General features: G+C 71.5%; 49 protein-coding genes (1 of these 49 running past the window's edge). 32 read left to right on the top strand and 17 right to left on the bottom strand.

The window, feature by feature from the left end:
• From MKK69_RS14465 to MKK69_RS31200, 3 genes are all read left to right on the top strand, one after another.
• On the top strand, positions 1-729 hold the 3' portion of the coding sequence (locus MKK69_RS14465; protein WP_243968773.1) for a glycosyltransferase family 2 protein. It extends 165 nt beyond the left edge of the window; the window shows 729 of its 894 coding nt (coding positions 166-894); its start codon lies beyond the left edge, outside the window; its stop codon occupies positions 727-729.
• Positions 726-1,682, top strand: a complete 957-nt coding sequence (locus tag MKK69_RS14460; protein ID WP_243968771.1) for a glycosyltransferase family 2 protein — start codon at positions 726-728, stop codon at positions 1,680-1,682. Before MKK69_RS14465 ends, MKK69_RS14460 begins: the two co-directional genes overlap by 4 nt.
• A gap of 932 nt (positions 1,683-2,614) precedes the next feature.
• Positions 2,615-5,629 carry an autotransporter outer membrane beta-barrel domain-containing protein gene (locus MKK69_RS31200; protein WP_313900854.1) on the top strand — a complete coding sequence of 1,005 codons (3,015 nt, stop codon included), beginning with the start codon at positions 2,615-2,617 and terminating at the stop codon, positions 5,627-5,629.
• 141 nt (positions 5,630-5,770) lie between these two features.
• On the opposite strand, the gene rutC is transcribed toward MKK69_RS31200, so the two are convergent.
• From rutC to rutA, 3 genes are read right to left on the bottom strand one after another with little or no spacing between them, the layout of a single operon-like run.
• On the bottom strand, positions 5,771-6,157 hold the full coding sequence (gene rutC, locus MKK69_RS14445) for a pyrimidine utilization protein C (RefSeq protein WP_243968769.1): 387 nt from the start codon (positions 6,155-6,157) through the stop codon (positions 5,771-5,773).
• Positions 6,158-6,200: 43 nt separating this feature from the next.
• The gene (gene rutB / locus MKK69_RS14440) at positions 6,201-6,941 is read right to left on the bottom strand and encodes a pyrimidine utilization protein B (protein ID WP_243968767.1); all 741 of its coding nucleotides are present in this window, start codon (positions 6,939-6,941) and stop codon (positions 6,201-6,203) included.
• Positions 6,941-8,035 carry a pyrimidine utilization protein A gene (rutA, locus tag MKK69_RS14435; RefSeq protein WP_243968861.1) on the bottom strand — a complete coding sequence of 365 codons (1,095 nt, stop codon included), beginning with the start codon at positions 8,033-8,035 and terminating at the stop codon, positions 6,941-6,943. Before rutA ends, rutB begins: the two co-directional genes overlap by 1 nt.
• Before the next feature lie 397 nt (positions 8,036-8,432).
• Here rutA and MKK69_RS14430 point away from each other — a divergent pair, with 397 nt between their 5' ends.
• On the top strand, positions 8,433-8,846 hold the full coding sequence (locus tag MKK69_RS14430) for a DUF4864 domain-containing protein (protein WP_243968765.1): 414 nt from the start codon (positions 8,433-8,435) through the stop codon (positions 8,844-8,846).
• A gap of 25 nt (positions 8,847-8,871) precedes the next feature.
• Here the strand turns inward: MKK69_RS14430 and MKK69_RS14425 are convergent, their stop codons facing one another.
• Positions 8,872-9,198, bottom strand: coding sequence for a hypothetical protein (locus MKK69_RS14425; RefSeq protein WP_243968764.1), 327 nt, complete (start codon positions 9,196-9,198; stop codon positions 8,872-8,874).
• Positions 9,199-9,433: 235 nt separating this feature from the next.
• On the opposite strand from MKK69_RS14425, the gene thrC reads away from it, so the two are divergent.
• The 8 genes from thrC (at position 9,434) to MKK69_RS14385 (ending at position 21,883) form a co-directional block, all read left to right on the top strand.
• Positions 9,434-10,846, top strand: a complete 1,413-nt coding sequence (gene thrC, locus MKK69_RS14420; RefSeq protein WP_243968763.1) for a threonine synthase — start codon at positions 9,434-9,436, stop codon at positions 10,844-10,846.
• Between the two features lie 259 nt (positions 10,847-11,105).
• Positions 11,106-12,401: a M16 family metallopeptidase gene (locus MKK69_RS14415; RefSeq protein WP_243968760.1), complete on the top strand. Its 1,296-nt coding sequence runs from the start codon at positions 11,106-11,108 to the stop codon at positions 12,399-12,401.
• Positions 12,402-12,868: 467 nt separating this feature from the next.
• The gene (locus MKK69_RS14410; RefSeq protein WP_243968758.1) at positions 12,869-15,787 is read left to right on the top strand and encodes an EAL domain-containing protein; all 2,919 of its coding nucleotides are present in this window, start codon (positions 12,869-12,871) and stop codon (positions 15,785-15,787) included.
• A 243-nt stretch (positions 15,788-16,030) separates the two neighbouring features.
• On the top strand, positions 16,031-16,408 hold the full coding sequence (locus MKK69_RS14405; protein ID WP_243968756.1) for a hypothetical protein: 378 nt from the start codon (positions 16,031-16,033) through the stop codon (positions 16,406-16,408).
• A 28-nt stretch (positions 16,409-16,436) separates the two neighbouring features.
• A complete protein-coding gene (locus MKK69_RS14400) occupies positions 16,437-17,360 on the top strand; it encodes a ferredoxin--NAD(+) reductase (protein WP_243968859.1) in 924 nt (307 codons plus the stop codon).
• Between the two features lie 86 nt (positions 17,361-17,446).
• Positions 17,447-18,511 (top strand): SGNH/GDSL hydrolase family protein, encoded by a 1,065-nt coding sequence (locus MKK69_RS14395; protein WP_243968754.1) that lies wholly within the window; start codon positions 17,447-17,449, stop codon positions 18,509-18,511.
• 541 nt (positions 18,512-19,052) lie between these two features.
• Positions 19,053-20,747 (top strand): methyl-accepting chemotaxis protein, encoded by a 1,695-nt coding sequence (locus MKK69_RS14390; protein WP_409564814.1) that lies wholly within the window; start codon positions 19,053-19,055, stop codon positions 20,745-20,747.
• Between the two features lie 116 nt (positions 20,748-20,863).
• Positions 20,864-21,883: a zinc-dependent alcohol dehydrogenase family protein gene (locus MKK69_RS14385; protein ID WP_243968750.1), complete on the top strand. Its 1,020-nt coding sequence runs from the start codon at positions 20,864-20,866 to the stop codon at positions 21,881-21,883.
• Between the two features lie 29 nt (positions 21,884-21,912).
• On the opposite strand, the gene MKK69_RS14380 is transcribed toward MKK69_RS14385, so the two are convergent.
• Both MKK69_RS14380 and MKK69_RS14375 read right to left on the bottom strand, forming a co-directional pair.
• On the bottom strand, positions 21,913-22,140 hold the full coding sequence (locus MKK69_RS14380) for a DUF1127 domain-containing protein (RefSeq protein ID WP_243968748.1): 228 nt from the start codon (positions 22,138-22,140) through the stop codon (positions 21,913-21,915).
• Positions 22,141-22,463: 323 nt separating this feature from the next.
• On the bottom strand, positions 22,464-22,733 hold the full coding sequence (locus tag MKK69_RS14375) for a GCG_CRPN prefix-to-repeats domain-containing protein (RefSeq protein ID WP_243968746.1): 270 nt from the start codon (positions 22,731-22,733) through the stop codon (positions 22,464-22,466).
• A 316-nt stretch (positions 22,734-23,049) separates the two neighbouring features.
• Between MKK69_RS14375 and MKK69_RS14370 the strand changes: the two genes are divergently transcribed.
• Positions 23,050-23,583, top strand: a complete 534-nt coding sequence (locus MKK69_RS14370; protein WP_243968744.1) for a hypothetical protein — start codon at positions 23,050-23,052, stop codon at positions 23,581-23,583.
• 324 nt (positions 23,584-23,907) lie between these two features.
• Here MKK69_RS14370 and MKK69_RS14365 read toward each other — a convergent pair whose 3' ends face one another.
• The gene (locus MKK69_RS14365; protein ID WP_243968742.1) at positions 23,908-24,717 is read right to left on the bottom strand and encodes an outer membrane protein; all 810 of its coding nucleotides are present in this window, start codon (positions 24,715-24,717) and stop codon (positions 23,908-23,910) included.
• 547 nt (positions 24,718-25,264) lie between these two features.
• On the opposite strand from MKK69_RS14365, the gene MKK69_RS14360 reads away from it, so the two are divergent.
• A complete protein-coding gene (locus MKK69_RS14360; RefSeq protein ID WP_243968740.1) occupies positions 25,265-25,963 on the top strand; it encodes a haloacid dehalogenase type II in 699 nt (232 codons plus the stop codon).
• A gap of 250 nt (positions 25,964-26,213) precedes the next feature.
• Here the strand turns inward: MKK69_RS14360 and MKK69_RS14355 are convergent, their stop codons facing one another.
• Positions 26,214-26,909, bottom strand: coding sequence for an urease accessory protein UreE (locus MKK69_RS14355; protein WP_243968738.1), 696 nt, complete (start codon positions 26,907-26,909; stop codon positions 26,214-26,216).
• Positions 26,910-27,117: 208 nt separating this feature from the next.
• On the opposite strand from MKK69_RS14355, the gene MKK69_RS14350 reads away from it, so the two are divergent.
• The 4 genes from MKK69_RS14350 (at position 27,118) to MKK69_RS14335 (ending at position 29,615) form a co-directional block, all read left to right on the top strand.
• A complete protein-coding gene (locus MKK69_RS14350; RefSeq protein WP_243968736.1) occupies positions 27,118-27,387 on the top strand; it encodes a hypothetical protein in 270 nt (89 codons plus the stop codon).
• A gap of 149 nt (positions 27,388-27,536) precedes the next feature.
• Entirely contained in the window at positions 27,537-28,277 is a 741-nt protein-coding gene (locus MKK69_RS14345; protein WP_243968734.1) for a TerB family tellurite resistance protein, read from the top strand.
• The gene (locus MKK69_RS14340; protein ID WP_243968732.1) at positions 28,274-29,023 is read left to right on the top strand and encodes an N-acetylmuramoyl-L-alanine amidase; all 750 of its coding nucleotides are present in this window, start codon (positions 28,274-28,276) and stop codon (positions 29,021-29,023) included. Before MKK69_RS14345 ends, MKK69_RS14340 begins: the two co-directional genes overlap by 4 nt.
• 184 nt (positions 29,024-29,207) lie before the next feature.
• Positions 29,208-29,615, top strand: a complete 408-nt coding sequence (locus MKK69_RS14335; RefSeq protein ID WP_243968730.1) for a hypothetical protein — start codon at positions 29,208-29,210, stop codon at positions 29,613-29,615.
• 145 nt (positions 29,616-29,760) lie between these two features.
• Here the strand turns inward: MKK69_RS14335 and MKK69_RS14330 are convergent, their stop codons facing one another.
• From MKK69_RS14330 to MKK69_RS14315, 4 genes are all read right to left on the bottom strand, one after another.
• Positions 29,761-30,792: a TerC family protein gene (locus MKK69_RS14330; RefSeq protein ID WP_243968728.1), complete on the bottom strand. Its 1,032-nt coding sequence runs from the start codon at positions 30,790-30,792 to the stop codon at positions 29,761-29,763.
• Positions 30,793-31,035: 243 nt separating this feature from the next.
• On the bottom strand, positions 31,036-31,776 hold the full coding sequence (locus tag MKK69_RS14325; RefSeq protein WP_243968726.1) for a class I SAM-dependent methyltransferase: 741 nt from the start codon (positions 31,774-31,776) through the stop codon (positions 31,036-31,038).
• Between the two features lie 84 nt (positions 31,777-31,860).
• Positions 31,861-32,835 (bottom strand): hypothetical protein, encoded by a 975-nt coding sequence (locus tag MKK69_RS14320; protein ID WP_243968724.1) that lies wholly within the window; start codon positions 32,833-32,835, stop codon positions 31,861-31,863.
• A gap of 323 nt (positions 32,836-33,158) precedes the next feature.
• Positions 33,159-34,664, bottom strand: coding sequence for an MDR family MFS transporter (locus MKK69_RS14315; RefSeq protein ID WP_243968857.1), 1,506 nt, complete (start codon positions 34,662-34,664; stop codon positions 33,159-33,161).
• A gap of 431 nt (positions 34,665-35,095) precedes the next feature.
• On the opposite strand from MKK69_RS14315, the gene MKK69_RS14310 reads away from it, so the two are divergent.
• Entirely contained in the window at positions 35,096-35,626 is a 531-nt protein-coding gene (locus MKK69_RS14310) for a GNAT family N-acetyltransferase (protein ID WP_243968723.1), read from the top strand.
• 211 nt (positions 35,627-35,837) lie between these two features.
• Entirely contained in the window at positions 35,838-37,124 is a 1,287-nt protein-coding gene (locus MKK69_RS14305) for a TIGR03862 family flavoprotein (RefSeq protein WP_243968721.1), read from the top strand.
• 10 nt (positions 37,125-37,134) lie between these two features.
• On the opposite strand, the gene MKK69_RS14300 is transcribed toward MKK69_RS14305, so the two are convergent.
• Complete coding sequence (locus tag MKK69_RS14300) at positions 37,135-37,947, bottom strand: collagen-like protein (protein WP_243968719.1); 813 nt, start codon at positions 37,945-37,947, stop codon at positions 37,135-37,137.
• Positions 37,948-38,176: 229 nt separating this feature from the next.
• Between MKK69_RS14300 and MKK69_RS14295 the strand changes: the two genes are divergently transcribed.
• The 7 genes from MKK69_RS14295 (at position 38,177) to MKK69_RS14265 (ending at position 46,651) form a co-directional block, all read left to right on the top strand.
• A complete protein-coding gene (locus MKK69_RS14295) occupies positions 38,177-38,965 on the top strand; it encodes an ImuA family protein (RefSeq protein ID WP_243968717.1) in 789 nt (262 codons plus the stop codon).
• Entirely contained in the window at positions 38,892-40,409 is a 1,518-nt protein-coding gene (locus MKK69_RS14290) for a DNA polymerase Y family protein (protein WP_243968715.1), read from the top strand. Before MKK69_RS14295 ends, MKK69_RS14290 begins: the two co-directional genes overlap by 74 nt.
• A complete protein-coding gene (locus MKK69_RS14285) occupies positions 40,406-43,696 on the top strand; it encodes an error-prone DNA polymerase (protein WP_243968713.1) in 3,291 nt (1,096 codons plus the stop codon). The genes MKK69_RS14290 and MKK69_RS14285 overlap by 4 nt, the downstream gene beginning before the upstream one ends.
• 197 nt (positions 43,697-43,893) lie before the next feature.
• On the top strand, positions 43,894-45,015 hold the full coding sequence (locus MKK69_RS14280) for a histidine kinase dimerization/phosphoacceptor domain -containing protein (protein ID WP_243968711.1): 1,122 nt from the start codon (positions 43,894-43,896) through the stop codon (positions 45,013-45,015).
• Positions 45,012-45,461, top strand: coding sequence for a response regulator (locus tag MKK69_RS14275; RefSeq protein ID WP_243968709.1), 450 nt, complete (start codon positions 45,012-45,014; stop codon positions 45,459-45,461). Before MKK69_RS14280 ends, MKK69_RS14275 begins: the two co-directional genes overlap by 4 nt.
• A gap of 36 nt (positions 45,462-45,497) precedes the next feature.
• On the top strand, positions 45,498-45,959 hold the full coding sequence (locus MKK69_RS14270) for a hypothetical protein (RefSeq protein WP_243968708.1): 462 nt from the start codon (positions 45,498-45,500) through the stop codon (positions 45,957-45,959).
• 77 nt (positions 45,960-46,036) lie between these two features.
• Positions 46,037-46,651 carry a Uma2 family endonuclease gene (locus tag MKK69_RS14265; protein WP_243968706.1) on the top strand — a complete coding sequence of 205 codons (615 nt, stop codon included), beginning with the start codon at positions 46,037-46,039 and terminating at the stop codon, positions 46,649-46,651.
• Here the strand turns inward: MKK69_RS14265 and fae are convergent, their stop codons facing one another.
• Together fae and MKK69_RS14255 are read right to left on the bottom strand one after the other, a co-directional pair.
• Entirely contained in the window at positions 46,652-47,191 is a 540-nt protein-coding gene (gene fae / locus MKK69_RS14260) for a formaldehyde-activating enzyme (protein ID WP_020092273.1), read from the bottom strand.
• A 62-nt stretch (positions 47,192-47,253) separates the two neighbouring features.
• Positions 47,254-48,495: an NRAMP family divalent metal transporter gene (locus tag MKK69_RS14255; RefSeq protein WP_243968704.1), complete on the bottom strand. Its 1,242-nt coding sequence runs from the start codon at positions 48,493-48,495 to the stop codon at positions 47,254-47,256.
• A gap of 81 nt (positions 48,496-48,576) precedes the next feature.
• Here MKK69_RS14255 and MKK69_RS14250 point away from each other — a divergent pair, with 81 nt between their 5' ends.
• On the top strand, positions 48,577-48,792 hold the full coding sequence (locus MKK69_RS14250) for a hypothetical protein (protein ID WP_243968702.1): 216 nt from the start codon (positions 48,577-48,579) through the stop codon (positions 48,790-48,792).
• 67 nt (positions 48,793-48,859) lie between these two features.
• Here the strand turns inward: MKK69_RS14250 and MKK69_RS14245 are convergent, their stop codons facing one another.
• On the bottom strand, positions 48,860-49,336 hold the full coding sequence (locus tag MKK69_RS14245; protein ID WP_409564813.1) for a hypothetical protein: 477 nt from the start codon (positions 49,334-49,336) through the stop codon (positions 48,860-48,862).
• 233 nt (positions 49,337-49,569) lie between these two features.
• Between MKK69_RS14245 and lexA the strand changes: the two genes are divergently transcribed.
• Positions 49,570-50,304, top strand: coding sequence for a transcriptional repressor LexA (gene lexA, locus MKK69_RS14240; RefSeq protein WP_243968698.1), 735 nt, complete (start codon positions 49,570-49,572; stop codon positions 50,302-50,304).
• On the opposite strand, the gene MKK69_RS14235 is transcribed toward lexA, so the two are convergent.
• The gene (locus MKK69_RS14235; RefSeq protein ID WP_243968697.1) at positions 50,282-52,558 is read right to left on the bottom strand and encodes a ComEC/Rec2 family competence protein; all 2,277 of its coding nucleotides are present in this window, start codon (positions 52,556-52,558) and stop codon (positions 50,282-50,284) included. The two genes, lexA and MKK69_RS14235, sit on opposite strands and share 23 nt — an antisense overlap.
• Before the next feature lie 173 nt (positions 52,559-52,731).
• On the opposite strand from MKK69_RS14235, the gene gltX reads away from it, so the two are divergent.
• The 3 genes from gltX (at position 52,732) to MKK69_RS14220 (ending at position 56,631) form a co-directional block, all read left to right on the top strand.
• The gene (gltX, locus tag MKK69_RS14230; protein ID WP_243968695.1) at positions 52,732-54,159 is read left to right on the top strand and encodes a glutamate--tRNA ligase; all 1,428 of its coding nucleotides are present in this window, start codon (positions 52,732-52,734) and stop codon (positions 54,157-54,159) included.
• Positions 54,160-54,394: 235 nt separating this feature from the next.
• Complete coding sequence (gene gltA, locus MKK69_RS14225) at positions 54,395-55,684, top strand: citrate synthase (protein WP_243968694.1); 1,290 nt, start codon at positions 54,395-54,397, stop codon at positions 55,682-55,684.
• 68 nt (positions 55,685-55,752) lie between these two features.
• Positions 55,753-56,631, top strand: coding sequence for a DNA-3-methyladenine glycosylase family protein (locus tag MKK69_RS14220; protein WP_243968855.1), 879 nt, complete (start codon positions 55,753-55,755; stop codon positions 56,629-56,631).
• Positions 56,632-57,083: the final 452 nt, after the last annotated feature.

The raw sequence follows: 57,083 nt of genomic DNA, 5'->3' as shown, positions 1-57,083 counted from the left end.
GCCGGGGTGACCCTGCTGTCGGAGGGGCGCAACCTCGGCATCGCCGCGGCGCTCGACCGGATCGCCGGGGCCGCCCGCGCCGCGGGGGCCGACGCGCTCCTGCTCCTCGACCAGGATGCCGAGCCGCCGGCCGGCCTCGCCGCCGCGCTGCTGGCGGCCCGCGGCCGGCTGCGGGCGGCCGGGATCCCGGCGGCGGTGGTGGGCCCCGCCCCGGCGCCGGCCCCCGGCCACAAGGCGCCGGCCTACCCGCGCCGCCCCGGCGCGCGGGCGTGCGGCGACCTCGCCCCGGTGCAGTTCCTGGCGACTTCGGGCTCGCTGATCGACCTCGCCGCCCTGGCCCGGATCGGCCCGTTCCGCGCCGACTTCTTCATCGACGGGGTCGAGCTCGAATGGTGTTTCCGCGCCTGGAGCCTCGGCTTCGGCTGCTATCTCGCGCGCGCCGTCGCGATCCCCCACCGGGTCGGCGGCGGGGTGATCCGCGCCTTCGGGATCACGATGCCGCGCCAACCCCTGTTCCGCATGGCGACCTACCTGCGCAACGCGGTCTATGCCTGGCGGCTGCCGCACGTGCCGCTGCGCTGGAAGCTCGCCCAGGCCGCCTACCTGCCCGTCCAGGCCGGGCTGTACTGGGCGGCTTCGGGCTTTCGGCCCGCCGTGCTGCTGCGGCTCCTCGCGGCCGCCCGCGACGGCGCCCTCGGGCGCCTCGGCCCGCCGAAGGACCTGTTTTGACCGACCGCCCTGCCCCTCGGGCCGATCTGGACGTGGTGATCGTCAACTGGAACGGCGGCACCCTGCTCCACGCCTGCCTGGCGAGCCTCGCATCCGTCCAGGATGCCGGCTCCGTGCAGGTCATATTGGTCGACAACGCCTCCCGGGACGACTCGACGAGCGACCTGCCCCCCCTGCCCCGCCCCCTCCGGCTGATCCGGAACGCGGAGAATCGCGGCTTCGGCCGGGCCTGCGACCAGGGGGCCGCCGCCGGGGACGCCCCGGCGATCCTGTTCCTCAACCCCGACACGCAGGTGGCGCCCGACGCGCTCCGCCTGGCCCGGGCCGCCCTGACGGCCGATCCGCGGACCGGGATCGTCGGCGCCCAGCTCGTCGACCCCGAGGGGCGGACTGCGCGCTCCTGCGCCCGGGCCCCCTCGGCGCTCGGCCTCCTCGGCCGCGCCCTGGCGCTGGACCGGATCGGGCTCGTACCCCCGCATTTCCTCCTCGACTGGGACCACGCGGAGGACCGCGCCGTCGATCAGGTGATGGGCGCCTTCCTGATGATCCGCCGCGACCTGTTCCGGACCCTCGGCGGGTTCGACCCACGCTTCTTCGTCTACTGGGAGGATGTCGACCTCTGCACCCGCGCCCGGGCGGCGGGCTTTTGCGTGCGGCACGTGGCCGGGGCGGTCGCCCGCCATCTCGGCCAGGGCACGACCCGGCAAGTGCGGGCGCGGCGGCTGTTCTACTTCCTGCGCAGCCAGATCCTCTACGCCGGCAAGCACCACGGCGCCGCGACCGCCCTGGCCGTCACGGCGGCGAGCTTCGGCGCGCAGGTGCCGCTGCGGCTCGCCCTGGCGCTCGCCCGCCGCGCGCCGGACGAGGCCGCGGCGGTGCTGCGCGCGGCCGGCCTCCTGGCGGCGGCGCTGCCGGGCCTCGTGCGAAGCCTTCTGGCGCGGCCGACCGGCTGATCCCACGGGTTCGGGCCCAAGCCGGCAGGAGCCGGCAGGAGCCGACCGGGCCCGATCTCCGAGTCGCGTCCCGGACATGCGCGCGTCGCGAATAATAGAGGCCGGGTTGGTCCGCGTGCGCACACCGTCGCGGCGACCTCCCGGACCTGTGCGCGACCGCATCCGCGCGCCACGTGGTCGATCCGGACCGATTCAAATTTTCATCCGTTAAAATTCGACCAGTTTGGTCAATAAATCATAAAATTCGATGTTTAATATAACAATTCAAATATACAGTATCAAATATTAGAATATATATTTGCAATACTTCGAGATCGAATGTTGCATAAATCCGTCAGTTACAATTTTTCGATGGCCGGGTGATGCCCTGTCACTTGCGCTTCAAAATCTGAATTGCAAACACGCGTCACGGTGAAAAAATTCCATGGGCTCTGGAGCTTTTTTATCAGGCTGCGAGATCAATCATGAAAACACCCACTTATAGTGTGCTTGACTTGCGCCAGGCCCTTACATTTTCGGCCGCGGTCGCGAGCGTTGGAATCTTCGCGATGGCGGTGGCGCCCGGACATGTCCTGGCGCAGGGTGTGAATGTCGGGACGCTCAACAACGGGTCAGGTGGCACCATAACCGGTGGAGCTGGCAACGTCGGTCCCGCAGGTGCGGCCGGTACACAGGGGGCCACCGGGACGGCAGGTGCGACAGGCGGAGCGGGCACGGCGGGGACTTCAGGGGCGGACGTTTCCGGCAGCAATGCGAGCAACAGCAACGCGGGAACCGTGACCGGCGGGGCCGGCGGGGCCGGCGGCACCGGCGGCACCGGTGGCGCTGGCAGAGACAGCAGCGCTCCCTTCTCCCCGGCGACCGCGGGGCACGGCGGGGATGGCGGCCCGAGCGGCGCTGGCGGTGCCGGCGTGTCGGTCACGGGTTCGAGCGTGACGTTTTCCAACACCGGCACCCTCGGAGGCGGTGCAGGCGGCGTTGGGGGCGACGGCGGCCCCGGGGGACGAGTGTACTTCAGCGGCACGGACGGTGCCGGGGGCTCCGGCAGCACCGGCGGTGCCGGCGGCATCGGGGCTGTCTTTTCCGGGGCCGGCGCCGCGTTCACCAACGGGGGCCGGGTCCAGGGTGGCCTCGGCGGTGCCGGCGGCCGGGGCGCCACCGGCGGGGGTGACAGCCTGCTCAATTACACCACCGACGGCGGCGCCGGCGGTCATGGCGGCGACGGCGGTGCCGGCGGCTTCGGCGTCTCGTTCTCGGGACCGAACGCCGTCTTCACCAGCAGCGGCACCATCATCGGCGGCTCCGGTGGCGCGGGGGCCGCCGGCGGGACCGGCGGCGTGAGCGGCGGACCGAACAGGACCGGCAGCGGCGGTGACGGCGGCGATGCCGGAAACGGCGGCGCCGGCGCCGCGGGCGTCTCGTTCACCGGGACGAACGCAACGTTCACGAATACCGGCACGGTGACCGGCGGCAGCGGCGGGACCGGCGGCGACGGCGGTGCCGGTCAGCCCAGGGGCGTCAACAACACGTCAGGTTCACGCGACGGAATCGGAGGTCGGGGCGGAAACGGCGGTCCGGGCGGTCCCGGCATCGTCGGCGCGGGCGCGGCCATCACCAATTCCGGCACGATCAGCGGTGGCAATGGCGGCGCGGCCGGAAACGGCGCGGGGGGGAGCCCCAACGGCACCCCTGGCCTTGGAGGCGCCGGGATCACCGGTTCCGACCTGAGCGTCGTCAACGCCGGCACCGTCTCGGGGGGCCTCGGCGGCGACGGTACGACGCGCGCCAATGCCATCACCTTCACCGGCGGGACCAACCGCCTGGAACTGCAGGCGGGCTACACCGTCACCGGCCTCGCGGTGGTGCAGGGTGGCACCGCCACGTTCGCACTCGGCGGCGCGACCAATGCCAGCTTCGACGCATCCCTGCTCGGCCCCGTCGGCTCGCCCACGGCCCAGTATCAGGGCTTTTCCACCTACGAGAAGACCGGAGCCTCCACCTGGGCGCTGACAGGGACCAACAACACCCTGTCCGACCCCTGGACCGTCAGAGGCGGGATTCTCAACGTCACCGGTTCGCTCTCGGCGGCACCGTTCACGGTCGGCTCCGGTGGGACGCTGGCGGGGTCCGGCACCATCGGGAGTCTCGCCGTCGCCAACGGCGGCCTCGTCAGTCCCGGTGCGGTCTCGGGTGCGCCCACGACGCTGACGGTCAATGGATCCGTCACCTTCGCCGCGGGCGCGACCTACGCTGTCCGCGCCACGCCCACGGCCTCCGATCGCATCGCCGCGACCGGTGTCGCGACGCTGGGCGGCGCCCAGGTCTCCGTGCTGGCCGGCTCGGGCACCTACGCGGCCTCCAACACCTACAATATCCTCGCCGCTCAGACCGTGTCCGGTACGTTCGGGTCCGTAACTTCGAACATGGCGTTCCTGACGCCGAGCCTCAGCTATCCCAACAACACGGTGGTGCTGACGCTCACGCAGACCGCGCCGGTCCAGAGCGTGTCGACCACGCCCAACCAGACCAGCACCGCCACAGCCGTCCAGGCCGCAGTCTCGACGACACCCCCGGCCGCGACGCCGGCCGCGACGCGATCAACGCCGCCGGCCGCAGCGCAGTCGACGACACCGGCCGCGACGCAATCCACGACACCGGCCGCAGCGCAGTCCACGACACCGGCCGCGGCGCAGTCCACGACATCGGCCGCGGCGCAGTCCACGACACCGGCCGCGACGCAGTCCACGACATCGACCGCGGCGCAATCCACGACGCCGGCCGCGGTGGTTGCTTCGGCGGTCCTGACACAGTCAGCACCGGGTGCGATCCAGGCGCTCAACGCCCTCTCGGGCGAGGTCCAGGCCAGTGCCGCGAGCGCCCAAGCCCAGATCGCCTTCCTGGTCCAGGAAACGATCTTCGACCACCTGCGCTTCGGCGAGAGCAACGGTTTCGCGCAGGGCCTCGGCCTCGGCGGCCCCGGCCTGACGGGCTCGATCGGCCAGCGCTTCGCCCCCGGCACCACCCTGCCGGCAACCTACACCACCGGCGGGTCCGGCGCCCCGACCGTCAGCCTCATACCGGTGCGGCCCTTGCCGCCGACCTACGCGGTCTGGGGCCAGGTCTTCGGCGCGTTCGGCGAGACCGCCAGAACCGCCAACACCGACCGCCTCACCGCGCAGGCTGGCGGGTTCATGCTCGGCATCGAGACCGCGCCGGGCGTGCTCGGGGGACCCCTGGACGGGTGGCAGGCGGGTATCGCGGCCGGCTACAGCCTCACGGCCTTCGACGTCAGCGCCCGGCAGTCGACCGGACAGATCGAGAGCGGTCTGGCTGCGATCTATGCCCGCGGGCCGGTGGGGCCGCTGCAGGTGCGGCTCGGGGCGGTCTACTCGGGCGATGCGCTGGACACGCGCCGTACCGTGATCTTCCCCGGCTTCAGCCAAGCGCTGACCGGCAAGGCGGGGGGTGACAGCGCCTACGGCTTCGGCGAGGTCGGCTACCGGTTCGCCTGCGCGCAGGGCTATGTCGAGCCGTTCGTGGGCGGGTCTGCGCTGCACGTCCACCGCGAGGGTTTCACGGAGGTGGGCGGTGCCTCGGCGCTGACGGTGTTCGGGCGCTCCTACGACATCCAGACGGCCACGACCGGCCTTCAGGGGCAGGTGCTGCTGGATCTGTTCGGGACGGAGCGCCCGGTGGTCGCGCGCGGTCTGATCGGCTACCGGCGGGCGTTCGGAGATGTCGTCCCGTCCGCGCTGCTGGCCTTCGGGGGTGGGACGCAGACGTTCCAGACGGCGGGCGCACCGGTCGCGCGGGATGCGCTGGTGACCATGGTCGGTCTGGACTGGCAGGTGGCGACCAGCACGACAGTGGGCGTAGCCTATGTCGGACAGGTGGGTGAGCGGGCAGAGAGCCACGCCATCAAGGGAAGCTTCAACGTCCGTTGGTGACGGGGCTCCGTCCCGCCCGGGGTGTCCCGCAGGTTCCCGATCGCGCGACGCCGGGTCCATGACCGGGCGCGGCGCCCGGCGCCTGCGGGACACTCGAGACCGGCCAGACCTGCGACCGAGGGGTCGAAGCCGGACCGTCCGTCACCGGCCGATATGCGCGACGGAGGCGATCTCCACGCGGGCGTCGGGCTTCACCAGCCCGCACTGGATGCAGTACCGCGCCGGCTTCTCCCCCGGGAAGTATTCCGCGTAGACGGCGTTGATCGCCGCGTAATCGGCCCAGTCCGTCAGGAAGACGTGGTTGAAGGTGACGTCGTCCATCGTGCCGCCCGCGGCCTCGACCACGCCCTTGATCGTTTCCAGCACGTGGCGGGTCTGGGCGCCGGCGTCGCCGACATGGACGACGTTGGCTTGCCGATCGAGCGGCAGCGTGCCCGAGACGTACAGCACCCCGTCGGCCAGCGTGCCCGGCACATAGGGCGCCAGGGGCTTGGCCGACCCCGGCGGAACGACGACCTGCTTCGGCATCTTTTGGGACTTTCGCGTTGCGGGTGCCGGGACCGCGGGCGGTCTATCCGGCTGCGGTGCGCGCCTGCGCGGCCAGGGCCTGTTCGAACGACGCCACGTCCGAGACCCAGCCGAAGAAGGTCTCGATATTGGCGAGCGCCCCCTCGTGCAGGCTCCGCGGCCCGGCCTGATGGGTGGCATCCGCCAGGACGATCCCGAAATACTCCCGGTGGTAGCCGTCCCGCAGGGTCGATTCCACGCAGACATTGGTGGCGATGCCGGTGAAGACCAGCGTGTTCACGCTCCTTGCCCGCAGCATGCTGTCGAGCGGCGTGTTGTAGAAGCCGCTGTAGCGCGGCTTGCCGAGCACGATATCCTCGGGCTCCGGCTTCAGGGCGTCGACCAGGGCGTAGTCCCACGAGCCCTTGGCGAGCAGGCGCTCGTTCATGTCGGGTCGCCGCCGCATCGTCTTGAGGGCGTTCGACTTGTGCCAGTTCGGCGAGCCCGGGCCGCCGGCCTCGACGTAGTCCGGGTCCCAGCCGTTCTGGAACCACAGGACCCGGATCCCGGAAGCCCGCGCCGCCGCCACCGCGCGGACGATCTGGGCGATGACCGGGCCGGTGCCCGACACGTCGAACCCCGCGAGGTCGAGGTAACCCCCCGGGCTCGCATAGGCGTTCTGCACGTCCACCACGATCAGCACCGTGGCGGCGGGATCGAAGGCGATCGGTTCCGGCCGGGCCGGCAGCGTCACGCCGCCGTGCCGGCCCCTTGCATCGCGGAACCCCGCGGGGGCGGCGTCCATCACGCGACCTCCGCCAGCGGCGCCGCGGCGATGTGCCGGCGCGTGTGCATCAGCGGCTGGATCCGCGTCCCGAAGGCGTCGAGCCCTTTGAGGAAATCGTCGAACACCAGCAGCACGCCCTCCACCCCGGCGATCGCCCCGATCGCGTCGAGCATGGCGGCCACGGTGGCGTAGCTGCCCACCAGGGTGCCCATGTTGAGGTTCACCGCCCCGGCGGCATCGGCGAGCTGGCGCACGTTGGTGTCGGCCCCGGAGGTCGTGTCGGCCGCGCCCTGGCGGCCGAGCCACGCGATCGCCTCGGCATCCGCCCCCGCCCGGTAGTGCTCCCAGGTGGCCATGGCCGCGGCGTCGGTCTCGTCGGCGACGATCATGAACAGGGCGTAGCAGGTCACCCGCCGCCCGGTCTTCGCGCTGGCCTCCGCCAGCCTGTCGACCACGGGCGCGAAGGCGGTGGGCGTGTTGAGACCCTTGCCCAGGCAGAAATTGTAGTCGGCATACTGCGCCGTGAAGGCCAGCCCCGCCCCGCTCTGGCCGGCGCAGATGATCTTCATCGGCGCCTGCGGCCGGGGGCTCAGCCGGCAATCGTTCATCTGGAAATACGTGCCCTTGAGGTCGCTGACGCCGGTCTCCCACAGCGCGCGCAGCACCTGAGCATACTCGGCCAGGTATGCGTAACGATCGGCGAAATACGCGTCGCCCGGCCACAGGCCCATCTGGTCGTATTCCGGCTTCTGCCAGCCGGTGACGAGGTTCAGGCCGAAGCGCCCGTCCGAGATCGAGTCGATGGTCGCGGCCATGCGGGCGACGATCGCCGGCGGCAGGCACAGGGTCGCCGCGGTGGCGAACAGCCGGATCCGGGTGGTGACGGCCGCGAGCCCGGCCATCAGGGTGAAGGATTCGAGGTTGTGGTCCCAGAACTCGGTCTTGCCGCCGAAGCCGCGCAGCTTGATCATCGACAGGGCGAAGTCGAACCCGTAGCCCTCCGCCTTCAGGGTGATCGCCTTGTTGAGCGCGAAGCTCGGGCGGTACTGCGGGGCGTTCTCCGACAGGAGCCAACCGTTGTTGCCGATCGGGATGAACACCCCGAGGCTCATGGCCGCCTGTCCGCCCGGCGTCCCGCCGACGGGATCCCCGGGCGACGGCGCCCCCGTCGCGGCCTCGCTCTGCGTCATCCACCTGCGCTCCACCGGGCCGGCTCCCGACCCCCGGGACCCGAGTCGGCCGATCGGAGGCTCGCAAAACCGGGCTGGAGGGTCAAACCCGCGGCGGCGATTCGGCGCGAAAATGCCTCTCTTTCCAGCGGCTTGCACAACCGCAGCGCGATGCCTGCCCAACCCATGCGCGCTCGATGCGTGCGGGCCGCAGGGCCAGAACAGGTTTCCATGCGGGAAGTCTGAATGCGATGTCGCGCGCCGATTGTCGTCGCCGAACCGGGGACCATTTCCTGACGTCGATGATAAGTCTCGGTTCGGTCTTGCCGGAGTGACAGCGATGCGCGCGTGGCCCGCCCTCCTCCTCGTCCTCGGCCTCGCGGGACCGGCGGCCGCCGACGAGGGGGGCCGGGCGGCGGCCCGGGCGGTGATCGCCGCGCAGGAACAGGCCTTCGGACGCGACGACGCGCAGGCCGCCTACGATCAGGCCGCGCCGGCGATCCGGGAGCTGTTCCCGAATGCCGACCTGTTCCTCGGCATGGTGCGCAACCAGTACCGCCCGGTCTACCGCCACCGCAGCTTCGTGTTCGGCGAAGCGCAGGACACGGACGCGGCGGGGGTGACGCAGTCGGTGGCGATCCAGGACGAGTACGGCGTCGACTGGACCGCCGAATACAGCCTCGCCCGGGACGCGGACGGGCGCTGGCGCATCACCGGCTGCCGCCTGATCAAGGCGCCGGGCACCAACGCCTGAGCGGCGGCGCCCGGCGCCGGCGGGGTCAGCGCGCGTCGGACCGGAGGGTCGCGAGCTTGTCGAGGAGCTGCAGGGTGATGTCGGCGCAGGCCTTCGTCGTCTCGTCGTCGGCGCATTTCACGTCGAGGCGGGCGTCGCCGCGCGCGATCACGAAATGGGCGCCCCTCGGCGGCGGGGGCGGCGGGCCGTCGGGGCCGGGGCCGCGCCGGGGCCCGCCCGGCGGCGGCGGCGGCGGCGCACCGGCCTCGGGGCCGGGTCTCGGGCCGCCGGGCGGCGGCGGCGGGGTCTGGGCGAAGGCCACGGTGCCGGACAGCAGGGCCGCGACGCCGGCCAGGGCGATGATTCGGGTCATGTCGGCTCTCTTCGAGGATCGGTCCGCCCGCATCTTTGCGCAGAGATCCGCGCGCCGCCGGGCCATCCGGCTGATAGGCGTCGGTGTCCGAACCGGCCCTGAACCGTGCCGTTCAGCCCCGGTTAAGCCACCGGCCCTGCCCCGCGGGCAGACCGGCCGCGCGGCGGAGGCCGCCCTCTTCTTTCGACACGCCCGCCGGCATCGTGTAGACGGGGCGCCTTCCTCGGAGGCCCCTGTGCTCCACGTCTCGACCCGCGGCGAGGCCGCGCCGCTCTCGTTCTCGGACGCGCTCCTGGCGGGCCTCGCCCGCGACGGCGGGCTCTACGTGCCCCAGACCTGGCCGCAGCTCGGCCGCGCGGAGATCGCCGCGCTGGCGGGCCGGCCCTACGCGGAGGCCGCCAAGCGCGTCCTGCGCCCGCTGATCGACGGCGAGATCGCCGGCCCGGACCTCGACCGGATGATCGACGAGTCCTACGCCACGTTCCGCCATCCGGCGGTCTGCCCGCTGACCCAGCTCGACGACAACCTGTTCCTGCTGGAGCTCTTCCACGGGCCGACGCTCGCCTTCAAGGACGTGGCGATGCAGCTGCTCGGGCGGCTGATGGACCACGTCCTCGTCCAGCGCGACACCCGCGCCACCATCGTGGGCGCGACCTCGGGGGATACCGGCTCGGCCGCCGTCGAGGCCTTCGGCGGCCTCGACCGGGTCGACATCTTCATCCTCTACCCGCACGGGCGCGTGTCCGAGGTCCAGCGGCGGCAGATGACCTCGGTGCCGGCCCAGAACGTCCACGCGCTGGCCGTCGACGGCACCTTCGACGATTGCCAGAACCTGGTCAAAGCCCTGTTCCAGCACGCCGATTTCGCCGATTCGGTGCGCCTGTCCGGGGTCAACTCGATCAACTGGGCCCGGGTCGCCGCGCAGGCCGTCTACTACTTCACCAGCGCGGTCGCTCTGGGCGCCCCCCACCGCCCGGTCTCCTTCGCGGTGCCCACGGGTAATTTCGGCGACGTGCTCGCCGGCTGGGTCGCCAAGCGGATGGGCCTGCCGATCGAGCGGCTGATGATCGGCACCAACGCCAACGACATCCTGGTGCGCACCCTGGAGCACGGCGCCTACGCGCTGCGCGGGGTCGTGCCCACGACCTCGCCCTCCATGGACATCCAGATCTCGTCGAACTTCGAGCGGCTGCTGTTCGAGGCGCTCGGCCGCGACGCCTCGTCCCTCGCGCGGCTGATGGCCGGGCTGAAGCAGTCCGGCGGCTTCTCCCTGAGCCCGGAGGTGCTGGCCACAATCCGCTCCGAGTTCGATGCCGTCGCGGTGCCGGAGAACGACGTGATGGAAGAGATCGCCCTGACCCAGGCCGCCACCGGGGTGGTCCTCGATCCCCACAGCGCCATCGGCGTGCGCGCCGCCCGCCGGCTCCTGGAGCAGGACCCCGCAACCCCTGTCGTCGCCCTCGCCACGGCGCACCCCGCAAAGTTCCCGGACGCGGTCGCCAAGGCCACCGGCGGCCTGCGCCCGCCGCTGCCGCCGCACCTCGCCGACCTCATGGACCGGCCCGAGCGCATGACCCCAGTGGCCAACGACCAGGCCGCCGTGGAGCGGCTGATCCGCGCGCGCGCCCGCATCACGAGGGGCGCGTGAGCTTGGCGCGACGGTCCCCCTTCCCCCTCTGCGGGGGAGGGTGGCCCAATGGGCGCCCTCTGCGTCAGCAGGGGTCGGGCCGGGACGAAGTCCCGCAAGAGGGGAGCGACGGTGCAGGACATCGCTCGGCCTTCATGAAGGCTTTTGCCCCTTCCGGAAGCCGGGTTCCCCATTCCCGACTCCCTTCGGGGGCCACCCTCCCCCGCAGACGGGGGAGGGATCCCGCGCCGGATTCGGCCCCCCACGCGACGAGCCGTCGATGAACCAGCACTTCTCCACGCACGCCGCCTCCCCGTCCCTGCGCACGACGCAGCTGCCCAACGGCGTCACGGTGGTCACCGAGCCGATGCCGGGCGTGGCCACCGCCAGCCTCGGCGTCTGGGTCGGGGCCGGCTCGCGCAACGAGCGGGCGGACGAGGCCGGGCTGTCCCACCTGATCGAGCACATGGCGTTCAAGGGCACGCGGACGCGCTCGGCCCAGAGAATCGCCGAGGAGATCGAGAATGTCGGCGGCGAGATCAACGCCGCCACCTCCACGGAGGGGACGAGCTATACCGCCCGGGTGCTCGGCGAGGATGCCGGCCTCGCCCTCGACGTGATCGGCGACATCCTTACGGATTCGGTGTTCGACGCCGGCGAACTCGCCCGGGAGAAGGGCGTGATCCTGCAGGAATACGCCGCCGTCGAGGACACCCCCGACGACGTGGTCTACGACGCCTTCACCGAAGCCGCCTTCCCGGACCAGCCGGTCGGCCGGCCGATCCTGGGGCGGCCCGAGACGATCCGGAGTTTCGACGAGGCCGGGATCCGCGCCTATCTCGCCCGGGAATACACGCCGGACCGCATCGTCGTGGCCGGGGCCGGGGCCGTGACCCACGAGGCGATCGTGGCGGCGGCCGAGCGGCATTTCGGCGCCCTGCCGGCCGCGGGGGCGCCCGCCGCTGTCCCGGGGGTCTATGGCGGCGGCGAGCGGCGGATGCCGCGCAAGCTCGAACAGGCCAACGTGGTGATCGGCCTGCCGGGCCTGTCGTTCCGGGACGCGGGCTACTACGCGCTGCACATGTTCGCGCAGGTGCTCGGTGGCGGCCTGACCTCCCGGCTCTGGCAGGAGGTGCGCGAGACCCGCGGCCTCGCCTACGAGATCCAGGCCTTCCACTGGCCGTTCTCCGATTGCGGCCTGTTCGGCATCGGCGCCGGGACCGCGGGGGCGGACCTGCCCGAGCTCGTGGACGTGACGCTCGCGGCCACCGCCCGGGCGGCCCGCGACCTCGACGCCACCGAGATCGCCCGGGCCAAGGCGCAGCTCAAGGTCTCGCTGCTCTCGGCGCTGGAGACCCCGGGCGGGCGGATCGAGCGCAACGCCCGCCAGATCCTGGCCTGGGGCCGGGTGATCCCCGCCGGGGAGGTGATCGCCAAGGTCGACGCCGTCACGGTGGCGGATGTCCGCGCCGCGGCCGCCGCGATGCTCAAGGGCGCACCGACGCTGGCGGCGATCGGCCCGATCCGCAAGCTGCCCAGCCTGGACCGGATCGGAGCCGCGCTCCGGGGGGCGTGATTCTTTGGTGGGCCGCGCGGGCGCGACAATGCCGTGCGCCCTCCCTCCCTCCCCGTTGCGGGGCAGGGTGGCCCCCGGAGGGGGTCGGGGCGAAGTCCCGCTAGGGGGGGGCGACGGTGCAGGATGAAGCTGCGCCCGCCATGAAGGCTGTGCCTTATCTTGAAGCCGGGCTCCCCTCTCCCGACCCGGCCTGACGGCCGCCCCATCCTCCCCCGCAGAGGGGGGAGGGAGAGCTGTGGAATCGCGCGTGCTCATATCACGTGGATTCGTAGCCTCTCAGGATGCGGCGCGCGCAGGGGAGAATCCGAGCCGGACAGGCCCGGAGACGCCCCGGAACGGCCAGCCCCTGCCCCGCCCAACTTGATTTGGCCGCAAAGGAGCGCGATCCGCGGCATGTGGACCGGCCCCGGGGCGACCTTGCCCCGGGTCGGGCCCGCACCTATCGATCGAGGCCGCCCGGGCGGTCGATGCCGCTTCTCGCACGGCCGGAAGTCAAGACACCCTTGCGCATCCTCGCCCTCCTCCTGACCCTGGTCGGCGGCCTCGTCGGTGCCCTCGCGCTCAGCGGTCCCGCCCGGGCCGTGGAGGCGGTGCGCGTCACCCTCGACGCGCCGGTGATCGACCTGACCTCCGCCATCGAGCGCTATCGCTCGGACGGCGACCTGATCCAGATCTCCACGGCGCCCGGCAAGGACGGCATCGTCCGCCGGATCGTCGTGAAGGCCCGCGATGCCGGCGCCCGGCCCGACTGGATCGTGTTCGCGCTCACCAACGACACCGACGAGCAGATCGACCGCATCCTAGTCGCCCCGCATTTCCGGCTGGTGGATTCCGGGGTGATCTGGCCGGATCTCGGCGGCTCGCGGATCGCCGCCATCACGGCGAGCCAGGGCATCCGCCCGGAGCGGGACGAGAATCCGGAAGCCGACCAGTTCACCATCACCCTGGATCCCGGCACGACCATCACCTACGTGGCCGAGTTGCGCGGCGCCAACATCCCCCAGCTCCACCTCTGGGACCAGGACGCCTATCGCCGGAAGGCCGCCGGCCTGACCCTCTACAAGGGCATCATCATCGGCATCAGCGGGCTGCTGGCGCTGTTCCTGACCATCGTGTTCGTGGTCAAGGGCGCGATCATCTTCCCTGCCGCCGCCGCGCTCGCCTGGTCGGTCCTCGCCTACGCGTGCATCGATTTCGGCTTCCTGCAGCGGGTCTTCCCGGTCACGGAACTCGCCGAGCGGGTCTACCGGGCCTCCGCGGAGGCGGTGCTCGGGGCGACGCTCCTGGTCTTCCTGTTCGCCTATCTCAACCTCGCCCGCTGGCACGTGCGCTACAGCCACGTGGCGTTCTTCTGGCTGGCCTTCCTGGCCGGCCTCGTCGGGCTCGCGGTGTTCGACCCGCCGGTGGCCGCGGGGGTGGCGCGCATCTCCATCGCGGCTGTCGCCGGCATTGGGCTGCTGCTGATCCTCTACCTCGCGGTCCATAACGGCTACGACCGGGCGATCCTGCTGGTGCCGACCTGGCTGCTGCTGGTGATCTGGGTGACGGCGGCGGGCTTCGCGGTCACCGGCCAGATCGGCAGCGACCTCGTGCAGCCGGCGCTGATCGGCGGCCTCGTGCTGATCGTGATGCTGATCGGCTTCACGGTGCTCCAGCACGCCTTCGCGGGGGGCGGCCTCAGCCACGCCCTCGTGTCCGACACCGAGCGCCGGGCGCTGGCGCTGACCGGGGCGGGCGACGTGGTGTTCGACTGGGACGTGCCCGCCGACCGGGTTTTTGCGGGTCCCGAGATCGAGGCCCAGCTGGGCCTGCCCCGCGGCACCCTGGAGGGGCCGGCGACCAACTGGCTCGGCACGCTCCACCCGTTCGACGTGGAGCGCTATTCGGCGGCCCTCGACACGGTCATCGAGGAGCGGCGCGGCCGCATCGTCCACGATTTCCGCCTGCGCTCGGCCGCCGGCACGTTCTTCTGGTACCGGCTGAAGGCGCGGCCGGTGATCGGCGCCGACGGCGAGGTGATCCGGGTGGTCGGCACCATCGCGGACGTCACCGAGATCAAGACCGCCGAGGAGCGCCTGCTCCACGACGCCGTGCACGACAGCCTCACCGGCCTGCCCAACCGCGAATTGTTCGGCGACCGCCTCGACGCGGCTCTGGCCTTCGCCAGCCAGGACCCGCGCCTCAAGCCGACCGTGCTTGTGCTCGACGTCGACCGGTTCAAGGGCATCAACGACGCGATCGGCCTGTCGGCGGGCGATTCGATCCTGCTGACCCTGTCCCGAAGGCTCGGCCGCCTGCTGCGGCCGCAGGACACGCTGGCCCGGGTGGCGGGCGACGAGTTCGCGGTGATCCTCCTGTCCGAGCGCGAGCCCGACCGGATCCTGGCCTTCGCCGAGATGATCCGCCGGGCGATCGCCACGCCGATCACCTACGCGGACCGGGAGATCTTCCTCACCGTCTCGATCGGGCTCGCCCTCCACGAGGCCGGCGCCAACCTCAAGCGCGAGGAGGTGTTCAAGAGCGCCGAGGTCGCCATGATCCAGGCCAAGCGCAACGGCGGCGACCGGATCGAGGTGTTCCGCGCCCATATGCGCACCGACCGGACCGACCGGCTGATGCTGGAGAGCGACCTGCGCAAGGCGATCGAGCGCAACGAGCTGAAGGTGCTGTTCCTGCCGGTGGTCCGCCTCGAGGACCGCACCGTGGCGGGGTTCGAGACCGTCCTGCGCTGGGACCATCCGAAGCTCGGGCGCATCCCGGCCACGACCTTCCTGCCGCTCGCCGAGGAGAGCGGCTTCGTGGTCAATCTCGGCATCTTCGCCCTGGAGCGGACCGCCCTGGAGCTCGCCGCCTGGCAGCGCTCCCTGGAGGTCGAGCCGCCGATCTTCGCGGCCTGCAACCTGTCCTCGCGCCAGCTCCTGCGCCACGACCTGCTGCACGACGTGAAGACCGTGCTGGCCCGCTCCGGGGCGCTGCCGGGCTCGCTCAAGCTGGAATTCAGCGAGAGCCTGGTGATGGAGAACCCGGAATATGCCGCCCAGATGCTGGCGCGGATCCACGACCTCGGGGCCGGCCTGTGCCTGTCGGATTTCGGCACCGGCTATTCGGCGCTCTCCTACCTGCAGCGCTTCCCCTTCGACACGATCAAGGTCGATTCGACCTTCGTGCGCCAGATCGGCACCGGGCAGACCGCGATCCTGCGCTCCATCGTCCGGATGGCGAGCGAATTGAACCTCGCCATCGTGGCGGAGGGCTGCGAGTCCGAGGCCGACGCCCAGGCGCTCGCCGGGCTCGGCTGCGAATACGCGCTCGGCCCGGCCTTCGGCGAGCCGATGACCATGCTCCAGGCCCGCCAGATCGTCGGGGCGGCGCCGGAGGCGGCGTGAGGTCGGGGCCGGCCCGGCCGATCCGGTCCGTTGCCGACCGGCGATCGACGCGGTGGCAGGGGCGGTGACGACCCTGAACCCTGTTGGGCTCCCGGGCCGGAGTTTCGGGGACATGCCCTGGGGGCCTGGCGCGCCCCGCCGACGGGCACAAAGCGATCGATCAGTTTAAGCCGCCCTTAACCATGCCCGCGCAAGATCCTGTTGATGGACGGGTCCTTCAGCGCCCGGGATGGGGATGGTCGGATGGCCGAGGCGGCGCGGCGTTACCAGCAGGCAGGCAGCTCCGATCTCGTGCGCCGCCTGATGGCGCGTCCGGTGCGGCTCGAGCAGCAGGCCCGGACCCGTCTGCCCCGCCCCGGCCGCGATCCGCGCCCCGCCGAGGCGGCTGCCGACGACCTGCTGGACGACCTGTCGAACGATCTGGACGAGGCCGACGAGATCGTCCGCCTCGAGACCGAGCTTCAGGTGGTCAAGGCGGTGCTCCGCGCCCAGCGGCAGGAGGTCGAATCGCTGCGGGCGCAGCGCCAGCTCCTCACCGAATCGGCCTCGACCGACGACGTCCGCGCGACCCGGGAACGCTGGGCGGCCCTGGTCGACTCGCTCCTGATCCGTGCCCGCTGATCGCGCGGCGGACATGCGGGGTCAGGCCATGGGGGCGCGCTGCTCGCTCGTCGTCAACGGTCGGTCGGTGCGGGTCTCGACCGGCGACACGCCGCTCGAGGCGGCGCTCGCCGAGGGCATGATCGCGCCGCTGCAGGCCCAGCCCGGCACCCTCCTCGCCGGCCAGGGGGCGGTCGCGCCGTCCGGGCGCCGTCCGCCGGCCCGCCGGGCCCGGGCCGAGGCCCTGCGGCCGGCCCTCCCGGGGCCCCCGATCCCGGGCCAGGAGGCGGCGGCGGCCCAACCCGTCACCGTCCGCAAGGGCCATGTCACGGAGATCCGCCGGCTCAGCCCCGGCATCGTCGAGATCGTCGCGACCCTGACCCGGCGCCCCACCCTCGAACCCGGCCACCAGGCGCTGGTCACCTTCGCGGGGATGCAAGCGCTGACGCTGTCCCCGACCCTGCGGGTCGACGGCGCGGCCGAGATCAACGAGGCGGTGTTCCACGTCGCCCGCGACCCCGAGGGCGGCCCGGTCGACGCGATCCGGCTCGACCAGCCCGTGCGCCTCAAGGGCCCCGTGGGCCGGGGGCAGTACCGCCCCGGGGGCGGGCGCCTCGTCCTGGTGGCGGCCGGCGCCGGCTTCGGCGCGATCTGGGCGATCGCCCGGGCGGCCCGCTACGTCGAGCCCGCCCGCGAGATGGCGCTGGCGGTCGGGGCCCTGGACGCCCTCGACCTGTACATGCGCGAGAGCCTGGACTGGCTGCGCCGCACCGGCGTCGCCCGGATCGTGCTCTGCGCCGACCGTGGCCGCCAGCGCCCGCCGGACGTGCGCTCGGGTCCCCTCACCGCCCACCTGCCGAGCCTGCGCGCCACCGACGTGGTCCACGTGGCCGGCGACGTCTCGACGGTGGGCGCCGTGCAGGTGCTCGCCGCCTCGGTGGGCGCCCGCTGCTACCCGATCGTGCTCGACTGAGGACCGCCGCCTCGACGCGGGCGGGATCGGCTGGTACCTGGCCCGATCCCCCTCCCCGACCGTGAGCCGAGCGGTTCCCCCTTCCGATGGTCCGCGTCCTCTGTCTCGGCTACAGCGTCACGGAGCTGCCGGGCTATGTCGAGCGGGCCAACGCCCTGGCCGAGGCCGAGGGCCGCCCGGTCACCTTCGTCCGGAGCGGCTGGGGCGGCCACTCCCTGCCCTCCATCGCCGGCCTCATCGACGAGATCCTGGACGCGATCCCCTGCGACCACGTCCTCCTGGAGCTGTTCACCGGCAACGTCCGCTATTTCGACGGCGCGACCCTGCGGGCCTATCTCGACGACATCCTCGCCGGGACCGCCCGGCGGAACCTGCCGGTCGCCTTCCTCAACCTCCACCAGGGCGGGGTCGACTACGCGGCCGAGCCCGTCGCCGGCCTGCTCGCGGAGTACCGCGCCCTCTACGGCATCCGGACCCTCGACATCGCCGCCCCCGTGGCGGCGGCCGGCGCCGGCGACATCACCTATCTCCTGAGGGACGGGACCCATGCGAGTCCGGCGGGGGCCGACCTCTACGGCACCCTGGTCTACAGCTTCCTGCGCGCGCCGCCGCCGGGCCGCGACTACCTCCCGTGGTTCCGGGGACTGCCGGGCCGGTTCGAATCGCTGCCCCTGCGCACCCTCCCCGGCCAGGTCTGCGAGTTCGATCTGCGCCGCAACGGCATCCCGCTGCACTTCCGGGAGATCCCTGAGGGCGCCCGCGCCGAGATCCCCCTGGGGCGCCCCCGCGATGTGATCGGCATCCTCGTCACCTACGGACCGCGGTCGGGCACGCTGATGGTGCAGGATCCGGAGACCGGGCGGGGGCGCGGCCTCGTCGCCTACGATGAATTCTCCTACTACACGCGCGCGATGTTCCGCAGCGTCACCCTCCGGGGCGCCCGCGTCCTGACGATCGCGCAATCGGCGGAGCGCCCGGACATCCCCCTGCGCAAGGGCGAGCCGGATCCGGGCCCGCGGCTCGGGCGCGTGTCCCACGTCTTCTGTCTCCGCCGGCTGAGCCTCGCCGAGCGCGCCGCGCTCCTGCGCCATCGGGTCCGGCGCAGCCTGCGCCGCGTCGGACTGCGGCTCGGCGGCGTCCGGAGGGCGTGACGCCAGCCCGCATGGGGCACGGACGGGGCACGGACGGGGTAAGGAGCGCGGATCGGGGCCGGGCACCACGGTCTGCATCCCCGCGCGCGGGACCTGCGGTCGGGGGAACTCGACGGGGATCCGGCCCTTCGAAGCGCGCGACCGCCCCTGGCGGCACGGTCGTGACACCGGACCGTTCCGGCATCGCCCCGGGGCGTCCCCTCCCCCGCGAGCGACCAGGGCGGAATCCCGATCCATCCGGTGAATCCCGGCCCCGGGATGAGGCACGAAGCGTCCGATGCGCGTCATCCTGAGCGTCGGCGATCGCCTCTCGGGATGCCGGCCCCGAACGCGAAGGCCATTTCGGTCCTGGCAAAGCACAATCGGATTTCTTGAGATCAGAAGACAGGCGTCAAAATTGAGTGCTGTCTTATTCAGCTATTGATTTATAAAACGATCGATGAATCCACGACGATTTCAAAACATGCAGTGCAAACGTCGGGAGATTTCGAGGCCCTGTCATGGTACCGTCGCGACGAGAGCACGTGGGAGAGAGAGAAGCATGCGCATCCTGCAGAACGCCGGATTGCTCGTCAAAATATCCGTACCCATCTTGATCATGGTCTGCACCAGCACGTTTATCGTAATTTATTCGATGAATGCGCTCCATCTTATGGAGCAGAGAAGCAATTATATGGTCGATTATTATTTTTCGCGTCTGGAAATGTTCGCGCAGGTCCGCGAGAAATTCGTCGACGCGACCCTCATGAACCGCAACATCGTCATCGGCCAGCCGGAGATCGACCGTCCGGCCTTCAGGAAACAATACGATGCGGCCGTCAAGGCCGTGGCCGACAATCTCGAGACGCTCGCCGCGGGTTCGCGGCGCAAGGAGATCCGGGACATGCAGCGCAACCTCGGCACCATCGCGCGCGACTATTTCGATCTGCTCGACCGGTCCAACGCTCTCGCCCTCGGGAACGACAGGGCCGCGGCGATCCAGGTCGGCGTCGTCGCGGGCCGTGAGATCCGGGCGCGGTTCAACGCGGCGGCGGAGGCTTACGAGGCGCAGGCGGCAGCCCGTCTCGGCGAGGCGAAGATCGCGTCGCAGCGGGAGACCGCGCAGGCCCGGATGGTCCTGATCGGGTCCGCCCTGGGGGGGCTGCTCGTCGCCCTGGGCCTCTCTGCGGCGATCGTCATCCTCGGCGTGGCGCGGCCCCTCTACCGCCTCGTCGCCGCGCTGCAGCGCATGGCGCGGGGGGATATCGGGGCCGCGATCCCGGAGGCGCGGCGCGGCGACGAGATCGGGATCGTCGGTCGCGCGGTCGAGGAGATCAAGGCCATGGTCGCCCGCAACGCCGCCGCGGAGGCCGAGCGCAGGCAGCAGGCGGAGGCCGCCGCCGCCGCCGAGCGCCGGCGCGGCCGGTTGGATCTGGCCCGGACCTTCGAGGAGGCGGTGGCCAAGATCGCGGACCGTGTCTCGTCCTCCGCGGGGGCGCTCCAGAACACGGCCCACCAGATGAGCCTGACCGCCCAGGAGACGGCCAGCCAGTCCGGGGCGGTGGCGAGCGCCGCCGAGGAGGCGGCGGCCAACATCACCACCGTCGCGGTCTCGACCGAGGAACTCGGCCAGTCCATCCAGGAGATCGGCCGCCAGGCGGGCGACGCGTCGAGCCTCGCGCACCAGGCGGTCGGCGAGGCCGACCAGACCGCCGGCCTCGTGTCCGAGCTGCAGACGGCGGCCCGGGAGGTCGGCGACGTGGTGCGGCTGATCGCGTCCATCGCCGCGCAGACCAACCTGCTGGCGCTCAACGCCACCATCGAGGCGGCGCGGGCCGGGGAGGCCGGCCGGGGCTTCGCGGTGGTGGCGGGCGAGGTGAAGGCGCTCGCCGAGAAATCTGCCCGGGCGACCGACGGGATCACCGCGCAGATCGGCCGGATCCAGGGCGTGACCGGTGCGGCGGTCGGCGCGATCGGTACGATCATCGACCGGATCCGCGAGATCAACGGCGTGGTGACCGCGATCGCGGCGGCCGTGGACGAGCAGGGCACGGCGACCCGGGAGATCGTGCGCGCCGTCGCCCAGGCGACGCAGGGTGCCGCGGAGGTGACCGGCACCATCGCCGGGGTGGCCCAGGCCTCGGAGCGGACGGGGGGCGCGGCCGATCAGGTGCTCACGGCCGCCACGGCCCTGCTGCGTCAGTCCGAGGGGCTCTCGGCCGAGATGGATCGCTTCCTGGTCGGCATCCGCGCCTGAGGGCGGCGGCCGGCCGGCGAAGCCGCCGATCCCCCGACACGGCTCGACGCGGCCCCCGCGGCCTGCCACCATCGGCCTCCCGGGCGGCCGCGGCCGCCCGCAGCCAAGGGTGCGCCATGATCGGATCGGTATCGCGGGCCGTGATCGTCCAGCCGGGGGGCGGCTTCGACCGGGTGGGGTTCGGCGAGCGGCCGGTCCCGGAACCCGGCCCCGGCGAGATCACCGTCCGCCTGCGGGCCAGCTCGCTCAACTATCACGACTACGCCGTGGTCAGCGGCCTGTGGGGGCCGAGCGAGCCCCGCGTCCCAATGTCCGACGGGGCCGGCGAGGTCGAGGCCCTGGGCCCCGGCACCGACGCCTTCGCCGTGGGCGACCGGGTCGTCAGCACGTTCTTCCCGACCTGGACCGAGGGCACGCCGCGGGTCGAGGGCTTTGCCACCGTGCCGGGCGACGGGGTCGACGGCTACGCCCGCGCGCGGGTGACGGCGCCGGCGACCGCCTTCACGCACGCCCCGCGGGGCTGGGACCACGCCGAAGCGGCGACGCTGACCACCGCCGCCCTGACCGCGTGGCGGGCGCTCCACGCCGATGCCGGCCTCAAGGGCGGCGACGTGGTCCTCGTACAGGGCACCGGCGGCGTGTCGCTGTTCGCCCTGCAATTCGCCAAGGCGGCGGGCGCCACGGTGATCGCCACCTCCTCCAGCGACGCGAAGCTGGAACGCCTGCGCGAACTCGGCGCCGACCACGGGATCAACTACCGCGCTGACCCGGCCTGGGGCGAGACCGCCCGGCGGCTGACCGGCGGGCGCGGCGTCGACCACGTGCTCGATGTCGGCGGCCCGGCGACGCTGGAGCAGTCCATGGCCGCCGTGCGGGTCGCCGGCCACGTCTCGGTGATCGGTATCCTCTCGGGCCTGGCGGGGGAGCTGCCGCTGGTGCCGGCTCTCCTGAAACAGATCCGCCTGCAGGGCGTGCTGGTCGGCAGCCGGCGCCACCAGATCGAGATGATCCGCGGGATCGAGGCCTGCGGGCTGCGGCCGGTGATCGACCGCCGCTACCCGCTGGACGATCTCGTGGCGGCCTTCCGCCACCAGGAGAGCAACCGCCATTTCGGCAAGATCTGCATCGAGATCTGAGGCCCGGGGCGGTCCATCCGGGCCGGGACTCAGCGGAAGGCGATCCCGAGCCCGCGGGGCATCGCACCCGCGCGGCGCGGCTCCGGCCGGCTCGACGGCGCGGGGGCATGCGCGCAGCCGTTCTCGCAGAAGGCGCGGAGCGTCCGCCGGTCGAGGCCGATATCGTGGAGCGCCGCGTCGTCGAGCGCCGACAGGACGCGCATATTGCGCGCCGCGGCACGCCGGCTCCGGATAGACTTCAAGAACGCGACGATCATGATCCAGCCTCCGTCGGGTCGATCGATCACGGGTCATCCGTAATCCGCCCACGCAGCGTCGCCGTCTCGCCCCGTCTTCGCATCCTCCATTCTGACGGTCGCCCGCGGGCCGAAACCACCCACGGGCCGAAACCACCCTCGGGCAACGCCGGCCGCGCGACGCCGCGTCGACCGCGTCCGCGATGACCCGGGGATCCGGCCGTGTCCCGGGATCACAGGACGACAGGACAGGCGGCCGTTCCCTGGGCGCGGTCGCCTGTCCTTCGGGTCGACACGCGGGGGCCGCCAGGGTTCGGCGGAACCGGGCGCGCCGCGCGATCGCCTCAGTAGCGGCAGACGCGCCGCGGCCCGAAGGGCGTCGGGCGGAAGAAGCAGCGCGGGCCGTAGAAGCGCGGCCGGCGGTAGATCGGCCGGCAGCGGCCATAGGGGCCGGGCGCCCAGCCGGGGCCGCAGCCGAAGGCGACGGTGCCGACCGCCGGGGGACCGGCGATCGTATCGGTCCCGACGGGCATCAGGGGCGCCGCGCCGGCGGAGGCGAGGCCGAGGCCGCCGATGACGGCCGCGGCGGCCGCGAGCATCTTCACGTGCATCATGATCAGACCTTCTGTTCGGGCTCGCGCCGGGCCAGCCCGGCACGAGGGCGAGGCAGATCGGTCATCGCGCCTGAATAGCGGCTGACCTTGGCCGTAATCGTCCGGAAACAAGCGATTGGACGTCCCGGGCGGCTCTACAGGGCGGAATCGGCTCTCGGTGCCGGTCGGGCGCGACGCCCGTCGATAGCCCCCGATCCGTCGGGCCGGCCGACATAGCCGGGGATAAAGCGGGGCGCGTCAGGTCCGCGCGCCGCGCCGCCGGAACGGAGCCGCGGGCCTGGTGTTGTCTGCCAAATCTTTATTCGGAGACACGACGATGTCGGGAACCGCCAAGAAGACCGATCCCAAGCTGTGGGAGAAGGTCAAGAAGGATGTCACCAAGTCGGAGAAGGGCGGCAAGCCCGGTCAGTGGTCGGCGCGCAAGGCGCAGATGGCGACGGCCGAATACAAGAAGGAAGGCGGCGGCTACGCGGGCAAGAAGGCGGATGACAACCACCTCAAGCAATGGACCGACGAGGAGTGGGATACGAAGTCGGGCAAGGCGAGCGGCAAGACCGGCGAGCGCTATCTGCCCAAGAAGGCCCGCGAGACCCTGAGCGACGCGGAGTACGACGCCAGCACGGACAAGAAGCGGGCCGATACCGCCAAGGGCAAGCAGTTCTCGAAGCAGCCCAAGGCCGCGGCCGAGAAGGCCGCCGCGGCGCGCAAGACCGGCAAGGCGGCCGGCAAGGCAAGCGGCAAGACGGCGGGGACCACGAAGGCCGAGCTGATGCGCAAGGCCCGGGCGCAGAACGTCCCCGGCCGGTCGCGGATGTCGAAGGCGGAGCTGGAGCACGCCGTCCAGGCCTGACACCGGATTGCGATGAGCCCGATTCATCGCACTCCGCCCGCGCGGCGGCGGCCGTCCGCCGAACCTGACGGATCCCGACCATGGATCGGGATCCGTGGGCTGGTCGAGGCGGTCATCGGGACGCCCGGGGCCGCCCCCTACGATGTGAGACCTCCCGGGAGAGACTCTAGGGCCGCTCCGCTGCGCGAACGGCCGGTCTGATCGGGCCGGGGATGCTCAGGTCGAGGGACGGTGCGGCGGGGCCGAGGTGGCCCGCAGGTCCGCCATGACCGGACGGGTCCCCGCCGTGCCGGAGGGCGCGGCGGGGTGGCTGGCGGCCGGGTCTCAGTAAGAGCCGAACTTGTAGTTCAGACCGACGCGCCCGAGCACGCCCTCGTTCCGGAACCGCGTGGCGAAGGAGCCGAAATTCCCGATGATTGGCAGGAGCGGGACCGTGCGGCTGCCGAGGTCGTAATAGAGCGCCTCGGCCTTCACCGTCACCGCGTTGGAGTGGAAGACGTTCAGGAACGAGTCGGTGGGGAGGGCGTACTCGACGCCGCCGCCGACCGCGTAGCCGGTCTCGGTGCGCGAACGGGTGCCGAAGAAGACCGGCGGCAGCCCCGCGAACTGGAAGAGGCTGCCGCGGTAGATCTGATTGGCATAGGCGAAGCCGCCGGTCGCGTAGAACAGGGTCCGGTCGACGGCATAGCCGAGGCGGCCGCGCACGGTCCCGAGGTAGTCGCCGGACTGGCTGTAGGTGTTGTTGCCGATGACCTTGCTCTGGAAGCTCCGGGTGCGCTTCAGATCGGTGTAGGCCGCATCGGCTTCGACGCCGACGACGAAACCGGAGCCTGGCGTGACCTGATAATTGTAGCCGACCTGCCCGCCGCCCGTGAAGCCGTCCCGCGGGAGCGGGATCGTGCTCGTGTAGGAGCTCGGGAAAATCACCCTGCGGCTGACCAGGGTACCCGCGGTGTACGCGGTGTCCTGGGTCGAGGTGATGTAACCGGCGTTGATGCCGAAATAGGCGCCCGTCCAGGTGAAGACCGGCAGCGGAGCCGGCACCGGCTGAAGGGCGCGGCGGGGCAGATCGGCGGCCGAGGCGGTCGCGGTCAACGCTGCGAGGGCAGCCATGGAGGTGAGGATCTTGCGCATGCCGGATTGTTCCAAGGACAGGATGTGTCGTCCGAGGTAAACGATCCGTTCGGAACGTTCTGTAGCAGGTCGGCAACAGTCAAAAGTGAAGTCTATTGGCCAATAATTAGCGGATTGCTCCAAAATTTTGAGGAAAAATTGCCTGCCAGAAAATGGAATTTCCGCCTGGATTGTCGGTAGATTTATGGTGAGCCGGTCTTTTAGCTTTAACGCCGAGACTTATACGGCGCGGGCGACGGTCCTTCGGCGTGAGGGGCCTGAAAAGACAACGGCACCCGATCGGATCGATCGGGGCCGTTTCGGGCCGCCGGCTTCTCGGCATCGCCTCGCGCCGAAGTGTCATCCGCTCCGGTCACGCCTCTCGGGAGGGGACTCGATCGGCTTGAGCGTGCGGCGGCTGCCTTCGACCCAACCTGGCCGCTTGGGTCTCCACGGGCGCTTGCCATGAGCGGCCCTGCGTGGGCCGTCCGGCAACCTCGCCTCAGAGGTGGACATCGGACGTTGCGGGCAGGGATAGTTCGCGCAGGACCGCCCGGTGGGACCGATCATGCTGCAACTGCAACCTGTGCCGAAGGTGATTACCTTCGATTGCTACGGGACTCTGGTCCGGTGGCATGACGCTGTCCGGTCTGCGGCCCGCGCGATCCTGGCCAAACGCCTCACGGAGCCTGACGCGCAAGATCAATCGGTCGCTCTGGCTGACCGGCTGCGCAGCGCCGCCGTGGAGCGGCAGCAGCGCCCGCCCTACTGCGACTACAAGTCCGTCCTGCGGTCTGCCCTCGCCGTGACCCTCGCCGAGGCCGGTCATACGGCGAAGCCCGAGGACGAGGAGATGCTGCTATCGACCCTGGGCCGGATCGAGCCGCACCCCGACGTCCCGGCCGCGCTCGATCGCTTGCGCACACGCTACCGGCTCGCGGTCATCAGCAACACGCACGACGACCTGATCGCCGGCACCGTCGCGGCGATCGGGGTGCCGATCGACTTCGTCGTTACCGCCGAGCAGGCTCGCGCCTACAAGCCCGACCACCGGCTCTTCCTGCACGCCTACGCCACCTTGGGCGTGACCAAGGAGGAGACCGTGCACGTCGGCATGGGGCAGTTCACCGACCTCAAGGTCTGCCACGAACTCGGCATCCGGTCCGTGTGGATCGACCGGGTCGGCGAGCCGCTGAACCCGGACTGGCCGCCGCACGCCAAGCTGGACGATCTTGCGGGTTTGCCCGACATGCTGTCGGTCCCTTGAACGGCTTCTGAGCCGGTCTGTGGGTCCGCAGAGGGTCGCGACCGGGTGCGACGGCGATGCCTGATCTCTTCGATTGTCGCCCGGAAGCGGACCGGCGAAAACCCACCCTTCTCAGACGTTATCACGGCCACGCTGATTGAGTTCAGGCCCTGGAGCGGTCGCCGCCGACGTCAGAGACCGGTTCGGCGGCGCGCGCACGTCACATCCAGGCCTTCAGCCGTTCCCTGTCGCAACGCGATCGGTCGCGGCTCTAATGGTCGTGGCCGCAGCCCGGGCCGTGCACGTGGCCCTGCTCGGGATGCGCATGCCCGTGGTCATGCGCATGCCCGTGGTCATGCGCATGGTCCTGCTCGGAATGCGCATGCCCGTGGTCATGCGCATGGCCTCCGGCGTGGTCAGGGCCGTGATCGTGGCCGTGCGTGTGGGCATGCCCATGGCCGTGCTCGGGACCGTGATGGTCGTGATGGTCGTGCCCGTGATCGTGCCCCTGCCCGTGATCGTGGCCGCAGGTGCTGTGGTCGTGGGCCGCGTTCTCGGGCCGGAAGGCCCGCGAGACCAGGCTCGCGAGGCAGCCCTGGCCGCGCACCAGCTCGGCCGTGGCGGCACTGGCCGGGATGTAGAGCGCCTCCGCGGCGATCTCGGCGGGGACGTGGCTGCTGCCGAGCTGCCAGGCCAGGCGCATCAGCCGGGCCGGGTTCTCGGCGCGCACGGCGAACAGATCCTCCGCGGCGGCCCGCACCGCCACGAGCCGGCCGTCGTCGAGGCGCAGCGCGTCGCCGTCATCGAGGGTCGCGGCCTTGGTCAGCGCCACCGCGAAGCCGAGGCCCCCCTCGGCGACCAGGGTTCCCGGGAGCGCGGCCCGGCCCGCGTGGTCGAGGCTCACCGTGTCGGCGACGCGGTCGGGGCGCACCGCGGCCCGGCGGACGATCGTGGTGGCTGTCGGCATGGGACCCTCGGACAAGACCTGCTGCACCCCGGCCGGGGTGCCCCTCGGGGCCGAGGCATAGGGCGAGACCGGAACCGGGCGCAACTCCGGTCCCGGGCCGATGGAACCTTAGCCGTAGGCTCGCCATTAGCATTCCTGCTAAGCTCGGCGCGATCCGCCACGATCACGGCCAACGGCCGGACCGGATGCCAAGGGAGTTCTGGGGACCATGAAGAAGCTGACTGCCGCCGCCCTCGCCACCATCGCCGCCCTCTCGCTCGGCGCCTGCAACACCCCCGAGGACCGGGCGCTGGGCGGTGCCGGCCTCGGTGCGCTCACCGGCGCGGCGATCGGCGCGGCCGCCACGGGCCGCGCGGGCGGTGCCCTCGCCGGTGCGGCGATCGGCGGCGCCGGCGGCGCCATCGTGGGCGCCTCGACCGCGCCCGCCTGCCCCTACGGCACCTACCGGGACGCCTACGGCAACGTCTACTGCCGCTGAGACGGGGGCGGGCCGGGCGCGTCCCGGCCCTTCCGCGGGGCTTGAGGAGCGGCTATCCCGGCCCTCGGCCGGGGCGTCCCGGTGCCGGACGCAAAGCCCCTCGCGATGATCGCACCGAGTCCACGAATCGCCCCGGAACCGGTCTGGCCATGAATGCGGCGGCCGAGTCCCAGGGCGTCTGGGGCAAGATCGGAGGCGCCGGCCTCGGCCTCGCGATCGGCGGTCCCCTCGGGGCGCTGGTCGGCGGCGTCGCCGGCCATTTCCTGCTCGACCGGGTCGGCGCGCCCTTCGGCCGGACGCCCCGGGACGTGGTGTTCACCACCGGCTTGGTGGCGCTGGCCGCCAAGATGGCCAAGTCCGACGGCGTGGTGCTGCCCTCCGAGGTCGAGGCCTTCGGCCGGGTCGTGCGGGTGGACGCGGCGGCGCGGCCTGGGGTCGAGCGCCTGTTCGACCTCGCCAAGAAGACGACGAACGGTTTCGAGGCCTATGCGCGCCAGCTCGCCGCGACCTTCGGCGACGAGCCGGCCCTGCTCGAGGACGTGCTCGACGGTCTGTTCCAGATCGCCGGCGCCGACGGGGCGCTCCACGAGGCGGAGGAGCGCTACCTGCGCGCCGTCTCGGGCATCTTCGGCTTCGACGAGGCCGCGTTCCAGCGGATCGCCGCCCGGCACGTGCGGCTGCCGGACGACCCCTACGCGGTCCTCGGGCTCGACCGGGACGCCGACGTGGCGGCCCTGAAGGCCCGCCACCGGGCGCTGGTCGCCGAGCACCATCCCGACCGGGCGCTGGCCCGGGGCCTGCCCGCCGAGGCGGTGGCGATCGCCACCCGGCGGCTGGCCGCCATCAACGCCGCCTACGACCGGATCGCGCAGGAGCGCGGGGTGCGGTGAGCCTCACCCCGGACAGCCCCCTCGCCCGCCGGGTCGCCCCCTCGCCGAACCACGGCGCGCGCCGGGGCGGGCGCCTCGACACGCTGGTCCTGCACTATACCGGCATGGACAGCGCCGCCGCCGCCCTGGCGCGGCTGCGCGACCCGCTGAGCGAGGTCTCGGCGCATTACCTCGTCTTCGAGGATGGCGGCCTCGTCCAGATGGTGCCGGAGGCGCGCCGGGCCTGGCACGCGGGCGCGGGCGCCTGGAAGGGCGAGACCGACCTCAATTCCCGCTCGATCGGGATCGAGATCGTCCATCCGGGCCATGCCGGCGGGCTGCCGCCCTACCCGGAGGCGCAGGTCGCCGCGGTGATCGCGCTGGGCCGAGACATCCTCGGCCGCTGGCCGATCCCGCCGGAGCGGGTGCTCGCCCATTCCGACATCGCCCCCGAGCGCAAGGAGGATCCCGGCGAGACGTTTCCGTGGGACAGCCTCGCGGCGGCGGGGATCGGCCATTTCGTGCCGCCGGCACGCCTCCGGGACGGACGGTTCTTCGCCCAGGGCGATGTCGGCCAGCCCGTGGAGGCGCTGCAGGCGATGTTCGCCCTCTACGGCTACGACCTGCCGGTTTCCGGGGTGTTCGACGCACGCACGCACGCGGTGGTCACCGCGTTCCAGCGCCACTTCCGGCAGGCGCGGGTCGACGGCGTGGCCGATGCCTCGACCATCACCACCCTGCGCGACCTGATCGCGGCCCTCGGCTGACGCATGTCCAGAGCGTTTTTCCCGTTTTGGCGGGGCGTCGGGGTAAAACGCCGACCCGCGCGGAGGGAGATGTTTCGCGCCGCCGCAGCACCGATGGCTGCGATACCCGAGTCTACTTCAGATAGACACGTGTGTCTGTGAATTGAACTGAAAGTAAAAATCTATTTTTTCAAGCATTCATGTCTTGCAGACAGGTGCTGTTCAGATTGTTTTCCATACTGGCATCCGTGAGCGGATCCACGACGGCCGCTACCCTGCCTATGAGCTGGCGGACATGAATAAGCCAATATCATCCATGGCCTTCGCGCTTCTCTTCTGTCTTGGCGGATGCGGAAAGTCGGGCTTGACCAGCGAAGAGATCGAGAAGGCATTTCGATCCATGGCTCCTTTCAACGAGCGAACGTCGCCGGCCTTTCATGATTTCAAGGTCCGCCGGTGCGATGCCGTAACGGATGACAAGGTCTTCAACTGCGAATTCCAGTTTATGCAGATGGGCAGAACGGAGGTTGCGAAGGCGCAGTTCAGCCGCAGCCGTGATGGCTGGGCGATGGTCGATTTCGCCTCGATCGCCTCCTACAACGATTCGAAATAGAACCCGGACGGCCGGGGCATCGACCCGCGCAGGATCGCGCCTGGCCCGGGGGATGCGCAGGCATCGTCGGCGAATCGTCCGGGGTCGGCGCCGGGCCCCGCTCCCGTTTCCCGGATCGCGGCGCGCACGGCGAAGCCGGGGAGCCCTACGCCCCGTGTGCCCGGGCCTCACGCTCGGGCTGGCCCGTGTCCCGCTGCGCCTTGTCCTCGCCGCGGGTCCGCCACAGGCTGTAGCCGACGCCCGCCGCCAGCAGCGCCAGCGTCACCACGAGGGAGACCCAAGGCGGGACCGCCACGAGGCCGAACGTGTCGGCGACCACGATCTTGGCGCCGATGAAGATCAGGATGAAGGCGAGCGCGGTCTTGAGATAGGCGAAGCGGTCGACCATCGCGGCCAGCGCGAAGTAGAGGGCGCGCAGCCCCAAGATCGCGAAGATGTTGGAGGTGTAGACCACGAAGGTGTCGGTGGTGATCGCGAAGATCGCCGGCACGCTGTCGACGGCGAAGATCACGTCGGCGCCGTTGACCAGCACCAGGGCGAGCGCCAGCGGCGTGAACCACAGGGCCCTGCGGCCGGTCTTCGGGTCGGTCCTGCGCACCGCGAAGCGCTGGCCGTGCAGGTCGGGCGTGACCCGGAAGGTCGTCTTGAACCAGCGCACGACGGCGCTGTTCTGGAAGTCACCCGCCTGTTCCTCGCCCGAGAGCAGGATCTTCAGCCCGGCGTAGATCAGGAAGGCGGCGAAGAGCGAGAGCACCCAGTGCACCTGATGCACCAGGGCGGCGCCGAGCCCGATCATCAGGCCGCGCAGCAGCACGGCGGCCAGGATGCCCCAGAGCAGGACCCGGTGCTGGGCGGCGCGCGGGACGCCGAGAGCCGTGAGGATCATGGCGATGACGAAGACGTTGTCCATCGACAGCGACTTCTCGACCACGAGGCCGGTGACGTATTCCTCGCCCGCCTGGGAGCCGAGATACCACCAGACCCAGCCGCCGAAGGCGAGACCCAGGGCGAGGTAGAAGCCGGTGAGCAGGAGGCTCTCCCGGACGCCGATCTCGTGCTCCTTGTCCCGGTGCAGGAGGCCGAGGTCGAAGGCGAGCAGGCAGGCGATCAGGACGTGGAAGCCGAGCCACATCCACAACGGCTTGCCGAGCCATACGACGGTAAGGACGTCCATCATGCGCGGGACCTGATGCTGATTCCGAATGGAAAGCATCGGCTCCGACATCACGGGCGCTGAGAAGCGCCCGCCAGAGGGGCCCGCAGCCGATGGGGCCGAGGTAAGCGGTGATCCGGGCGAATCAAGGGCAGGCGCGGCGGCTGACGGCCGGGTGGAGCGCGCCCCGCCGAGGTGGAGACCGGTTCGGCGTCAGCGAGCCCGTCGCATCGCGGATCTGGCGCCGCCCGCGATCGGGGGGCGGATCTAGATCCGGAACGGGAGCGAGTGGCCGAAATTGGCCACCACGGCTTCGGCCGAGACGATCTGCTGGCTGTCGAAGAAGGCCTCCAGCGCCGCCCGGTCGTTGGGCATCGCGTGAAACTCCGCGACGATGTCGAGATAGCGATCCTCCAGGACGGTCGAGGACGGATCGAGGTTGGTGAGGCAGACCAATCCGGTCGGGGCGCAATCGACGAGGATCACCCTGAGATCCGGACGGTATTTCTGGATGATGGGGATGATCTTCCAGACATCACCCGTCCAGGCCGCCGCCCACGGACCGGGCGTCCGCCCCGGTGTATTGTTCTGCCGTTCGATCATCTCGCCGTCGAACGGCAGGCAGTCGTGGATGGTGATCAAGCCGGAGCGGCCGGACAACCGCTCGGTGTTGTACACGTCCCGAAGCAGGTATTCGAACAGATGCATGCCGTCCAGGAATGCGAAATCCAACGGTCCGGCGGACCGGACTTCGTCGGCGTGATCGCGGAAAAACCGATCGCTCGTCATCCGATAGAGGCGCAACGACTCCTTCCCCGCCGTCGGATCGACCGTCAAGGCGAACCCAGGATCGACGCCGAAAGCGGAGGGGACGGAGATCTTGGACAGATTGATCCCGTTTTGGACACCGATTTCCAGGTAGGTCCGTGCTTCCCGCTCGAGGACGAGCCGTGCGATGAAGTCCTGGTAGAGCAGGCCAGTATAAGGGGAGTCCGTTATCTGTGCCATGGTCTATCGTTCCCCGTCGCGCCATCGATTCGGCCGGCGTCGAATGCTGTGCAGGATGTCCGCAAGCCTGGACTTGTCGAGAGCCTATCGAACTCTGTCGGCATACGCCTTCAGCAGGGCGCCGGTGTAGTTGAGAGCCGCCCCCTTGCAAAGCACGTTCTCGGCGAAGTGCGACCCGGCCGCCGCGATGGGCGCGTATAGACCCGGGGACCGCCGCTCCTCCCGGACGATCGCGATGACCTGTTCCTCGCTGGTGATGTCCAACATGTTGCGGCCGTCGATCAGGCCGCTGGAGTAATGCAGCAGGCAATTGCTCCTGTATTTCATCAGCACGCAGTTGCTCTTCAATATGATCGCCGGCCTGGAGCAGGCCGCTCCATTGCCGTCGAGGGACAGCGCGAACTTGCCGCGGTAGGTAAAGTCCCAGTCGAGGGGGCCGGTGCCGAAACCTTCGGCGCGCATCAGGGCATCGGCGTCCGGATCGCATTGCACGACCGAGGTCAGCCTGAAGTCGACCTCGGGGCGATCGGCGAAGAACCGCGCTGCGCGCAATCGGGGGAAGCGGGCCCCGCACACCGCGTCCGCCGTGATGTGACCGCCGCCCGTGGTCGATCCGCAGAAGGTGGCCACCGGCGTCTTGTCCGCGTAGGCGCGGTGGTCTTGCGGAGCCGCCCCGAGATAGTCGAGGGCGATGAGGTCGACATCGGGTAGGAGCAGGTTGCGCTGGCCGGCCAACTTCTGAAACGAGAAGACGGGAAGCCCTTCATGGTCCGGCGCCTCATCCTGGATGTCGACCGCGATCAGCATGTCTCGCCGCGTGGGAAAGGCGCGGAACGTTTCGATCAATAGCCTCAGGTAGCAGTGAAATCTCGATACGTAACTAGGATATACGAATACGTCCGCGGGCTTGTCGAGAAGGCTGACGGTATCGTCCGTTGCTTGGAACAGGCCGATGGACGGAGAAGTGTTCAATCGTTTCAGGCGATCATTCAGGTCGACGATGTCGAAGGAGGCATCCTGCCACGGCCGCATCTGATCCGCGACGAAGCTGGTCAGCAACGTGCCTGTATCAGGGGGAGATCGGCCGGTCATCATGCGCTCTTGAACCTAGACAATACGGGGCCTGACATCGGCGGCCGCGGGATCGCAGACCATGCCGTCCCGATCGATCACCGGCGCCGATACGGCAAGTGGCCGACATCGATGATGGAAGCGGCGATGCAGGAGCGATCATCGCAGGCGAGGGCGCACCATAATGCATCCGCGATAGGCGGTACAGTCAAGCTCGTGGTCTCTGCCTCGCTGCCGTCGCGCGGCGCGCGATGCAAGCGCGTCGTCTCTGTCCCGGGGGCCGGCACCCGCCGTTCGGAACGATGCGCCGGCTACGGCCCGACGCCATCCTGGCGGTGGGGAGGCCCGATCGGCTCGGCCGCGTCGCCCTCCGGATGCCCGCCCGCGGCCGGCCCGCCGTCCATCGTCGGCGAAGAGCGCTCGCCGAGCGGCCGCTCCTCCATCAGCGCCAGGAACGCGAAGGCCGCCAGGAGCCCGAGGCAGGCGGCCACGAACACGAAGCGGAACGTCAGGGCGAGGCGGGCCGGGTCGGCCCCGCGGATCAGGCTCTCCACGTCGTGGCCCCCGGGCGCACCCGCGACGCCGCCCAGCACGATCGTGCCGAAGGCCGCCACGATCAGGGCTCCGCCGAGGGACCGAAAAAAATTCATCGACGCCGTGGCGATGCCGAGCTGGTGGCGCGTCACCGCGTTCTGGATCGCGATGGTGGAGAGCGGCAAGATCGTCCCGATCCCCATGGAGAGCAGCGCGAACAGCAGCTCCATCAGCCAGAAGGGCAGCGCCCGCCCCTGCCACGCGATGACGGCGCAGCAGGCGATGCTGAGGCTCATCATGGCGAGCGGCACGCGCTTGTAGTGCCGGAAATAGATCATCGACCGGCCCGACAGCGTCGCGCCCGTGACGGTGCCGACCATCAGCGGCACCAGGGCCAGGCCGGATTCGCTCGCCGAGAGGCCGATCACCCCTTCGAGGAAGATCGGCACGTAGATGGTCAGCCCGATGAAGGTGCCCATGGCGAAGCAGGCGGCCAGCGTCGCGCTGTAGACCACTTGGTTCCGCAGCACCTCGGTGGGGATCAGCGGCTCGGCCGCCGTGGCGAGCCGCGCCGCGAAGCCGCCGCCGAGCAGGAGGGCCAGGGCGAGGAGGCCGAGGACCGGCGCGGAACTCCACGGGTAGCGCACGCCGCCCCAGCTCAGGGCCAGCAGCAGGGCGATGGAGCCGGAGACCATCAGGGCGGCCCCGGGCCAGTCCAGCCGGTGCTGGCGGTCGTGGCGCGGCAGGCGCTTCAGGTTGGCGTTGGTCAGCGCGAAGGCGAGGCAGCCGATCGGCAGGTTGATCCAGAAGATCAGCGACCAGTGCAGGTGCTCGGCGAAGAAGCCCCCGAGCAGCGGCCCGGCCACCGAGGCCGCCACGAACACGCCGGCGATCACCACCTGATAGCGCGCCCGCTCCTTGGGCGACATGATGTCGGCCAGGATGGTCTGCGCCAGCGCGATCAGCCCGCCGCCGCCGATGCCCTGGAGGCCCCTTGCCAGCGCCAGCGTCACCATCGTCGGCGCGAGCGCGCAGGCCAGCGACCCGAGCACGAAGGTCGCGATGGCGATCAGCAGCATGATCCGCCGGCCGTGGATGTCGGACAGCTTGCCGTAGAGCGGGGTCACCGCCGTGGAGGCCAGCAGGTAGGCGGTGACGATCCAGGGGAGGTTGGCGGCGTCGCCCAGCGCCAGCCCGATGGTCGGCATCGCGGTGGCCACGATGGTCTGGTCGAGGGCCGCGAGCAGCATCGCGGTCATCAGGCCGTAGACGATCGCCCGGATCTCGAGGGGACTGAGGCGGGCCTGCGCGGCGGAGGCGGCCGGCGTGGACGGGGCGGCGTCCGCTTCGGTCGCGGGGACGGTGGTGGAGAGCGCCACGGGTTGGAAGCCTCTTTCTGGTCCGCGCCGGACCGGCCGGCTGGACGGGAACGAGGTCGCAGCGTCACGGTTGCGCGGGCGATACGGCATTCGCTGCCAAACTGGACACCGGTTCGGCGCCAGCGAGCGCGTAACCACAGGGGCGTTAACGACGCGCAGCCCCGGATCCTACGCGGCCCGCGGTCACCTGCCTTGTGCCTGAGACGGGGTGAAAGCTGTGCCGGCACGCTCCAGGTATCCGGGCACGGCAGGCGCCGGAGCGAAGGGCTGCATCCGGCATCGGATCCGGATCGGCCCTGATTTGCCTCACGCGACGGCCGGCGCATAACTCGACGATGGCCGACATCATCTACCGTGCCGCGCGGGCGACCGACGCGCTGACCATCGCTGCGATCCACGTGGCTAGCTGGCGGGACGCCTATCGTTCACTCCTCGATCCGGTCTTTCTCGCCGGCCCTATCGAAGACGATCGCCGCTCCCATTGGCTCGGGAAATTCGACACGCCGTCCGCGAATTTCCTGGTGGACGTCGCCGCGACCGCCGATGGAAACCTTGTCGGTTTCGCCGCGACACACCGTGATCGCGATCCGCGCTGGGGCAGCTTGCTGGACAACCTGCACGTCCTTCCGGAGATGCGGGGCAGGAAGATCGGTGAGGCCCTGCTGCGCTCGGCGGCGCGCGCCCTTGCCTCTCGGCAGGCGGACGATGGCCTGCACCTCTGGGTTTTCGAGGCCAACGCGGCTGCCCTCCGGTTCTATACGCGTTTGGGCGGCCATGTTGTTGAACGGAAACTGTCGCAGGCCCCGATCGAAAACGACAGGATGATTCTGCGGGTTCATTGGCCGGCACTGTCGGACTTGCTTTAGAGCATCATCCCGAAAGGCGGTTTCCGGCTTTCGGGAAAAGTTGATGCACTTAAAGACCTAGCGCATCGTCCCGGTTCTGATATCCGGGACGACGCGCTGGAGATCGGGGCAGGCTCGCACGGCCACCCCAGCCAGACGGTCCGGCCCCGGAAGGCCGGCCGGCCGCGGCCCCATCTTGACAGACCCGCGCCGCCTGCCGCTCTCCAGGCGGATGCCCGACGACATCCATGACATCGCCCGAGAGGTGGCCATCGTGGGCGGCGGACCGGCCGGGCTGGCCGCGGCTGAGGTGCTGGCGCAGGCTGGCCACGCGGTCACGGTGTACGACCGGATGCCGTCGGTGGGCCGCAAGCTGCTGATCGCCGGGCGCGGCGGCCTCAACCTCACCCACAGCGAGCCCCGGGGGGCGTTCCTGTCCCGCTACCATCCGGCCGGCCACCTGGACGCCGCCATCGCGGCCTTCCCCCCGGAGGCCCTGCGGGACTGGTGCGCGGAACTCGGCGAGCCGACCTTCGTCGGCTCGAGCGGGCGGGTCTTTCCGCAGAGTTTCAAGGCCTCGCCCCTGCTGCGGGCCTGGCTGGCGCGGTTCGACCGGCTCGGGGTCCGGATCCGCACCCGCCACCGGCTCGCGGCGATCGCCGAGGAGTTGTCTTCCGCGGACCCGGGAGATCCCGATTCCGGGGCGGGATCGCCGCACCTGCAGCTCTATTTCGAGACGCCGGACGGCCCCCTCGTGGCCCGCCCCCGGGCCGCCCTCCTGGCCCTCGGCGGGGCGAGCTGGCCGCGGCTCGGCTCGGACGGGCGCTGGGTGCCGCTGCTGGAAGGGCTCGGCGTGGCGGTGGAGCCCCTGCGCCCGGCCAATGCCGGTTTCACCGTGGCGTGGTCCGCCCTGTTCCGGGCGCGCTTCGCCGGGGCGCCGCTCAAGCGGGTGGCGCTCGCCTGCGACGGCAAAGCCGTCCGGGGCGAGGCGGTGATCACCGCCGCCGGGATCGAGGGCGGGGCGGTCTACGCCCTGTCGCGTCCCCTGCGCGAGGCGGTGGCGGCGCGGGGCCACGCCCGGCTGCTCGTGGACCTGCGCCCCGACCTGACCCGGGAAGCCCTCGCCCGCCGCCTCGCCGGCGCCCGACCCGGCGACTCGGCCGCGACCCGGCTGCGCAAGGCCGCGGGGCTCGCGCCCGTGGCGGCGGGCCTGCTGCGCGAGGCCGCCGGGGCCGCGCTCCCCGCGGAGCCCGAGGCGCTCGCCGGGCTGATCAAGGCCGCGCCGCTCACCCTCACCGGCTCCGCGCCGATCGACCGGGCGATCTCGACGGCGGGCGGGGTCCGGCTCGACGCCCTCGACGGGCGGTCGATGCTGCGCGCCCATCCCGGCCTGTTCCTGGCCGGGGAGATGCTCGACTGGGAGGCCCCGACCGGCGGCTACCTGCTCCAGGGCGCCTTCGCGGGCGGCCGGGCCGCCGCCGCCGGGCTGCGCGACTGGCTGCGCGGCGCCGGTGGCTGAGGCGCCGGCCTCACGGCCGCGCGCAGAACCCGACGATGCCCGCGGCCTCCGCCGGGCAGCCGGCGCCCTCCCCGTCATAGACCGGGGCGCCGGCCTTGAGGCAATGGGCCGTGACCAGCGTTTCTTCCGATGGGCAGGTGATGGTGCAGCCGCCCGCGCAGTCGGACTTGCGCACGGCCCGGAGGGCGGACGCGCCGGCCTCGCCCCGGGGCCCTGCCCCGCCCGGTGATCCCGCCTGACCGCCGGGACCCGGCGGACCCTGAAGGCCCGGGGCGCCCGGATCGCCCTTCGGACCCGGCGCGCCCTGTGGGCCGACCGGACCGTTGGGGCCGGCCTCGCCCCGGGGTCCGACAGCCCCCTGCGGGCCGGTCTCACCCTTGTCGCCCGCCTCGCCCTTGGCACCGGTCATCCCGGGCGGGCCCGCGGCGCCCTGGGGGCCGGGCGGTCCCTCGGGGGCGCAGTTGGCCACCACCGCCTCGCGCTCGTCCGGATCGGACTTGAGCGTCACCACGCAGGTCGCGGGCCGATAGGGGAGCCGGACGGTGAACCGCCCGCGCCGGTCGGCCTGGACCGAGATGTCGTCGTCCAGGACCACGATCGCCCCCGGCTTGCGCACCGAGCCCGAGATGCGCAGGTCGCCAGCCTCGATCCGGGCGTCGTAGACCATGATCGGCTGGCTCGGGGCCTGCGCGTGCCGGGGCCGCGGCCTGGCCTGGCGCGGGGGCGCCTCGGAGGATGGGGCGGGGCCGGGATCCGGCGGCTGCTGCGCGAAGGCCGCCCCCGAGAGGGCGAGCAGGATCGTCAAGGCGAGGGCTGGGCGCATGCTCGGACCGTGTCGGCCGCGTCTGGCGCGGCACACGACTTGTGGTCCCGGGCCGCGGACCCGGTCAACCGTGGCTTTGGTCGCGGGCGGCCCGGCCGATTCCACAGGCGTCCACATCCATCCACAGGCCAAGCCGCTGAACCAGCGTCCAATTCCGCGACCCTGCGGAAACGGTTTGAACGTGTTCCTGTTATGTTCCTATCGTCCGGCATGATCGGAGCACGCGCAGATGGGGCTGGACCCTGCGAACCAGACCGGGCGGGATCCCGCTCCCGGCAGCCCCCGGGAGCAGCTGGCGGCCCTGCGGGTGCGCCTGGCGGGTCCCGGCGCCCCGGCGGCCCCGCGACCGGTCCTGCCGCTGGGCCTGACGGCGGTCGACGCGCATCTGCCCGGCGGCGGGCTGGCCCTCGGGCCGCCGCACGAGGTCGCCCCGGCCGAGCCTGCGGATGCGAGCGCGGCCCTGGGCTTCGCCCTGGCGCTCTGCGCCCTCCACCTCGCCCGCGCGGAGGGCGCGGCGCTGATCGCCGCCGCGCCGAACCAGCCCCTGCCCCACGGTCACGGCCTGGCCGGCCTCGGCCTCGATCCGGCCCGGCTGCTGCTCTTGGAGGCCGGCAGCGACGCGGAGGTGCTCCGCGCCCTGGAGGCGGCGCTCCACGCCCGCGCCCTGCCGGCGCTCGTCGGTCTGCTCGCGGACGGCCTGCCGCTGAAGCCGGGCCGGCGCCTGCAGCTCGCCGCCGAAGGGGGGGAAGGCGACGCGCCGCCGCTCCTGGTGATCCTGCGGCCCGCCGAGGCCGGGCTGCCCAACGGTGCCGCCACCCGCTGGCGGATCGCCTCGGCCCCGGCCGCCCGGGACCGGTTCGGCACCCTGGACAACCCGCGCTGGCGGGCGCGGCTCGAGCGCTGCCGCAACGGGCGGGGCGGCGCCTGGCTTCTGGAGTGGGACCATGCCGCGCATCGTCTGCGTCTGCCTGAGCCACTGGCCCGTGACGCGGCTGCGGCGGGCCGGTCTCGCGCCTGATCAAGGCCCGCTCGCGGTGGCGGCCGAGGGGGCCGGCGGCCTGCGGTTCCTCGCCCTCGACCCGGAGGCCCGCGCCCTGGGCCTGCGGCCCGGCGAGCCCCTGGGCCGGGTCCGGGCGCGGATCGGCGTGCCGCTCCAGGTCCATCCCGCCGATCCCGACTCCGACCGGGCGGCCCTTCTACGGCTCTGCCGCTGGGCGGAGGGCTACGCCCCCGGGGTGGCGCCGTTCGGGCCGGCCGAGGCGGCGGACGGGTTCTATATCGACGTCGCCGGGGCGAGCCATTTGCGCGGCGGCGAGGGGCCCCTCGTGGACGACCTCGCCGGGCGCCTGGCGCGGTCAAAAATCCCCGCCCGGATCGCGCTCGCCGACACGCCCGGCGGCGCCTTCGCGCTGGCCCGCTACGGGGCCTCCGACCGGGTGATCGTACCCCCCGGCGGGGCCGCGGAGCCTCTGCGGGCGCTGCCCGTGGAGGCCCTGCGCCTCGATCCCGGCACGGTCTCGGGCCTGCGGCGGCTCGGCCTGCGCCGGGTCGGCGAGATCGACGCGCTGGCCCGGGGGCCGCTCGCCCGCCGCTTCGGCGAGGCGCTGCTGCTGCGCCTCGACCAGGCGATGGGCCGCCGGCCCGAGCCCCTGGCGCCGCTCACCGCGGAGGCCGCGTATCGGGCCGCCCGGGGCTTCCTCGACCCGATCGGCCGGCAATCGGACATCGTCGTCACCGCCCGGCTGCTGATGGCCGAGATCGCCCCCCGGCTGGAGCGGGACGGGCTCGGCGCCTGCGCCCTGCGCCTCGTGCTGTACCGGGTCGACGGGGTGATGCGCGTCCTCGATCTCGGCCTGTCCTGGCCCGAGCGCTGCCCCGAGCGCGTCGCCGCCCTGGTCTCCCTGCGCCTCGACCGCCTCGGCGCCGGCCTCGATGCCGGCTTCGGCTTCGAGACCGTGGCGCTCACCGTGACGGTGACGGGCGCCCTGTCGGCCCGCCAGACGGAACTCGGGGCGGCGCCCGAGGGCGACGGCATCGACGCCCTCGCGGACGCCCTGGCGCAGCGCCTCGGCCGGCCGCTCCTGCGCCTCGGGGCGCGGGCGAGCCACATCCCGGAGCGGGCCGCCCAGCCCCTCCCCTGGACCCGCGCCCCGACATCCTGGCCGGATCACCGCCCGCCCCGGCCCCTGGTGCTGTTCCCCCGGGGCGAGGCCGCCCTCGACGTGCTGTCCACGGTGCCCGAGGGACCGCCCCGGCGCTTCCGCTGGCGCGCCCGGATCCACGCGATCGTCCATGCCGAGGGGCCGGAGCGGATCGCGGCCGAGTGGTGGCACGCGCCCGGCGCGGCCCGGGACTATTACCGGGTGGAGTGCGAGGCCGGCCGGCGGCTCTGGCTCTACCGCGACGGGCCGCACGCCCCCGGCCGCCCGGCCGCGTGGTTCGTCCACGGGGTGTTCGCGTGAGCCATCCCGCCTACGCCGAGCTCGCCCTCACCACGAATTTCTCGTTTTTGCGCGGCGCCTCGCATCCGCAGGAATACGTCGTGCAGGGGGCGGCCTACGGGTTCGCGGCCCTCGGGATCGCCGACCGCAACACGGTCGCCGGGGTGGTGCGGGCGCATGCGGCGGCGCAGGCCCTCAAGGCGGAGGGTTTGACGATCCGCATCCTGCCGGGGGTGCGCCTCGTCACCGAGGACGGGTTCGAGGCCGTGACCTATCCCGCGGACCGGCAGGCCTGGGGCCGCCTGTGCCGGCTGCTCACCCGAGGGAACCGGCGCAGCCGCAAGGGGGCGTGCCAGTTCTCCTTCGCCGAGATGCTGGAGGCCGCCGAGGGACAGATGTTCATCGCTATCCCGCCGGGCCGGCGCCTGCGCCCCCCGGACGGTTTCTTGGGCCGGCTCGAAGCCCTGGCCGCGGCCGCCCCGGGCCGGACCTGGCTCGGGGCGAGCCACGCCAGGCGCGGCGATGAGCGCCGCCGGCTCGGTCTGCTGGCCGAGCTGGGCGAACGCTCCGGAGCGCCCATGGTGGCGGTCTCGGACGCGCTCTACCACCATCCCGACAGGCGCCCGCTCCAGGACGTGGTGGCCTGCATCCGTGAGCGCTGCCGGATCGGGGAGGCCGGCTACCGGCTGGAGGCCAATGCCGAGCGCCACCTGAAGTCGCCCGCCGAGATGGCCCGGCTGTTCGCCGACCATCCGGAGGCGCTCGCCCGCACGATGGAGATCGCCGAGAGCTGCGACTTCCACCTGTCGCAGCTGCACTACGAGTATCCCGACGAGCCGGTGCCCCCCGGGCGCACGCCCCAGGCATACCTGGAGGAGAAGACCTGGGAGCGGGCGGGCTGGCGCTATGCCGGCACCATCCCGGCCGCCGTCGAGGCGACGCTCCGCGAGGAACTGCAGCTCATCGCCCAGTTGGACTATGCCCGCTACTTCCTGACTCTGTTCGACGTGGTCGAGTTCGCCCGCGGCAAGGGCATCCTCTGTCAGGGCCGCGGCTCGGCGGCCAATTCCGCCGTGTGCTTCTGCCTCGGCATCACCGCCGTGGACCCGTCCAAGCACCGGCTGCTGTTCGCCCGGTTCATCTCGGAGAACCGGGGCGAGCCCCCCGACATCGACGTCGATTTCGAGCACGAACGCCGGGAGGAGGTGATCCAGCACCTCTACGACCGCTATGGCCGGGAGCGGGCCGCCCTCTGCGCCACGGTGATCCACTATCGCCCGCGCATGGCGATCCGCGAGGTCGGCAAGGTTCTGGGCCTCACCGAGGACGTGACCGCTTCGATCGCCGACACGGTCTGGGGCTCCTGGGGCAAGGACGTGCCGGACAAGCACGTGCGCGAGGCCGGCCTCGACCCCGACAACCCCGCGCTCCGGCAGGCGCTCGATCTCGCCCACCAGCTGATCGGCTTCCCCCGCCACCTGTCGCAGCATGTCGGCGGCTTCATCCTGACCCGCGGCCGCCTCGACGAGACCGTGCCGGTGGGCAACGGCGCCATGGCGGACCGGACCTTCATCGAGTGGGACAAGGACGACATCGACGCGATCGGCCTGATGAAGGTCGACGTGCTGGCGCTGGGCATGCTGACCTGCCTCAAGCGCGGCCTCGATTTTTTGGAGAAGGACCACGGCGCCTTCTACGAGACCCTGGCCGACCTGCCCCCGGAGGATCCCGAGACCTACGCGATGCTGGCGAAGGCCGATTCCGTCGGCGTGTTCCAGGTCGAGAGCCGGGCGCAGATGTCGATGCTGCCGCGCCTCAAGCCGAAGGAATTTTACGACCTCGTGGTCCAGGTCGCGATCGTGCGCCCCGGCCCGATCCAGGGCGACATGGTCCATCCCTACCTGCGGCGGCGCTCGGGGATCGACCCGGTGGTCTATCCGGCCCCGCATCCGGACCACGGGCCGGCGGACGAGCTGCACACGGTGCTGCACAAGACCTATGGGGTGCCGCTGTTCCAGGAACACGCGATGCAGATCGCCATCACGGCCGCCGGCTTCACCCCGGCCGAGGCCGACGGGTTGCGCCGGGCGATGGCGACCTTCCGCCATGTCGGCTCGATCGGCGGCTTCGAGCAAAAATTCGTGGGCGGGATGACGCGCCGCGGCTACCCGGCGGAGTTCGCCGAGCGCTGCTTCGCGCAGATCAAGGGCTTCTCCACCTACGGCTTCCCGGAGAGCCACGCGGCGAGCTTCGCGCTCCTGGTCTATGCCTCGGCCTGGATGAAGTGCCGGCACCCGGACGTGTTCCTGGCGGCGATCCTCAACGCCCAGCCGATGGGCTTCTACCAGCCGGCCCAGCTGGTGCGCGACGCCCGCGCCCACGGGGTCGAGGTGCGGGGTGTCTGCGTCAATGCCAGCGCCTGGGACTGCACCCTGGAGCCGGCCGGGGATCCGAAGCGGCACGCGGTGCGCCTCGGCCTGCGGCAGGTGAGCGGTCTGCCCGAGGCCGCCATGCACCGGCTCGTGCGGTTGCGGGCCAACGGCTATGCCAGCATCGAGGGCCTGCAGGCGGCCCTCGCCCTGCCCCGCAACGCCCTGGAGCGGCTCGCCGAGGCCGACGCGTTCCGGTCGCTCGGCCTCGACCGGCGCGCCGCCCTGTGGATGGTGCGCACCCTGGAGGGGACCTCGGCCCGCAGGGCGGCCAAGGCCGACGGCGCCGAGCGCCGCGGCCACCTGCTGGAGGCGCCCCTGCCGCTGTTCGCCTGGCACGCCGATGACGGCCTGTTCCGGCACGAGCCGGCGGTGGACCTGCCGTCGCTGCCGCTCTCCGAGGCGGTGGCCGAGGATTACGCCGCCACCGGCCTGTCGCTGCAGGGGCACCCGGTCGCGTTCTTCCGCGGCCGGCTCGCCCGGATCGGCGCGATCCCGGCCCGGGCCCATCTCGATCCGGCCCTGCCCCAGGGCGCCCGGGTCACGGTGGCGGGCCTCGTGCTGATCCGCCAGCGGCCGGGCACCGCCAAGGGCGTGGTCTTCCTGACCCTGGAGGACGAGACCGGCATCGCCAACGTGATCGTCTGGAAGACGGTGTTCGAGGCCAACCGCCGGGCCGCCATGCAGGCCCGGTTCCTCGCCGTGCGCGGCCGGGTGCAGCGAGCCGAGGGGGTGGTCCATCTGGTGGCCGAGGGATTCCGCGATCTCACCGAATTCCTGCGCGACCTGCGCGCGGCCGGGATGAAGCTGCCGCCCGAGACCACGGATTTCGGCGCGCCCCCGGACCGGCGGGTGTATCCGAGCCGGGATTTCCACTGAGGCCGGCCCGGATCGCCGCCGCGGGCGCGCCGGCCCGCGCGGCCCAGGTGCGGCGTTCTGTCTATCCCAATCCGGCGCCAAAGCGCCCCGGCCCTGAACCCATCGCGTGGATCGTCCGTTAAGGCAGCGCTTGTGACTGCGCAGGCAGAAGCCGATTGCCGGAGGTGACGAACGCCGGGCACGAAAGAGCAGGGACGATGGAACAACCCGACGCCTGGCATCAGACGGACCAGCTCGACGCCGCGCCGGGCAAGGGCGATCCGTTCGCCGCGGCGGTGCGCGCCACGCGGATGGCGATGATCATCACCAATCCGCGCCTGCCCGACAACCCGATCGTGTACGTCAACGACGCCTTCCTGCGGATGAGCGGCTACACGCGGTCCGAGGTGCTCGGCCACAATTGCCGGTTTCTCCAGGGCGCACAGACCGACCACGGCGCCGTCGCCCTGATCCGCGAGGCGGTCGAGGCCCGCACCGATATCGCGATCGACATCCTGAACTATCGCAAGGACGGGACGCCGTTCTGGAACGCGCTCTATCTCAGCCCGGTCGCCGACGAGTCCGGCGAGGTTCTGTTCTTCTTCGCCTCGCAGCTCGACGTCACCGACCGCGTCGACGCGCATATGCAGATCCAGCAGGAGAAGGACCGCTTCGAGGCCGAGGTCGCCAAGCGCACCCGGGACCTGACCGATGCCCTGGCCACGCAGACCATGCTGGTCCACGAGGTCGATCACCGGGTGAAGAACAACCTCCAGATGATCGCGGCGCTGCTGGCCATGCAGACCCGGGCGATCACCGATCCCGCGGCGCGCGCCGCCATGGAGGCGATGCTGACCCGGGTCGAGGCCCTCGGCACGGTCCATCGCCGACTCTACCAATCCAACAACGTCGAGCGTTTCGACGTGGCCGAGTTCGCCCGCGACCTCGCCAACGACCTGGTCCGCGGCTCCGGCCGCGACCGGATCCGCCTGCACCTGGACCTGGAGACCGTGGAGATCCCGGTCGCTAAGGCGCCGCCGGTGGCGTTGATGATGAACGAGTTGATCACCAACGCCCTCAAGCACGCCTTCCCGGACGACCGCCCGGGGCGGCTCTCGGTGACGGTGGCGCCGGACGGCACGCATGTCACCATCAAGATCGCCGATGACGGCGTCGGCATGCCGGTTCAGGCGATGGAGCAGCGCTCCTTCGGAAAGCGCCTGATCGGTACGCTCTGCCGCCAGCTCAATGCCAGCATCGCCTGGATGACCAATGATCCGGGCACGATCGTCAGCATACGCCTGCCGCGCGAGATGGCCGGCGGTCTGGAGGCCCCGTGACCGAGCCGCTGCGGATCCTCGTCGTCGAGGACGAAGCCCTCATCCTGATGCAGATTGAGATGATGCTGGAGGAGGCCGGCCACAGCGTCGTGGGGACGGCGATGACCGCGGGCGAGGCCATCGCCCTCGTCCACGAGACCCGGCCCGAGCTGGTCCTCATCGACCTGCGCCTCGGGGACGGCTCCTCGGGTCTCGACGTGGCGCATGCGGTGCGCGATCTCGGCGGCATCACGGCCGCGTTCATGACCGCCAACGCCCGGGCGCTCAGCGACGACATGGCGGGGGCGACGGCGGTGATCGCCAAGCCGTTCACCGGCACGGTGCTTGAGGAATCCCTGGCCTATCTGGAGGATTGCGTGCGCCGGCCGCCGCCGGACGCGCTGGTGCCGGCGGGGATGCGGGTCGCGCCGGCCTGGCTCGCGAGCTTCGCCCAGATGCGGGCCTGACCTCGACAGGCGCCGCGCCGCGGGTAGAGTGCCGCCATGCCGAGCCTGACCGTTCCACGCCTCCTCGCCGCCCTGGCCTGCCTGCCGCTCCTGGGATCGGCCACCCGGGCCGATCCCTGCGACGACCTCGCCCGCCAGATCGCGGGGGCCATCGGAGGCAGGGTCGGCAAGCGGGCCGGCCCGAGCATCGACATCCGCCTCGCCGGCCCGATCAAGTTCGACGTGACCTGCCGGGCCGAGCCGATCGTGCAGGCGACCTCCGCCGAGCCCGCCCCCTCGGCGACCTTCTTCCACGACCTGTCGGCGGCCTCCGAGATCCTGATCGGCGAACCGGCCGCGACCGTCGAGCCGATCATCGCCAACGCCTACCGGACGTCCCTGTCAGAGCGGCGCAAGTCGTTCATCCAGCAGAGCGGCTGGTCGGCCTCCTGCTACACCGACCCGGGCAGCACTACGATGCGCACCCTGTGCTCGGTGGGGCGCATCCCGCCGGAATGACGCGCCCTTGACCGAGTGGAGCGCCGGCGGGATCCTCGATCTGCGTCGACTTGGCCCGGGCTGCCCACGATGATCCCATGACGATTCTCGAGACTCCGCCCGTCCACAGGACCGATCCCCACCAAGGATTCTGGGACTTCATCGAGACGCGGCCTGATGAGGAGAAATGGGAACTCATCGGGGGCCAGATCGTGATGCAGGCCCAACCCAACCTCGTTCATCAGTTCATTGCCAGCGCCTTGCAGCGATTTCTCGACGGCGGCCTCAGGCGGATAGGCTCACCACGCGTTACCCTGCAGAATCCCGCCGTCGACCTATGGCCGGTTCGCGAGGGCCATATCTACGTGCCCGACGTTGCGGTTCTCGATCTGGCCGACATCGAGGCCGGATTGAATGCTGTCGAGCGCTGCTACTTGGCCGCCGAGATCCTGTCTCCGAGCGACCACCGCAGGCTTCCCGGCACGCGCCAGAAGAAGATCGACGTCAAGTGCGCCGGCTACGAAGCCCTGCCGCTGTGCGAGGCCGTGCTCCTGATCGAGCTGAAGAGCCCCGCCCTGACCCTATCGGCGCGAACCCGAGAGACCTGGACCCGCACCCGCCTGACCGGGGACGACCGTCTGGTCCTCCCCGGCTTCGGCCTCGACTGCGCGGTGGCCGACCTCTACGTCCACACGCCCGTTGCGCAGGGCTGATCAGTACTCGATCACGCCGTCCAGCGCGTAATGCTTCACGGTCTTCCGATTGGCGATCAGCTCGTCCACCGTCGGCTCGCCCTTGAGGGCGCGGGCGATGGCGAGCTTCGTCGCCTCGTAGTTGGTCCTGTAGAGGTCCTTCTGGTCGAGGTTGTCGTCCTCGGCGCAGCGCTGATCGAGCCAGATCATGATGATCATGCACAGCTCGTCGAGGCCGTCCTTGGGCAGGATGCCCTCGATGATGCAGTCCACGATCGCGTCGCCGGTGGCTGCTTGGACCACGCCGCCGAGGAGCTCGGCATACTCGGCCGTGTGGATCGTGACCTTGGTGGTCATCATCGTGGCCGGGCGCACCAGCTGATTGAGGTCGCGGACCACGAACATCCGGGTGTGGCCCTGGACCTGCCCCATCATCGACGCGAAGGCCTGGCCCACCGGCCCGCGCACGGAACCGATCAGCACCTCCGGCATGGCGTCGGTGTACTGGCCCTCGGCCGCCAGCACCGTGGCCTCGCCCGTACGGAACCAGATCTCTTGCATGTCTCGACTCCACCTGATCGGAGCCCGCGGGAGACATCATCGCGCCGCCCGCGTCAATCGGGTCAGAGCAGGCCGATCCCGTCGAGCACGCCAACCATCGCGAAGGCGATCGTGAGGCCCGAGACGGCGTAGACCACCCACTTGTAGGCGCCGTCCACGCGCTTGCCCTCCGGCAGGGCCCGGGTGGCGAGCAGGATCAGGAGGCCGAGCGCGAGCGGAAGGAGCAGGGCGTTCATCACCTCGACCGCGATGTTGAGCGCCACGAGATTCGGCACGAGCTGCACGGACACCGCGCCGGCCGCCACCACCAGCGCGAAGGCGCCGTAGAAGGCCGGCGCCTCCCGGGGCGATTGCTCCAGGGAATGCGGCTTGCCCGTCACATCGCCAAAACCCCAGGCGAGGGCCAGGGCCACGACGTTCAGCGCCACGAAGGCCGCCGCGATGATCCCGACCCCGAACACCACCTGCCCGAGCCAGGGCCCGAGGGCCGGCGTGAAGGCCCCCGCGAGGTCGCCCACGGTCTGCAGACCGTCCTTCGTGCCCTGCCCGGCCTTGCCGATCGTGGCGGCCGCCGCGATCAGGATCGCGCCCATCACGCATTGCGAGATCACCGCGCCCAGGAGCGTGTCGAGCCGCGAGCGCCTGGCGTGGTCCCAGCCGAGGCCTTTGTCGACGATCGCCGATTGCTGGTAGAAGATCATCCACGGCATGATCACCGCGCCGATATTGGCGGCGATTAGGACCCGGTACTGGCCGTCGCCGAGCGGCATGTGGGCGAAGGATGCCACGATCGCCCCCGGATCCGGCCGCGCCGCCACGGCGAGCCCGATGAAGACCAGCTCGAACAGGCCGACCGCGATCGCCACCCTCTCGACCCGCCGGTAGCTCCCGGTGAACACGAGGCCGAGCAGCAGGGCGGCCGGCAGGCCGAGGCTCACGAGCCGCGGCACCCCGAACAGGTCGCCGATGCCGGCGATGCCGGAGAATTCCGTGACGATGGCGCCGATCCCGGCGACCACGAGGCCGCCAAAGGAAATCCAGGCCCAGACCGGCCCGTAATGCGCCCGGATCAGCTCGCCGTGGCCGCGGCCGGTGGCGGTTCCGAGCCGCACCGTCAGCTCCTGGACGACGTAGAGGATCGGCACCAGCAGGATCTGCAGGAGCAGCAGCGAGTAGCCCCAGCGGGCGCCGCTCTGGGCCGCCGTGATGAGGCTTCCGACATCGGTGTCGGCGAGCATCACCACGAGTCCGGGGCCCGCAGTCTTGAGGAACGCCGCGAGGCGGGGCAGGGAAGCGCTTGGCACGGCTCGGGAACAGTCCCGGGCCGGGGCAGTTCCGGCGGGAGCCTGCGGCGTTTTCCCGGGGCGCACCGGGAGGGTTGAGCGATGGCGGAGCGCGCGGAACGGGGGCCGGGCTGGAGCCTGCAGGCGAGCGCCGTGCCCGAGGGGGTGCGGCTGGAACTCGCCCTGTCGGATCTCGGGGGCGGGCCGGTCACCGCCGCGATCGTGCTGGACCGGGCCGAGGCCCGGGCCTTCGCGCGCGCCCTGCTGGCGGCGGCCGGCGACGCCACCGAGCGCACCTTCCCAAAGCCGGATGCCTGACGCATCCCCCCGGCACCGGTGTCCCGGCCGGCGCGTCAGGGACGCCGGACCCCTCCGGCCCGGCGGATCAGCGCTGGGCGGGGCCCGGATTGCGGCCGGGCAGGCGCGGCACCACCGTGCCCCGCCTCTCGACCGGCGCGTCGCAGGCATAGGCGAACTCGGTCTTCAGCGGATCGAACACGGTCTCGCCGGTGACCCGGCACTCCTCCCGCACGGTCTCGTCGAGATAGGCGCGGGCGGCGGTGCGGAAGCGCTTGACCCGGGTCGCCTCCGGCTCGGGATCGATCCGGACCTCGCTCAGGTTGCAGCCGGCATATTCGCGCAGGGCGTTCGAGACGATCAGCATCCGGCGCAGCTGCCGGTTGTCGTAGACCTCGTAGGGCTCCTTGCAGCCGATCGTCACCACCTGGGGGGTGAGCGCCACGTAGTTCCGCGAGATGTACGAGAAGCCGGTGGTGCAGCCGGCGAGCGCCGAGCCCAGGAGGGCGACGCCCAGGGCGAAACGGATGGACCCTGGCACCGCGAGCTGTCGCATCCTCGTCATTCCCAGCCCGATACCGACCCGCCGCCGGAGCCGCCGGTCTTGTCCGGCGGGGCGCCCGGGTGCATTGAAACGGCTCCGCTTGTGCCGTCAATGCGTTTGTGCTCCGCCTCTGCCGCCGGGACACGAGCGTGGCCGTATTACGCTTGCGGAACACTTGCGGAACGTTTAACGTGTTCGCGATTTGTTTCAGCGGCCGCCCTGGGGCGGTCCGCCAAGCCGCGAGGCCCCCTTCGATGCTCACGCGCAAGCAGCTGGACCTTCTGCGGTTCATCCAGAGCCGCATGCAGGAATGCGGCGTTCCCCCGTCCTTCGACGAGATGAAAGACGCCCTCGACCTGAAGTCGAAATCGGGCATCCACCGGCTGATCACGGCCCTGGAGGAGCGCGGTTTCCTGCGCCGCCTCCCGAACCGGGCGCGCGCCATCGAGGTGATCCGCATCCCCGAGAGCCTGCACCAGTCGCCGACCCCGGCCCCCGCCCCCGAGCCGCGCCGCTTCACCCCGAGCGTGGTCGAGGGTGGCAAGTCCAGGCAGCCGTCCCAGCCGTCCCAGCCGGCGGCGACCCGGATGATCGACGACGGCGGCCGGTCCATCTCGATCCCCGTGATGGGCCGGATCGCGGCGGGTACGCCGGTCTCGGCGATCCAGAACCAGAGCCACGCCATCACCCTCTCCCCGGACTTCCTGGCCGGGGGCGAGCACTACGCCCTGGAGGTGCGCGGCGATTCGATGGTCGAGGCCGGAATCCTCGACGGCGACCTCGTGGTGATCCGCAAGCAGGACACCGCCAATACCGGCGACATCATCGTGGCGCTGATCGACGACGAGGAGGCGACGCTCAAGCGCCTGCGGCGCCGCGGCTCCTCGATCGCCCTCGAGGCCGCCAACCCGGCCTACGAGACCCGTGTGCTCGGTCCCGACCGGGTCCAGATCCAGGGCCGGCTCGTCAGCCTCGTGCGCCGCTACTGAAGCGGTTCCGCCGGGGCGTCGGCCGGGGCTTGCGGCACTTCGGATGAGGCCATGCCGCCGGTTCCCTCGGCGGGGAGATCCGCCCCGGCTCGGAGCCGGCCGGCGGTGCCGCCCGCGGACGCCAGGGCAGCGACCGTCCGTCGCCGCGGGCCGCGCGCATCGTGAACCCGCCCCCGTCGACGCGCAGGGCGACGGCGCCGTGCGCCGCCAGGACCCGGCGGTCGATCACCAGCGGCCCCGTGCAGGTCGGCGGCGCCGTGAGACTCGTGATCACCACGGCGGCCCGGGCGCAATCCTCGGGGAAGGCGCGCCGGTCCCGGATCAGGGCCACCGCCCGTCCGTCCGGCAGAAGCGCCGTACAGCCGAGCCGGTCGCAGCGGCCGCCGGGCCCCGCTCCGGCCGCCCGGTCGGGCCGGCGCCCGTCGCCATCCGCCTTCAGCCATTGTTCCAGCACGAAGCCGGAGGGGCTGCCGAGGGCGGCCAGGCGGCCGTCCGGCCCCCGCACCGCCGCGCCCCAGCCCTGCCGGTCGACGTAGAGGTCCTGCCGGTCCGGAAGGGCCGCGAGGCCGAGCCCGAGCAGGAGGGGCGGCACGGCGAGCCAGCGCAGCCGCGAGGCCGGGAGCGTCGCCAGCAGCAGGCCCGCCGTCATCGCGGCCAGGGCGCCGGTGCCGAAGGCCGGCAGCACCACGGTCGCCCGCTCGAACCCGGCGATCCACGCGGAGATCGCCAGCATGCCGCCGACCGCCTGCCCCATCAGCCACCAGACCGGCCGGTCGAGGGCGAAGGGATAGGCCAGGATCCCGATGACCGCGGACGGCATCACCACCAGCGAGACCAGCGGCAGGGTCAGTGCGTTGCCGACGAGGCCGAACGGCTGGACCGTCTGGAAATGGTAGGTGGCGAAGGGCGCGGTGGCGACCTGCGCCACCAGGGTCGTCGCCAGGGTGCCGGTGACCGCCGACAGCCCGGTGCCGACGAGCCGGCCGATCCGCCCCGCCCCGGGCCGGACGAAGAGGCGCCCGTCGATCAGCCGCGCGCAGGCGATCAGCCCGGCCACCGCCCCGAACGACATCTGGAAGCTGGGGCCGAGCAGGCCCTCCGGCTCCCGCGCCAGGGCGATCAGGGCGGCCAGCGCGAGGTTGCGCATCGACAGGGCCGGCCGGTCGGCGAGGATCGCGCCCAGCATGATCAGGGTCATGATCAGCGAGCGCTCGGCGGCGATGTCCCAGCCCGAGAAGGCGCAGTAGGCGCTCACCCCCACCATGGCGAAGCCGGCCGCGATCTTCTTGATCGGCCAGAACAGCGCGCAATGGGGGACCAGGGCGAGGGCGGCCCGGACCAGCCAGAAGACGACGCCGGCGGCCAGCACCATGTGGAGACCCGAGATCGAGACCACGTGGTAGATGCCGGCGGCGCGCAGCGCATCGTTGGTGGCCGGGCCGATCAGCCCGCGCTTGCCCGTCACCAGGGCGGCCGCCACCGCCCCCGCCTGGCCGCCCTCGGCCCCCGCGATCCGGCGGGTCAGCGCGTTGCGGGCCTCGTCCAGCAGGGCGGCGAGGCGCAGGCGCAGGGGCGGCGGCTCCGCGGGTGCCCGGACCGTGACCGCGCCGACCAGGGAGCCCACCGCGCCGATGCCCTGGAAATAGGCGTCCCGGGCGAAGTCGTAGCCCCCCGGCCGGGCCGCCTCCGGGGGGGGCAGCAGCCGGGCGGTCGCCGCGATGGACTCCCCGGGCCGCGGGATCGGCGTCTTGCGGAACGAGACCCGCACCCGGGCCGGCCGCAGCTCCGGCGCGAGCCCGGCAAAACTCTCCACCCGGATCACCAGCCGGGCGCCGACCTCGCGCTCGTCCAGCGCCTCGACCATGCCGGTGAGCGGCCCGATGGTGGTCCGGGCCAGGATCGGCGCGTCGACCTGCGCGACCCGCCAGGTCGCCGCCGCGAAGCCCAGGAACGCGGCCGCCGCCGCCAGCGCCAGGGCCAGGGCCGCCGGCCGCGCGCCCAGGACCGGTACCGGCGCCAGGGCGAGGGCGGCCCCGATCAGCGGGGCGGCCAGGACCGGCTCGCCGTCCGCCGCCGCGAAATAGACCAGGATCCCGGCGCCGAAGGCCACCGCCAGCCAGGGGAACAGGCGGCGCTGCTCGGCCTCCCGGGCGAGGCCCGCGGCGGCCCAGTCGCGCAGCGCCGGGAGTGCCGCCGCGCGCGGGGTGGCCCGCGTCAGCACGCCCCCCGCCAGCCTCGCGCCGATCCGCCGCATTGCCGCCGCCCCGATCCGCGCGATCTGTCGACGCCGGCCCAGCGATTCCCGGCCCGATTCTTAACCCATCCGGCGGCCCGTGCTACAGCCGGCGCTTCGTGCTAGGGCGCCGTGTCGAGCCCCGCGCCGCGCCTCGCGCCCCCTCCCGACCCGCCCCCGAACACACCGGACCGATGTCCTCAGCCGTCGTCACGCGCTTCGCCCCCTCGCCCACCGGCTACCTGCATACCGGCGGGGCCCGCACGGCTTTGTTCAACTGGCTCTATGCCCGCCACACGGGCGGCCGGATGCTGCTGCGCATCGAGGATACCGACCGGGAGCGCTCCACCAAGGGCGCAATCGACGCGATCCTCGACGGCCTCACCTGGCTCGGCCTCGATTGGGACGGGGACGTGATCTTCCAGTTCGCCCGGGCCGAGCGCCACCGGGCGGTGGCCGAGGAGCTGCTGGCCGCGGGCCGCGCCTATCATTGCTACGCCACCGCCGAGGAACTCACGCAGATGCGCGAGACCGCCCGGGCCGAGGGTCGTGCGCCCCGCTACGACGGGCGCTGGCGCGACCGCGACCCGGCCGAGGCCCCCGCCGGGGTCAAGCCGGTGATCCGCCTGCGGGCGCCCCTGGAGGGCGAGACCGTGGTGGAGGACGCCGTCCAGGGCCGGGTGACCTGGGCCAACAAGGATCTGGACGACCTCGTGCTTCTGCGCTCGGACGGCACGCCCACCTACATGCTCGCCGTGGTGGTCGACGACCACGACATGGGCGTCACCCAGATCATCCGCGGCGACGACCACCTCACCAACGCGGCGCGCCAGAGCCAGATCTTCTCCGCCCTGGGCTGGGCGATCCCGAAGATGGCCCATATCCCGCTGATCCACGGGGCCGATGGGGCGAAGCTGTCGAAGCGCCACGGGGCGCTCGGCGTCGAGGCCTATCGCGACCTCGGCTACCTGCCGGCGGCCCTGCGCAACTACCTCGTGCGGCTCGGCTGGAGCCACGGCGACCAGGAGGTGTTCTCCACCGAGGAGATGGTCTCGGCCTTCGATCTGGGGTCGGTGGGGCGCTCGGCGGCGCGGTTCGACTTCGCCAAGCTCGCCAACCTCAACGGGCTCTACATCCGCTCCAGCGCCGATGCCGACCTCGTGGCGGCGATCGAGACGATCCTGCCGAATGTCGGGCCCGAGCGCGGCCTCGCGGCGCCCCTGCGGCCGGAGCTGAAGGACAAGCTCACCCAGGCCATGCCGGGCCTGAAGGAGCGGGCCAAGACCCTGATCGAGCTCCTCGACAGCGCCTATTATCTCACCGCGCAGCGCCCCCTGACGCTGGACGACAAGGCCCGCGCCCTCCTCTCCGACGAGGGCCGCGCCCGCCTCGCCGGGGTGCGCCCGGTGCTCGAAGCGGTGTCCGACTGGAGCGCGGCCTCGACCGAGGACGCCGTGCGCCACTACGCCGAGACGGCCGGCTGCAAGCTCGGGCAGGTGGCCCAGCCCCTGCGGGCGGCGCTCACGGGGCGGACCACCTCCCCGCCCCTGTTCGACGTCATGGCGGTGCTCGGCCGGGACGAGACCCTGGCCCGCCTCGGCGATCAAGCGCCGCAGGGCTGAGGGTCTCCGCGGCGTGCGGGGTGGGACCTGCGGCCTTCGGCCCGGATTTCGCTTGGTCGAATTCGCTTGGCGTCGGGGTCCGGTTGTCACCGACCCCGTTGCTGCTGCAGTGCCGTTTGGGTAACCCATGACAGTGAGCACCCGCAGCATACGGCGCGGTGCTCAGGCCCCCGGGACCGGCTCGGGCAGCCCGAGGCCGGCATCCGCCACGTCGCCACAGAAGGGTCCACGATCCATGAGCGCACCCAGCACCATCACCGTGGACGGCAAGTCGATCGAGCTGCCGGTGAAATCCGGGACGATCGGGCCGGACGTCATCGATATCGGCAAGCTCTACGCCCAGACCGGCGCCTTCACCTTCGACCCGGGCTTCACCTCGACGGCGAGTTGCGAATCGAAGATCACCTACATCGACGGCGACGAGGGCGTGCTGCTCTACCGCGGCTACCCGATCGAGCAGCTCGCCGAGAAGGGCGACTTCCTCGAGACCTGCTACCTGATGCTGTTCGGCAGCCTGCCGACCGCCGCCCAGAAGGCCGATTTCGACTACCGGGTCACGCGCCACACCATGGTGCACGACCAGATGAACCGGTTCTTCACCGGCTTCCGGCGCGACGCGCACCCGATGGCCGTGATGGTCGCCTCGGTGGGGGCGCTCTCGGCCTTCTACCACGACTCGACCGACATCACCGACGAGAGCCAGCGGATGATCGCGTCGATCCGCATGATCGCCAAGATGCCGACACTGGCGGCGATGGCTTATAAATACTCGATCGGCCAACCCTTCGTCTATCCGAAGAACGATCTCGACTACACCTCGAACTTCCTGCGGATGTGTTACGCGGTGCCGTGCGAGGAATACGAGGTCAACCCGGTCTTCGCCCGGGCGCTGGACAAGATCTTCATCCTGCATGCCGACCACGAGCAGAACGCCTCGACCTCGACGGTGCGGCTCGCCGGCTCCTCGGGCGCCAACCCCTTCGCCTGCATCGCGGCCGGCATCGCCTGCCTGTGGGGCCCGGCCCATGGCGGCGCCAACGAGGCGGCGCTCAAGATGCTGATGGAGATCGGCACCCCCGAGAACGTCGGCAAGTACGTCGCGAAGGCCAAGGACAAGAACGATCCGTTCCGCCTGATGGGCTTCGGCCACCGGGTCTACAAGAATTACGACCCGCGCGCCCGGATCATGCAGAGCACCACGCACCAGGTGCTCAAGGAGCTCGGCAAGACCGACGATCCGCTGCTCCACGTCGCCATGGAGCTGGAGCAGATCGCCCTCAAGGACGAGTACTTCATTGAGAAGAAGCTCTACCCGAACATCGATTTCTACTCGGGCATCACCCTCAAGGCGATGGGCTTCCCCACCGACATGTTCACGGTGCTGTTCGCGGTGGCGCGCACGGTCGGCTGGATCGCCCAGTGGGCCGAGATGATCGAGGACCCGATGCAGAAGATCGGCCGGCCGCGCCAGCTCTATGTCGGCCCGGCCCAGCGCGACTACGTGCCGGTGGACTCGCGCGGCTGAGGCGGGACCTGTCCCGGACGACGAGCAGCGGGGCGGCCGAGAGGCCGCCCTTCGCGTTTGCGGAGGCGATCGAGCTTCGCCTGCCCTATCGGCCACCCTACGATTGGGCGGCGATCCGCGCATTTCTGGCCAGGCGCGCGATCCCCGGCGTCGAGACGATCGACCCTGCGGCAGCCTACGCCCGCACGATCCGCGTCGCGGGGCGGCACGGCCTCGTGACCGTCGAGTCCGGCGACGGCTGCCTGCAGGCGACGCTCCGCGGCGTCGGGACCGGCGACGCGCCGGCGGTCTCCGCGCGCCTGTGCCGCCTGTTCGATTGCGACGCCGACCCGGCCGCCATTGCCGTCTGCCTGGCCCGGGATCCGGTTCTGGCCCCGCTCGTGGCGGCGCGGCCGGGCTTGCGCCTGCCCGGCGCCTGGGACCCGTTCGAGACTGGCTGTCGGGCGATCCTCGGCCAGCAGGTCTCGGTCGCCGCCGCGATCGGGCTCGCCGGGACGCTGGTGGCGGCCTTCGGGACGCCCCTTCCGGAGCCGTTCGGCGGCCTGACCCACGTCTTTCCCGCACCGGCCGATCTGGTCGAGGCGGATGTCGCCCTGGCGCTCAACATGCCGCGGGTCCGCGGCGCGGCGATCCGGGCGCTGGCGGCGGCGGCGCTCGCCGACCGGGACCTGTTCGCCCCGGCCGAGTCCCTGGAAGCCGCGGTGCTGCGCTTCACGGCGATCCGCGGGATCGGACCCTGGACGGCGCAATACATCGCCATGCGGGCGCTCAAGCTGCCGGACGCCCTGCCGGTGGGCGATGTCGGCCTGCTGCGGGCGCTCGCGACCGCCACCGGACGGCCGAGCGCGGCCGAGCTTCTGGCCCTGGCCGAGGCGTGGCGGCCGTTCCGCGCTTACGCGGCGCAGCACCTCTGGGCGGCGGACGAGGCGGCCGTGACGGGGCGGTGATCGGGGTGCCAATCCCCCCTTCGGCGCCGCCGTCTTTGCGAGCGGAGCGAAGCGATCCAGTCGGCCCCGCGCTGATGGATGCTGCGCTAACCCTGGGTCACTTCGCTGCGCTCATGATGACGGAGGACCGGTTCGCATCGGCGTTCAATCACCATGGTTGTTTGCGGGGTCATGGATGGCGCCATACATCGGGGTGTGCGGCACGCGCTTCGGGATCTTCGCCCATGACGACAGCCCAGTTCCTTCTCCTGCTCGCGGTGCCATTTGGTGGCGGCGTGCTGGCCTTCGGCGCGCTCTGGCTCGGCCAGCGTTCGCACTGAGACGGGGTCTGTCCCACCCGCGCCCTCATCGCCTGACGGATCTACACTTCGCCTTTGGGATCCTCGTCCGGCTGCCGAGTATGGCATTCCGGAACTGCCACGCGCGCACCCTCCCCCCTCTGCGGGGGAGGG

The organism is Methylobacterium sp. J-026 (assembly GCF_022829585.1).
GTDB lineage: Bacteria > Pseudomonadota > Alphaproteobacteria > Rhizobiales > Beijerinckiaceae > Methylobacterium.
Note: the sequence above shows the minus strand (reverse complement) of the source record. Positions and strands in the feature narration are given on the sequence as shown.

What these genes read in the sequence shown, in the direction of transcription:
- MKK69_RS14280 (WP_243968711.1), top strand. Translation starts at nt 43,894, where the DNA reads ATGGAACAACCCGACGCCTGGCATCAGACGGACCAGCTCGACGCCGCG.
- MKK69_RS14415 (WP_243968760.1), top strand. Translation starts at nt 11,106, where the DNA reads ATGAACCAGCACTTCTCCACGCACGCCGCCTCCCCGTCCCTGCGCACG.
- MKK69_RS14325 (WP_243968726.1), bottom strand. Translation starts at nt 31,776, where the DNA reads ATGGCACAGATAACGGACTCCCCTTATACTGGCCTGCTCTACCAGGAC.
- MKK69_RS14405 (WP_243968756.1), top strand. Translation starts at nt 16,031, where the DNA reads ATGGCCGAGGCGGCGCGGCGTTACCAGCAGGCAGGCAGCTCCGATCTC.
- MKK69_RS14300 (WP_243968719.1), bottom strand. Translation starts at nt 37,947, where the DNA reads ATGCGCCCAGCCCTCGCCTTGACGATCCTGCTCGCCCTCTCGGGGGCG.
- MKK69_RS14235 (WP_243968697.1), bottom strand. Translation starts at nt 52,558, where the DNA reads ATGCGGCGGATCGGCGCGAGGCTGGCGGGGGGCGTGCTGACGCGGGCC.
- gltX (WP_243968695.1), top strand. Translation starts at nt 52,732, where the DNA reads ATGTCCTCAGCCGTCGTCACGCGCTTCGCCCCCTCGCCCACCGGCTAC.
- MKK69_RS14370 (WP_243968744.1), top strand. Translation starts at nt 23,050, where the DNA reads ATGTCGGGAACCGCCAAGAAGACCGATCCCAAGCTGTGGGAGAAGGTC.
- gltA (WP_243968694.1), top strand. Translation starts at nt 54,395, where the DNA reads ATGAGCGCACCCAGCACCATCACCGTGGACGGCAAGTCGATCGAGCTG.
- MKK69_RS14400 (WP_243968859.1), top strand. Translation starts at nt 16,437, where the DNA reads ATGGGGGCGCGCTGCTCGCTCGTCGTCAACGGTCGGTCGGTGCGGGTC.
- MKK69_RS14385 (WP_243968750.1), top strand. Translation starts at nt 20,864, where the DNA reads ATGATCGGATCGGTATCGCGGGCCGTGATCGTCCAGCCGGGGGGCGGC.
- MKK69_RS14350 (WP_243968736.1), top strand. Translation starts at nt 27,118, where the DNA reads ATGAAGAAGCTGACTGCCGCCGCCCTCGCCACCATCGCCGCCCTCTCG.
- MKK69_RS14395 (WP_243968754.1), top strand. Translation starts at nt 17,447, where the DNA reads ATGGTCCGCGTCCTCTGTCTCGGCTACAGCGTCACGGAGCTGCCGGGC.
- MKK69_RS14290 (WP_243968715.1), top strand. Translation starts at nt 38,892, where the DNA reads ATGCCGCGCATCGTCTGCGTCTGCCTGAGCCACTGGCCCGTGACGCGG.
- MKK69_RS14410 (WP_243968758.1), top strand. Translation starts at nt 12,869, where the DNA reads ATGCCGCTTCTCGCACGGCCGGAAGTCAAGACACCCTTGCGCATCCTC.
- MKK69_RS14380 (WP_243968748.1), bottom strand. Translation starts at nt 22,140, where the DNA reads ATGATCGTCGCGTTCTTGAAGTCTATCCGGAGCCGGCGTGCCGCGGCG.
- fae (WP_020092273.1), bottom strand. Translation starts at nt 47,191, where the DNA reads ATGCAAGAGATCTGGTTCCGTACGGGCGAGGCCACGGTGCTGGCGGCC.
- MKK69_RS14265 (WP_243968706.1), top strand. Translation starts at nt 46,037, where the DNA reads ATGACGATTCTCGAGACTCCGCCCGTCCACAGGACCGATCCCCACCAA.
- MKK69_RS14430 (WP_243968765.1), top strand. Translation starts at nt 8,433, where the DNA reads ATGCGCGCGTGGCCCGCCCTCCTCCTCGTCCTCGGCCTCGCGGGACCG.
- MKK69_RS14355 (WP_243968738.1), bottom strand. Translation starts at nt 26,909, where the DNA reads ATGCCGACAGCCACCACGATCGTCCGCCGGGCCGCGGTGCGCCCCGAC.
- MKK69_RS14250 (WP_243968702.1), top strand. Translation starts at nt 48,577, where the DNA reads ATGGCGGAGCGCGCGGAACGGGGGCCGGGCTGGAGCCTGCAGGCGAGC.
- MKK69_RS14365 (WP_243968742.1), bottom strand. Translation starts at nt 24,717, where the DNA reads ATGCGCAAGATCCTCACCTCCATGGCTGCCCTCGCAGCGTTGACCGCG.
- MKK69_RS14345 (WP_243968734.1), top strand. Translation starts at nt 27,537, where the DNA reads ATGAATGCGGCGGCCGAGTCCCAGGGCGTCTGGGGCAAGATCGGAGGC.
- MKK69_RS14425 (WP_243968764.1), bottom strand. Translation starts at nt 9,198, where the DNA reads ATGACCCGAATCATCGCCCTGGCCGGCGTCGCGGCCCTGCTGTCCGGC.
- MKK69_RS14270 (WP_243968708.1), top strand. Translation starts at nt 45,498, where the DNA reads ATGCCGAGCCTGACCGTTCCACGCCTCCTCGCCGCCCTGGCCTGCCTG.
- MKK69_RS14360 (WP_243968740.1), top strand. Translation starts at nt 25,265, where the DNA reads ATGCTGCAACTGCAACCTGTGCCGAAGGTGATTACCTTCGATTGCTAC.
- MKK69_RS14295 (WP_243968717.1), top strand. Translation starts at nt 38,177, where the DNA reads ATGGGGCTGGACCCTGCGAACCAGACCGGGCGGGATCCCGCTCCCGGC.
- MKK69_RS14330 (WP_243968728.1), bottom strand. Translation starts at nt 30,792, where the DNA reads ATGATGGACGTCCTTACCGTCGTATGGCTCGGCAAGCCGTTGTGGATG.
- MKK69_RS14245 (WP_409564813.1), bottom strand. Translation starts at nt 49,336, where the DNA reads ATGACGAGGATGCGACAGCTCGCGGTGCCAGGGTCCATCCGTTTCGCC.
- MKK69_RS14305 (WP_243968721.1), top strand. Translation starts at nt 35,838, where the DNA reads ATGCCCGACGACATCCATGACATCGCCCGAGAGGTGGCCATCGTGGGC.
- lexA (WP_243968698.1), top strand. Translation starts at nt 49,570, where the DNA reads ATGCTCACGCGCAAGCAGCTGGACCTTCTGCGGTTCATCCAGAGCCGC.
- MKK69_RS14310 (WP_243968723.1), top strand. Translation starts at nt 35,096, where the DNA reads ATGGCCGACATCATCTACCGTGCCGCGCGGGCGACCGACGCGCTGACC.
- rutC (WP_243968769.1), bottom strand. Translation starts at nt 6,157, where the DNA reads ATGCCGAAGCAGGTCGTCGTTCCGCCGGGGTCGGCCAAGCCCCTGGCG.
- MKK69_RS14390 (WP_409564814.1), top strand. Translation starts at nt 19,053, where the DNA reads ATGCGCATCCTGCAGAACGCCGGATTGCTCGTCAAAATATCCGTACCC.
- MKK69_RS14375 (WP_243968746.1), bottom strand. Translation starts at nt 22,733, where the DNA reads ATGATGCACGTGAAGATGCTCGCGGCCGCCGCGGCCGTCATCGGCGGC.
- rutB (WP_243968767.1), bottom strand. Translation starts at nt 6,941, where the DNA reads ATGGACGCCGCCCCCGCGGGGTTCCGCGATGCAAGGGGCCGGCACGGC.
- rutA (WP_243968861.1), bottom strand. Translation starts at nt 8,035, where the DNA reads ATGAGCCTCGGGGTGTTCATCCCGATCGGCAACAACGGTTGGCTCCTG.